The sequence below is a fragment of the Methanosarcina sp. UBA411 genome (assembly GCF_002495725.1).
Taxonomy (GTDB): domain Archaea; phylum Halobacteriota; class Methanosarcinia; order Methanosarcinales; family Methanosarcinaceae; genus Methanosarcina.
Genome location: NZ_DAGK01000033.1, coordinates 95711 through 148981, shown reverse-complemented (window position 1 = coordinate 148981; position 53271 = coordinate 95711). Strand labels below are relative to the sequence as shown.

44 protein-coding genes and 1 pseudogene are annotated in these 53271 nt (G+C 40.4%); 31 read left to right on the top strand and 14 right to left on the bottom strand.

Features of this window, described 5'->3' with window-relative positions; genetic code table 11:
* Positions 1 to 1131, top strand: a pseudogene (locus tag BP861_RS13265) (hypothetical protein); the annotation flags it as partial.
* A gap of 385 nt (positions 1132 to 1516) precedes the next feature.
* Here the strand turns inward: BP861_RS13265 and BP861_RS13260 are convergent.
* Positions 1517 to 2752, bottom strand: coding sequence for a DUF4062 domain-containing protein (locus BP861_RS13260; protein WP_292376291.1), 1236 nt, complete (start codon positions 2750 to 2752; stop codon positions 1517 to 1519).
* Positions 2753 to 3048: 296 nt separating this feature from the next.
* On the opposite strand from BP861_RS13260, the gene BP861_RS13255 reads away from it, so the two are divergent.
* The 11 genes from BP861_RS13255 to BP861_RS13205 all read left to right on the top strand — a co-directional run bounded on the left by BP861_RS13255 (position 3049) and on the right by BP861_RS13205 (position 14997).
* Entirely contained in the window at positions 3049 to 4269 is a 1221-nt protein-coding gene (locus BP861_RS13255; protein ID WP_292376289.1) for an ATP-grasp domain-containing protein, read from the top strand.
* Positions 4270 to 4371: 102 nt separating this feature from the next.
* Positions 4372 to 5400, top strand: a complete 1029-nt coding sequence (locus tag BP861_RS13250) for an ATP-binding cassette domain-containing protein (protein WP_394339181.1) — start codon at positions 4372 to 4374, stop codon at positions 5398 to 5400.
* 3 nt (positions 5401 to 5403) lie between these two features.
* Positions 5404 to 6240 carry an ABC transporter permease gene (locus tag BP861_RS13245; RefSeq protein WP_292376287.1) on the top strand — a complete coding sequence of 279 codons (837 nt, stop codon included), beginning with the start codon at positions 5404 to 5406 and terminating at the stop codon, positions 6238 to 6240.
* 58 nt (positions 6241 to 6298) lie between these two features.
* On the top strand, positions 6299 to 6559 hold the full coding sequence (locus BP861_RS13240; RefSeq protein WP_292376286.1) for a UBP-type zinc finger domain-containing protein: 261 nt from the start codon (positions 6299 to 6301) through the stop codon (positions 6557 to 6559).
* A 272-nt stretch (positions 6560 to 6831) separates the two neighbouring features.
* Positions 6832 to 7542 (top strand): SDR family NAD(P)-dependent oxidoreductase, encoded by a 711-nt coding sequence (locus BP861_RS13235; RefSeq protein ID WP_292376284.1) that lies wholly within the window; start codon positions 6832 to 6834, stop codon positions 7540 to 7542.
* A 210-nt stretch (positions 7543 to 7752) separates the two neighbouring features.
* A complete protein-coding gene (locus BP861_RS13230; protein WP_292376305.1) occupies positions 7753 to 8463 on the top strand; it encodes an SDR family NAD(P)-dependent oxidoreductase in 711 nt (236 codons plus the stop codon).
* Positions 8464 to 8511: 48 nt separating this feature from the next.
* Positions 8512 to 9180, top strand: coding sequence for a phosphoribosyltransferase (locus BP861_RS13225; RefSeq protein ID WP_292376282.1), 669 nt, complete (start codon positions 8512 to 8514; stop codon positions 9178 to 9180).
* Between the two features lie 753 nt (positions 9181 to 9933).
* On the top strand, positions 9934 to 10962 hold the full coding sequence (locus BP861_RS13220) for an inorganic phosphate transporter (protein ID WP_292376280.1): 1029 nt from the start codon (positions 9934 to 9936) through the stop codon (positions 10960 to 10962).
* Entirely contained in the window at positions 10959 to 11648 is a 690-nt protein-coding gene (locus tag BP861_RS13215; protein ID WP_292376278.1) for a TIGR00153 family protein, read from the top strand. The genes BP861_RS13220 and BP861_RS13215 overlap by 4 nt, the downstream gene beginning before the upstream one ends.
* Before the next feature lie 409 nt (positions 11649 to 12057).
* On the top strand, positions 12058 to 13557 hold the full coding sequence (locus tag BP861_RS13210) for an alpha/beta hydrolase family protein (protein ID WP_292376276.1): 1500 nt from the start codon (positions 12058 to 12060) through the stop codon (positions 13555 to 13557).
* 804 nt (positions 13558 to 14361) lie between these two features.
* Complete coding sequence (locus BP861_RS13205; RefSeq protein WP_292376275.1) at positions 14362 to 14997, top strand: hypothetical protein; 636 nt, start codon at positions 14362 to 14364, stop codon at positions 14995 to 14997.
* 143 nt (positions 14998 to 15140) lie between these two features.
* Here BP861_RS13205 and BP861_RS13200 read toward each other — a convergent pair whose 3' ends face one another.
* Complete coding sequence (locus BP861_RS13200) at positions 15141 to 16442, bottom strand: hemolysin family protein (protein ID WP_292376272.1); 1302 nt, start codon at positions 16440 to 16442, stop codon at positions 15141 to 15143.
* A 193-nt stretch (positions 16443 to 16635) separates the two neighbouring features.
* On the bottom strand, positions 16636 to 17439 hold the full coding sequence (locus BP861_RS13195; RefSeq protein WP_292376269.1) for a M48 family metallopeptidase: 804 nt from the start codon (positions 17437 to 17439) through the stop codon (positions 16636 to 16638).
* Positions 17440 to 18156: 717 nt separating this feature from the next.
* Here BP861_RS13195 and BP861_RS13190 point away from each other — a divergent pair.
* Positions 18157 to 19242: a hypothetical protein gene (locus BP861_RS13190; RefSeq protein ID WP_292376267.1), complete on the top strand. Its 1086-nt coding sequence runs from the start codon at positions 18157 to 18159 to the stop codon at positions 19240 to 19242.
* A gap of 312 nt (positions 19243 to 19554) precedes the next feature.
* On the opposite strand, the gene BP861_RS13185 is transcribed toward BP861_RS13190, so the two are convergent.
* Positions 19555 to 20556 (bottom strand): NOG1 family protein, encoded by a 1002-nt coding sequence (locus BP861_RS13185; protein ID WP_292376266.1) that lies wholly within the window; start codon positions 20554 to 20556, stop codon positions 19555 to 19557.
* 360 nt (positions 20557 to 20916) lie between these two features.
* Here BP861_RS13185 and BP861_RS13180 point away from each other — a divergent pair, with 360 nt between their 5' ends.
* Positions 20917 to 21792, top strand: coding sequence for a CBS domain-containing protein (locus BP861_RS13180; RefSeq protein WP_292376264.1), 876 nt, complete (start codon positions 20917 to 20919; stop codon positions 21790 to 21792).
* Positions 21793 to 21933: 141 nt separating this feature from the next.
* On the opposite strand, the gene hisE is transcribed toward BP861_RS13180, so the two are convergent.
* The 3 genes from hisE to BP861_RS13165 all read right to left on the bottom strand — a co-directional run bounded on the left by hisE (position 21934) and on the right by BP861_RS13165 (position 24663).
* Positions 21934 to 22248 carry a phosphoribosyl-ATP diphosphatase gene (hisE, locus tag BP861_RS13175; RefSeq protein WP_292376262.1) on the bottom strand — a complete coding sequence of 105 codons (315 nt, stop codon included), beginning with the start codon at positions 22246 to 22248 and terminating at the stop codon, positions 21934 to 21936.
* 85 nt (positions 22249 to 22333) lie between these two features.
* Positions 22334 to 23620 (bottom strand): 3-isopropylmalate dehydratase large subunit, encoded by a 1287-nt coding sequence (locus BP861_RS13170; RefSeq protein ID WP_292376303.1) that lies wholly within the window; start codon positions 23618 to 23620, stop codon positions 22334 to 22336.
* 179 nt (positions 23621 to 23799) lie between these two features.
* Positions 23800 to 24663 (bottom strand): YkgJ family cysteine cluster protein, encoded by an 864-nt coding sequence (locus BP861_RS13165; RefSeq protein ID WP_292376260.1) that lies wholly within the window; start codon positions 24661 to 24663, stop codon positions 23800 to 23802.
* A gap of 100 nt (positions 24664 to 24763) precedes the next feature.
* Between BP861_RS13165 and BP861_RS13160 the strand changes: the two genes are divergently transcribed.
* On the top strand, positions 24764 to 25267 hold the full coding sequence (locus tag BP861_RS13160) for an amino acid-binding protein (protein ID WP_292376258.1): 504 nt from the start codon (positions 24764 to 24766) through the stop codon (positions 25265 to 25267).
* A gap of 175 nt (positions 25268 to 25442) precedes the next feature.
* Here BP861_RS13160 and BP861_RS13155 read toward each other — a convergent pair whose 3' ends face one another.
* Positions 25443 to 26960, bottom strand: a complete 1518-nt coding sequence (locus BP861_RS13155; RefSeq protein ID WP_292376256.1) for a NosD domain-containing protein — start codon at positions 26958 to 26960, stop codon at positions 25443 to 25445.
* 609 nt (positions 26961 to 27569) lie between these two features.
* Between BP861_RS13155 and BP861_RS13150 the strand changes: the two genes are divergently transcribed.
* The 5 genes from BP861_RS13150 (at position 27570) to BP861_RS13130 (ending at position 33431) form a co-directional block, all read left to right on the top strand.
* On the top strand, positions 27570 to 28124 hold the full coding sequence (locus BP861_RS13150) for a helix-turn-helix domain-containing protein (RefSeq protein ID WP_292376254.1): 555 nt from the start codon (positions 27570 to 27572) through the stop codon (positions 28122 to 28124).
* A 427-nt stretch (positions 28125 to 28551) separates the two neighbouring features.
* Entirely contained in the window at positions 28552 to 30222 is a 1671-nt protein-coding gene (locus tag BP861_RS13145) for an AMP-binding protein (protein WP_292376253.1), read from the top strand.
* Between the two features lie 437 nt (positions 30223 to 30659).
* Complete coding sequence (locus BP861_RS13140; protein ID WP_292376251.1) at positions 30660 to 30908, top strand: 4Fe-4S dicluster domain-containing protein; 249 nt, start codon at positions 30660 to 30662, stop codon at positions 30906 to 30908.
* 19 nt (positions 30909 to 30927) lie between these two features.
* Positions 30928 to 31983, top strand: a complete 1056-nt coding sequence (locus BP861_RS13135; protein ID WP_292376249.1) for a 3-methyl-2-oxobutanoate dehydrogenase subunit VorB — start codon at positions 30928 to 30930, stop codon at positions 31981 to 31983.
* A 2-nt stretch (positions 31984 to 31985) separates the two neighbouring features.
* Positions 31986 to 33431: a 2-oxoacid:acceptor oxidoreductase family protein gene (locus BP861_RS13130; protein WP_292376247.1), complete on the top strand. Its 1446-nt coding sequence runs from the start codon at positions 31986 to 31988 to the stop codon at positions 33429 to 33431.
* Between the two features lie 1803 nt (positions 33432 to 35234).
* Here the strand turns inward: BP861_RS13130 and BP861_RS13125 are convergent.
* From BP861_RS13125 to BP861_RS13115, 3 genes are all read right to left on the bottom strand, one after another.
* A complete protein-coding gene (locus tag BP861_RS13125) occupies positions 35235 to 36407 on the bottom strand; it encodes a type III PLP-dependent enzyme (protein WP_292376246.1) in 1173 nt (390 codons plus the stop codon).
* 530 nt (positions 36408 to 36937) lie between these two features.
* Positions 36938 to 38206, bottom strand: a complete 1269-nt coding sequence (locus tag BP861_RS13120; protein ID WP_292376244.1) for an APC family permease — start codon at positions 38204 to 38206, stop codon at positions 36938 to 36940.
* Between the two features lie 297 nt (positions 38207 to 38503).
* A complete protein-coding gene (locus BP861_RS13115) occupies positions 38504 to 39685 on the bottom strand; it encodes an FprA family A-type flavoprotein (RefSeq protein WP_292376242.1) in 1182 nt (393 codons plus the stop codon).
* A gap of 442 nt (positions 39686 to 40127) precedes the next feature.
* On the opposite strand from BP861_RS13115, the gene BP861_RS13110 reads away from it, so the two are divergent.
* From BP861_RS13110 to BP861_RS13095, 4 genes are all read left to right on the top strand, one after another.
* Complete coding sequence (locus tag BP861_RS13110; protein WP_292376240.1) at positions 40128 to 41648, top strand: glutamine synthetase family protein; 1521 nt, start codon at positions 40128 to 40130, stop codon at positions 41646 to 41648.
* A 327-nt stretch (positions 41649 to 41975) separates the two neighbouring features.
* Entirely contained in the window at positions 41976 to 42896 is a 921-nt protein-coding gene (locus BP861_RS13105; protein WP_292376238.1) for a D-aminoacyl-tRNA deacylase, read from the top strand.
* Between the two features lie 89 nt (positions 42897 to 42985).
* On the top strand, positions 42986 to 43348 hold the full coding sequence (locus tag BP861_RS13100) for a DUF3147 family protein (RefSeq protein WP_292376236.1): 363 nt from the start codon (positions 42986 to 42988) through the stop codon (positions 43346 to 43348).
* A 32-nt stretch (positions 43349 to 43380) separates the two neighbouring features.
* Positions 43381 to 43776 carry a DUF3147 family protein gene (locus BP861_RS13095; RefSeq protein WP_292376234.1) on the top strand — a complete coding sequence of 132 codons (396 nt, stop codon included), beginning with the start codon at positions 43381 to 43383 and terminating at the stop codon, positions 43774 to 43776.
* 206 nt (positions 43777 to 43982) lie between these two features.
* On the opposite strand, the gene BP861_RS13090 is transcribed toward BP861_RS13095, so the two are convergent.
* On the bottom strand, positions 43983 to 44144 hold the full coding sequence (locus tag BP861_RS13090; protein WP_292376232.1) for a hypothetical protein: 162 nt from the start codon (positions 44142 to 44144) through the stop codon (positions 43983 to 43985).
* A gap of 199 nt (positions 44145 to 44343) precedes the next feature.
* Between BP861_RS13090 and BP861_RS13085 the strand changes: the two genes are divergently transcribed.
* The 4 genes from BP861_RS13085 to lon all read left to right on the top strand — a co-directional run bounded on the left by BP861_RS13085 (position 44344) and on the right by lon (position 49216).
* Positions 44344 to 45495: a DUF2157 domain-containing protein gene (locus BP861_RS13085; RefSeq protein WP_292376230.1), complete on the top strand. Its 1152-nt coding sequence runs from the start codon at positions 44344 to 44346 to the stop codon at positions 45493 to 45495.
* Between the two features lie 67 nt (positions 45496 to 45562).
* The gene (locus BP861_RS13080; protein ID WP_292376228.1) at positions 45563 to 46126 is read left to right on the top strand and encodes a GDYXXLXY domain-containing protein; all 564 of its coding nucleotides are present in this window, start codon (positions 45563 to 45565) and stop codon (positions 46124 to 46126) included.
* Between the two features lie 194 nt (positions 46127 to 46320).
* Positions 46321 to 46740, top strand: coding sequence for a MarR family winged helix-turn-helix transcriptional regulator (locus tag BP861_RS13075; RefSeq protein WP_292376226.1), 420 nt, complete (start codon positions 46321 to 46323; stop codon positions 46738 to 46740).
* A 70-nt stretch (positions 46741 to 46810) separates the two neighbouring features.
* Positions 46811 to 49216 (top strand): endopeptidase La, encoded by a 2406-nt coding sequence (gene lon, locus BP861_RS13070; protein ID WP_292376301.1) that lies wholly within the window; start codon positions 46811 to 46813, stop codon positions 49214 to 49216.
* Between the two features lie 215 nt (positions 49217 to 49431).
* Here the strand turns inward: lon and BP861_RS13065 are convergent, their stop codons facing one another.
* Both BP861_RS13065 and BP861_RS13060 read right to left on the bottom strand, forming a co-directional pair.
* On the bottom strand, positions 49432 to 49572 hold the full coding sequence (locus BP861_RS13065) for a hypothetical protein (protein ID WP_292376224.1): 141 nt from the start codon (positions 49570 to 49572) through the stop codon (positions 49432 to 49434).
* A gap of 41 nt (positions 49573 to 49613) precedes the next feature.
* Positions 49614 to 50390 (bottom strand): hypothetical protein, encoded by a 777-nt coding sequence (locus tag BP861_RS13060; protein ID WP_292376222.1) that lies wholly within the window; start codon positions 50388 to 50390, stop codon positions 49614 to 49616.
* Between the two features lie 444 nt (positions 50391 to 50834).
* On the opposite strand from BP861_RS13060, the gene BP861_RS13055 reads away from it, so the two are divergent.
* The 3 genes from BP861_RS13055 to BP861_RS13045 all read left to right on the top strand — a co-directional run bounded on the left by BP861_RS13055 (position 50835) and on the right by BP861_RS13045 (position 53114).
* Entirely contained in the window at positions 50835 to 51503 is a 669-nt protein-coding gene (locus BP861_RS13055; protein ID WP_292376220.1) for a flavodoxin family protein, read from the top strand.
* 111 nt (positions 51504 to 51614) lie between these two features.
* Positions 51615 to 52409, top strand: a complete 795-nt coding sequence (locus BP861_RS13050; protein WP_292376218.1) for an alpha/beta fold hydrolase — start codon at positions 51615 to 51617, stop codon at positions 52407 to 52409.
* A gap of 282 nt (positions 52410 to 52691) precedes the next feature.
* Positions 52692 to 53114, top strand: a complete 423-nt coding sequence (locus BP861_RS13045) for a LysE family translocator (RefSeq protein ID WP_292376299.1) — start codon at positions 52692 to 52694, stop codon at positions 53112 to 53114.
* Positions 53115 to 53271: the final 157 nt, after the last annotated feature.

The window sequence follows — 53271 nt, the reverse complement described above, 5'->3', positions numbered from 1 at the left end:
CACTCAAATTACGGAATTCTCCTCCAAAAAATAGGGCGTCTTGAGCAAGCAGAGGAACAGTACAGAATCGCAATAAATTTAGACCCCAAAATGCCAAATAGCCACGGTGCTTATGGTTTACTTCTATTTTCCCAGAATTTAGAAGAGGAAGCTATTAAGGAAATAGGAATAGCATCTCGCTTGTTCAGAGAAAATGGAGATGCCGTTAAGGAACATCTTTCTTTCGCTTGGCTTTATGAAAATTTTACAAATAAATATTATAATTTAAAAGATTATAAAAAGAGTGGAGAATATGCTGAAATCTCGGGGGATGAATACATTGAAGCAGGCAAACAGGCAGGAGAGAGCTTCAAGAACACTTCTTTAACTAAAGGCTATACGCTTAAAGGAAGAGCTAAAATTCGGAAGCTTGAATTTAAAACTCCTTTTTACAAAGATATAATTAAGAGAATCTGGAATAAGGAATCTTACAATATTGAAAGATTTATGAAAATTGTTGATTGTATAATGGATGCATCCAGATGCTATGAAAAAGCAGCCAAAGCATCTCCAAAAGATAATCAGTTGTGTAATGCCTGCTCGATTTCAATGTCATGTCTTTCGGAAATGCTTGACTATATGCTTGCAGTTATAAAGCAGAAAGAAACACCTCAGTTTGAAGATAAATTGAAAAATTGGAATGAAAAACTAGCAATTGCCAAAAGTGCTTATAAAGAGCACAGTAAAGGAGAACTCTTTATTGAGTCTCTTTATAAATTAATGGGATGCATACAAAATCTGGACAAATACAAAAAGCATGGAACAAGAGAATATGGAAGAGCTTTTGAGGAGTGTCGCAAAGAATTAATTGAAATAGTAAATAATATCGAAGGCCCGCTTCAGAAAATTATTGAAGATTCAGCGAGACAAATGGATCTCTGTCGGCTCAAAATAATACCTTATGCAGGTACTGAGACTGGATATATACCTCAATCCAGCAAATTATCTGAATTTTTGAATTGGATTTTAGATCCAAAAAGGATTACAGTAGGAGTAGCTGGACTAATTCTTTCAGTTATTGTTGACCATTACAATGAATATCTTTTTTCCTTGATCAAAAGATTTGTAACCATGCTTGTAGATAAAATATGATCCATTATAACTTATTTTAAGAAATGAATTAGTTTGACTGGCTCAGATTTCTTTTTTACCTGTAATAAAATATTCCACAACAAATATTACTAACCTCTTATCATCTGGCTTCAGGTTCCAAGTTGAAAGAATAAGAAAGGTTAGAAAAAATGTTAATCCTCGACCACCCCTACATCTCTGAATTTTTAAAAAGTACTGCTGCGGAATTACAGATTCCTGTTTTAAAAAATGAAATAGCAGCCGGATTGAAAACAGAAATTAGATAAAACAGAATAGAAACCTGGGTTTCGGAAAAAATATAAATAAATTGCAATAGTTGGGCAGTTTTTAGATTAATAAAAGAAGGATTTCATTCCCGCAGCAGGCTGCGGGTATTTAATTGATCTCAATTAAAATAGAAGGGATGTTTGGGAATTTTTTCTCCAACACATACTATGTCATAAAAATCATCTTCTTCGATATTGAGTCCCTTTCCAACTTCATTTCTGTAGTTGAATGGCAAGAAATCGCGGAGGACCTTTCTATTTTTTTTGTCCAGAATTGTTTCATTGTCATCGATATTTTCTTTACTTATACAGAATAAAGGACATAACACAATATCAGTATGTGACCCAAGTTCGCCAGTTACGAATTTAATTGCCTGACTCGCCGTTCTTCCAGTTTCAATTTTGTAGTCAATTAAAAGTAGCGTGATTTTTTTTCTTCCGGCTTCAGATTTTAATGCCTGCAGCATTTGTCTGTTAACCTCATTATTAAACATGTTTTCTTGACCGTCTCTGACTCCCCACAAAGACAGTACTTTAGTTCTAGGAAAAAGCCCATGGGCCACGAGAGAGCCTGTAAAAAGCCCATTCAGGCTTCCATGTGAGATGCACAGGACTGCATTCGGGTTGAAATGCAGGTCAGTAACAGGACCCTTTAAAACATTTCTTATTTTTATTGCATTTTCCTGCCAGGTTCTCCAGACGCCATATGAATTACTGTCATTACAATCATTTAGTTCCATGCAGGGCGGTTTATTCAAATGGGATCTATACGCCATCATTTTTTGTTCATGCTGCTCTTGAAGATGTTCCGCAAATAAGCCTGCCCATTGCTCTTTTAGCCATTTAGAGATATCTTCAAACTTATTGAATTCCTTTATTGGATTATTTCGTGTTTGAGAATTAATTTCATCAAGCAATTTAAAAACATTTATACTATCAACATATACATAATTAATTTTTGCCGGGTTATCCAGGTTCTTCTTGTAATAAGTCCTGTATTCGGAATATACATTTTTCTCAACGAAAATAAAGATAGGAATGTCTTTGTCCCTGGCTGTTTGATATTCCTTCATCGTAACTGACTTATACATCTGGCAAATTTCGTCAGCATTTTCCTTTCGAGATTCAGAAGAAGGACTTCCATAACGCCCACCTATTATTAAAATAAGCATATGACAGCTGGTAATTTCTGAATAACAGGATTCGTCAAGTGGTCTATTATGATTGTAAGGAATCTTCCCTTTATCAGAAAGAACTGCTTCATATCCTATATTTTCAATAAAACTGTCAAGGTTATCCCTGATCTGTTTTAAATCGTAATAGGTGGAACTTACAAAAATCCTTAGTTTTACCATTTATATCCCTTTCGATATTTTGATGGGAGTTTATATTTTTTGAAGGAGAGCACATGCTTTAAATATATACTTTCCTAAAAATATACGATTTTTAAGAATAATTGAACAATAAGGTGCAAAGTTTTTATTATATACATAAAAAGCTGACAATCGATAGGAAATGCATATTGGCTTATGATACTAGAAACGCTTTGAGACCACATGATGATTTTTTAAAATTCCATAAAAATTATTACTAACCTATTTTATTATCTGGCTTCAGGTTCCAAGTTGAAAGAATAAGAAAGGTTAGAAAAATGATGATCCTTGACCATCCCTACGTCTCCGAATTTTTAAAAAACACTGCTGCGGAATTGCAGATTCCTGTTTTAAAAAACGAAATAGCAGTCGGACTGAAGACTGAAAAAAGGCTAAACCTTCTTGAAGAAGCTGAATTTATCGAATTCATAAAAGAAAAGGGCGAATGTACTCTTTATTTAAACTCCGAGAATTCTATTGGCTGGATTTCTGAAAATCTCAGCTTTACAGAGCTACCTGAGAAAATCGAGCTTTTCAAGAACAAAGTGAAGTTTAGGGAGCTACTGGAAAGGCTTTATCCTGAATTATATTTCAAAGGTGTTGAATTTGAAAAACTGGATGAAATCCGAGTTGAGGAAATCGAAAAACCGTTTATTATAAAGCCTGCCGTGGGATTTTTCAGTCTAGGAGTGCATAAAGTTTCCACTGACGCGGAATGGGATTCAGCTCTGAATTCCATAAAGGCTGAGGTTAAGGAGATCCGGGAGCTTTATCCGGCGCAGGTTCTGGATGTGGAGAATTTCATTATCGAAGGAAATATTGAAGGGAATGAGTTTGCGGTTGATGCTTATTTCAATCGCGAAGGAAAACCGGTAGTCCTCAATATCTTCAAACATATCTTTTCCTCGGAAAACGATGTCAGTGACAGAGTATATTTTACTTCAAAAACTGTTATAGAAACCTACAGGGAAGCTGTCGAGGACCTTTTAAAGGAGATTGGAAAACTTGCCGAGCTCAGGAATTTTCCACTTCATCTGGAACTGAGGATAGGAGAGGACAGGCGAATCCAGCCGATCGAACTGAACCCCATGCGATTTGCCGGTTGGTGCACGACCGATATTGCATATTTTGCATATGGGATTAACACTTACAGGTATTTTCTCGAACAGCTTGAGCCGGATTGGGATAAAATTCTTGCAGACAAAGAGGGAAAGAGCTTCTGTCTTGTTATGCTTAACAAACCGGCAGATCTCGATTTGAAGGAAGTAAAGGCTTTTGATTATGAGAAACTGCTTTCAGACTTCGAAAAGCCCTTGGAACTCAGGAAAGTCAATCATGAAAAATACGGCTTTTTCGGGTACATGTTTACCGAAACTACAGAGAGCAACTGGCAAGAAATTGAAAGAATTCTAAAATCGGATCTGAGGGAATATATCAATTTCAAAGAAATAGTTTCTATATCCGATAATCAAAGACTCTGTCCCGGTACTCAAAAATAATCCATATTGGTTCAGAAGGATTGAGATTTCAGACTGACTTTACTTTTTTAATTTATTTTTTGAGGAATATGAAATTGCCATCAGCAAAAAATCTATTTATGACTGAAGGTTCAATCTTCCCTATGGGAAAAGTCAAATGGGGTACTGGCTCTGGAAGACAATATCATAGAGGTAAATGGCCTTGAATATTTTTTCGGTGAGATAAAAGCAGTTGATAACATCAGTTTTACGGTAAGAAGAGGGGAGATCTTCTCTTTTTTGGGACCGAACGGAGCTGGGAAGAGTACTGTAATTAATATTCTTACTACCCTCCTGCCTATGCAGAAGGGAAGAGTAATTATTGCAGGTCATGATTTGAGAACAGAACCTGAAAAAGTGAGGGAATCGATAGGGATTGTTTTTCAGGAATTGACTCTTGATAGAGACATGACTGTAAGGGAAATTCTGGAATACCACGGAAGACTCTATTCAATGCCAAAAGCTCAAAGACAGGCGCGTATTGACGAATTACTCAACCTGGTCGAGCTTGAAGCAAAAAGGGATGTCCTGACAAGATATCTGAGCGGCGGAATGAAGCGCAGGCTTGAGATTGCAAGGGGGCTCATGACCCGCCCTAAAGTACTTTTCATGGACGAGCCTACAATCGGACTTGATCCGCAAACAAGAATAAGAATCTGGGATTACTTGCGGGACATCAACCGGCAAGGAACAACCATTTTCCTGACAACCCATTATATGGATGAAGCCGACCAGCTAAGCGACTATATAAGTATTGTAGATCACGGACAGATAATTGCCACAGGCAAGCCCTGGGAGCTAAAAAATGCGCTTGGCCAGGACCTTATATATCTGGAAACAAGCGATAATCAGGGAGCTTCCAATTTGTTAACTAAATTGGATACTGTAAAAGGAGTTCGGGAAAAACCAAAAGGAATAGTTGTCATGGTCAATGTAGACGGTACCTACCTGCTGCCTGAGATAATGGAGAAACTTCGGAACGGAGGAATTAAGATCAGGGCCGTAAACCTCAAAAAACCATCAATGGATGACGTTTTTGTCCACTATACAGGAAGAGAGCTCAGGGATACAGGAACCGAAAAAACTGTAGTGGTGAAACCAGGAGGGCGTTAAGAGATGCATAAAGGCTTTCTTACTATATACTGGCGAGATATGTTGAGGTTCTTACGGTTCCGAACTCTCCTGTTTACCTCCCTTGTCCAACCTGCACTCTGGCTGGCTTTCTTTGGAGTAGCAATGTCAAATAATTTTGATAGGCTGACTGCAACAATGCCGACTATTCCCGGGGTAAGAGCTGTGGGCTACTTGACTTTTATAGGTGCAGGAGTTATTGCCATGACCACGCTTTTCACAAGTCTCTTTGGAGGTACAGTACTGCTCTTTGATAAAAACTGGGGACTTATGCGGGAGACCCTTTCAAGCCCTCTGCCAAGAATTCATATAATTGTAGGGATAGGGCTTTCAGCTATGACAAAGTCCTTTATCCAGGCCACTGTTATAATGGTTTTTGGGCTTTTACTTGGAGTCCAGTTTTTTGAAGGCTACACAGTTACACAGGTTCTGGTCTCACTCTTTTGTATCATGCTTTTTATAGGAGCATTTTCTCTAGGTTTTCTTTTTCTTTCAGCTGCAATAGCAATAACAATGGAAAGCCCAGAAGGAATGCAAGCCGTAATAACCCTGCTTACCATGCCTTTCTTTTTCACAAGCAATGCACTTTATCCTGCGAACTCTTTTCCCCCTGTGCTTCGGGCTCTGTCCACAGTCAATCCGCTAACGCATCTTGTCAGCGGAATCAGGTACTTTGCAATAGGGAGCGATTTTTCGTCAATCGGGCTTCGTTATACTTACACGCAGGGAGAGGTTATTGTTTCCTTTCTGGCTCTTCTAGCTTTTGCGACAATAATGTTTCTTATTGCAAGGTGGAGGTTTACCAAGGTTACAGTTACATGATTTCAATCGGGATCATGTTTAAGGGGTATAAAGATTAAGGTAGAAGTGGGGAAATATTATGGTCTGTACACACAAGGATATGATAAAAGTAAAAGACGTGGAGCCGGGTTCAAAAGGATGCGAGGAATGCCTGAAAAGCGGAGACAGATGGGTACACCTGAGAATCTGTCTAACCTGTGGGCATGTGGGCTGCTGCGATCAGTCAAAAAACAGGCACGCAACAAAGCACTATGGAGAGACCGGACACCCGATAATTCAATCTTTCCAGCCAGGGGAAGACTGGAAATACTGTTATATTGACCGTCAGTATCTTGAATAAACGGTTGGCAGCCAGCAGCGTTGAGAACGCTAAAGGCTCGCCTCATTTAAAGAACCTCTTTTCAGAAACTTAATTTCAAAAAATATATCCCTTTTTTTATCCTTTTATTTTTTATTAAATAAAAGTCCTTAGATAAAAATAGACCAATAAAAAGAACGAAGCAAATAAATGAAAGATAAATCAGTCAAAGGGAAAACACAAATAAAGGGAAAATAGGCGGATAAAAGAAAACTAAGTGAGAATACGGAAATAAAAAGATAAAAGGGGTAGCAATGAGTTTAGCAGGTCAAACAGCTCTTGTAACTGGGGGAAGCAAAGGGATAGGAAGAGCTATCTGCCTTTCTCTAGCAAAAGAGGGAGCAAACGTCATCATTGCAGCAAGGAATGATAGTGAAATCAAAGATACAATAGATAAATTAAAAGCAATGGGGAGTAAAGTCCTAGCTATCAAGACTGACGTGCAGAGTGAAGAGGACGTCAGACGCCTGATCTCAACTATAATTGATAAATGCGGCAAGCTTGACATTCTTATCAACAATGCGGGGGTTGCCTACAAAAAGAAGCTGGAAGAGACCACCCTTGAAGAATACGATAAAATCATGGATACCAACTTAAGAGGAGTCTTTCTCTGTATGAAGTATGCAATTCCATACCTCAGAGAAAGTAAAAATGGAAAAATAATCAACATATCCTCAGTAGGAGGATTACACGGACTTTCGGATTTTTCCGTCTACTGCGCCTCAAAGTTCGGGGTAAACGGCATAACGGAATCCGTTGCCGCCGAGCTGGAAGGAGAAATAAAAGTCTACGCAGTCTGTCCGGGAGCTGTGGATACAGATATGTACAGGTCGATCTATTCAAGCAGACCACCACTCAAACCCGAGCATATCGCGGAAAAGGTTCTGGAACTTGCCTCACCGGATTCAAGAGTTACATCTGGTAAGATAATCGAGATACAGGCTCCTCCAATACCTCAGCTTTAATGGTTGAAAACAAGGGGAGACATCCGGTAATTCTGACAGACTCACAGTATCTTATATATTTTGCAAGATTTTATTAGCATCCTTTTGTCGGAATTACCCTCTTCCTTTTTAAGAGAAAAACTGCTCCTGATAGCAGTTAAGAACTATTGCTTCCAAAGATATATCCTTGTCCTGCCCGATAATTAATAAAGTGACTGTAAAGTGACAGCTATGAAACTGAAGGGTCAGACAGCCATTGTAACCGGTGGGGGAAGAGGAATTGGCAGGGCTATCTGCCTGTCACTGGCAGAAGAGGGAGCCAATGTTGTAATTGTCGCAAGGACTGAAAGAGAAATGCGAGAAGCTGCCAGACTAGTAGAAAAGCAAGGTGGAAGGGCTCTTGCAGTAAAGACTGACATCAGAAAAGAAGAGGAGGTCATTGATATGGTTTCAAAGACAATGAACGCCTTTGGAAGAATTGACATCCTTGTAAACAATGCAGGAGCAGCATACAGAAAATATCTTGTGGAAACTTCAACCAAAGAATATAACGAAATTATGGACACAAACGTAAAAGGAATGTTCTTCTGCACAAAGTATGCCCTTCCCCATTTACTTAAAAGGGGGGAAGGCAGGATAGTGAATATATCCTCGGGAGCAGGAAAGCACGGGATACCAAAATTATCAATATACTGCGCCTCAAAATTTGCGGTAATCGGTTTTACAGAGTCTCTTGCTTACGAAGTAGGAGGTGGGATTCAGGTTTATGCAGTCTGCCCTGCAGGCGTGGATACCGGTATGTACCACTCGCTTTTTTCAGATGAGCCTGTTCTCAAGCCCGAAGACGTTGCAAGAAAAGTTTTGGAGCTTTGTCTGCCTGAAACGCCTCTTCCTTCAGGCTCTTCAGTTGAGATTTACAGGCGGCCTATGAGGATAGTTTGACTTTGACACTTGTACAGAAAGGAGTATACTTAAGTTGAAGGTGAATCTATGTTCAGAAACCGTAAAGATGCAGGGGAAAAACTTGCAAAAGCTCTTGAGAAATACAGAGCAGAAAATCCTGTTATTCTTGCAATTCCACGCGGTGGAGTGGAAGTTGGCCTACAGGTTGCAGGGAAACTTAATACTGATTTTTCTCTTATTATCGCAAGGAAGTTGCCTTTCCCTAACAACCCAGAGGCCGGATTTGGAGCAATAGCCGAGGACGGGAGCGCGTTTATTTTAGAAAATGCACATTACTGGCTTCCAGAGGAAACCATTGAGAGGATCAAACAACAGCAGATCGCCGAAATAGAAAGACGCATAAAAGCTCTAAGAGGAGGAAATCCCCTTCCAGAGCTTGCAGAAAGAACCGTAATTCTTATCGATGACGGCATTGCGATGGGTTCTACAATGCGGGCAGCCATTGAACTTTGCAAAAACAGGAAAGCCGGAAAAATTGTGGTTGCAGTGCCTGTAGCAGGAAGAGAGGTTGCAGAAGAGCTTCAGAAAAAGGTAGATGAGCTCGTGGTGCTTGAGACTCCTGCCTATTTCAGGGCTGTCGCTCAGGCTTACGAAAGATGGTACGATGTTTCGGATGAAGAAGTGCTCGACCTGCTCAAAGAGAATATAAGAAATAAAGAACCGAAAGATCATGAATTTCATGAGCTCGGAGTCTGAAAAAATTCTCTGTTATTCCTATTAAATACCTTTTAATAATTATTAAATAACCAGCTAAATAAACCGAAAAACAAATGAAGAGAACTAATCCTAAAACTGAACCCTTCGGCAGTTAGCATTTTTTAGAATATCTTGCCACTTTCCCAAAAAGAAAATCTACAGCAGATTTTAAACCCTTTGTTAAAATCTATTTGAAAGATCTATTTTTAAATTTTTTTCCAAAAATTCCATTTTCGGAATTTCTATTAAAGGACTTCCTTGAAAGGCCTCTTTATGAAAACCAGATCGCAGGAATAAACCTAGAAGAGTAAAAACAGATGATAGAGAAGTTTTTCAAAGATGTTCTCCAGGTTTCACATCCTTCTTGCCTTTAAAACTCCCTTTTAAAATTTAAATAGATTTTCGAAAAGGCATATCTGAATAAAAACTTTACGTTATTTAGAATAAGGGAAAAGCTTTGTTCTCTTAGAATTTGTCTTTTTTGTCTTCATATTGAAGATTTGAATTCCTAACCTTGAAGTAAAGAACACAAATATACCAAAAATAGACGTATATAGATCTATAGATTATATAGAGTGCTCTAAAATATATGGAAAATATAAAATATAATGAAATGGTCTGAAATACCATACAGGCTCGAGATTCTGAAAAATATTCAGTAACTGCATAAAGATTAATTATTAAAATTTAAAAAAAGTAAATGTTATAACAATTATATCAAGTTTGAAGTTTAAGATTTTTGGAGCGGAAAAAATGGATTTACTTGTCATAGCACTTATTTTAGCGGGCCTTTACATGGCCTGGAATATAGGAGCAAACGATCTCGCAAATGCTATGGGCACTTCGGTTGGAACAGGTGCCTTAACACTTAAGCAGGTAATTATTATTGCGGCAGTTTTTGAGTTTTTGGGTGCAGTGCTTTTTGGAGAAAGGGTCACTACGACAATAGCAAAAGGAATTGTTCCCATTGATATGATCAGTATTGTCCAACCAGACATTGTGGTTTTGGGTATGCTGGCTGCAATTCTTGCAGCTGGCTTCTGGGTAACCCTTGCGACCTTTTATAACCTCCCCGTTTCAACCAGCCATTCTATCGTTGGTTCAGTACTTGGCTTTGGGCTGATTGCAGCCCATAACGGAATTATCTCTTTTTCAGATATTCACTGGGGGGAACTTACGAGAATTATTGCCAGTTGGTTTATATCTCCGGCTCTTGGGGCTGTTCTTGCTTATCTTACTTTTTCTGTGATAAGGAAACTGTTTCTTCATAGAGCTAAGGATCTTCCACTTGTTGAGAAAAAATTCATATCCTTACAGCTCATAACTGCCTGTTACATGGCATTTGCACATGGGTCAAACGATGTGGCAAATGCTGTAGGTCCTCTCACTGCTGCTCTCAAGGTCATGGGTGTACTAGGAGTTGAAGTCCCTGTATGGATACTTGTAATGGGAGGCCTTGGTATGGTAATAGGAATGGCCACCTGGGGTTATAAAGTGGTTGAAACCATCGGCTCGAAGATCACGGAACTTACACCGACACGTGGCTTTTCCGCAGAGTTTGCAACAGCATCAGTGGTTTTGTTTCACAGCTTTAGCTCCCTTCCGATTTCGACTACACATACGCTTGTCGGTTCGGTCATAGGGGTTGGGCTTGCAGGCGGAATTGCAGCCGTTGACCTGCGCGTGATCTGGAAGATTATTTCTTCCTGGGTAGCAACAGTTCCTATAGCTGCTCTTACATCGGCATTAATCTTTGTAGGATTTGAGGTGATTTTCTTATGAAAGACTACATCCGTTCTGTCCTTGACGTGGTCGCTGAATCTCCCTTTGTGCCTCTGGAAGCACACGCAAAAAAGGGAGTGCTGGCAGTTGAAAAGCTGGCTGAAGCAATGGAAGCCTACTGCGCAGGAAACCAGGCCATCCTCGAGGAGAGGACAGGTGAGATTGACAAACTGGAACATGAGGCTGATAAACTTAAACAGAAGATAAGGGCAGGCATTCCCTCAACAGTAAGACTGCCCGTGAACAAAAAAGACCTCCTTTCCTTCCTTAAGCAGCAGGACTCTATTGCCGATTATGCCCAGGCTGCTGCCTACTGGATGACCCTGAGGCCATGTAGGACTATTCCTGAGGAAATCAAAGAAGGCTTTCTGGAACTGATGAACACCTCCCTGAAGACAGCAAGACTGTACAATGAACTCGCAGGCGAGCTTTACAAGCTTCTTGCGACTTCTTTCAGCAAGGAGCAAATCAAGGAAACAATGACCATTATCCCTGAAGTCGAAAAACTGGAACATGATGTGGATGTGCTTGAAACCGCCCTTCTAAAAAAGATCTTCGAAAACGAGGATGCTATAGGAGGCTCAGGCGTCTGTCACTTGATAGGGCTTGTGGAAAGAGTAGGAGGTATCGCTGATAAGTCCGCAAGCGCTGCTGACCGGCTCAGAACTATGATTCTCAGAAGGTAAATTTTCACATTCCTTCTTTTTAATATAAGTTCTTTTTTGACTATTTAACTAACTTTTCTCGAAGAAATTTTCCTTTTTGACCTTTACCGGCTGAGAATTATAATTCTCATATTATAGGTTTTCAGAAGATAAGTTTTCATTTCTCTTTTAAATATACCTTCTCCTTCCGACTTTAGACGAGGAAGGAATAATCCATCATCTCATTGAGAGCACAACCGGCGAAGATATCAGATTAGCTACTCTTTTCAGTGATTGAATTGGCTGGGGTTCTAATAGCTGAGATTTTGTCTGATCTGAGACTATGCCTGTGTAAAAAAGTTGATAAATTATAGGACCAAATATTTAAAAATAAATTTTGGGAGAATGAATATAAAAATTCAAATAAAAGATATAAAAGAAAGGAATTATTATGAAACGTAAATTTATAATTTGTGTTGTCTTATCGAGCATTATCATCGTAAGCCTTGGATGTGTTTCACAGTCAGATGGGTCACAGAAAGAGAGTTCACAACTAAACGATACAAATAACACGAATACTGAAGATCTCAAAGATATTGAAGGCATCTGGATGGGAAATTTAACAGTTCCAGGTGGGTTGGAGTTAAGGATTGTGTTCAACATTTCTACTAACTCTGATGGGTCTATCAATGCCAGTATGGATAGCCCTGATCAGGGAGTAAGCGGTATACCTGTTGAGAGTGTTAGTTATAAAAACGGTAACTTGAACCTTGGAGTAAAGTCCATACCGGGAAGTTTTGAAGGGATATACAAGGAGAATAACAAAACCATAGAGGGAGAATGGAAGCAGTCAGGATCAGCGTTTCCACTTGTGCTTGAAAAGGTCGAGAAAGCTCCTGAAATGCACCGAGAGCAGGACCCTGTAAAGCCTTATCCGTATACCGAAGAAGAAGTTGTTTATGAAAATAAAGAAGCAGGAGTAAAGCTGGCAGGAACGTTAACTCTTCCGAGGTCAGAGGGGCCTTTCCCGGCAGTCATACTCATAACGGGTTCAGGCCAGCAAAATCGTAATGAGGAAATTGCGGGTCATCGCCCGTTCCTTGTACTTTCGGACTATCTGACACGCCAGGGAATTGCGGTGCTTCGGGTCGATGATCGAGGTATTGGAGGTTCGACAGGGAATGTTTCACAGGCTACAACTGAGGACTTTGCTGGAGATGTACTCACAGGAGTTGAATACCTCAAAAATCGCAAAGAGATCGATCCAAGTCGAATCGGACTGATCGGACACAGCGAAGGAGGGCTGATTGCCCCTATGGTAGCAGTAAAATCTCAGGATATCGCATTCATTGTACTCATGGCTGGTCAGGGAATTACCGGGGAAGAAATTTCATACCTCCAGAGTGACCTTATTTACAGGGCAGAAGGTGTAGATAATGAAACTATAGCCAGGAATGATGTGCTTCTGAAAAGTATGTACTCTGTGATAAAAGAGAAACAAAATGAAACCATAGCCGCAGAAAAACTTCACAAATTTATGGTGAATGAGGTAGAAAACATGAGCGAAGAGGAGAAAAAGAATTCAGGTTACTCTGAAGATGACCTTGACGTTCAGATTAATGCTCAGGTCCAGAATCTGCTCTCGCCCTGGATGCGCTTTTTCCTGACATACGACCCCGCCCCTACCTTGATGAAGGTAAAGTGCCCGGTCCTTGCAATAAACGGCGAAAAAGACCTTCAGGTTCCGCCTAAAGAAAACCTCAGAACCATAGATGAAGCTCTCAAAGCAGGTGGCAATAAAGACTACACAGTTAAAGAACTGCCAGGCCTCAACCATTTATTCCAGACCGCTAAAACCGGGTCTCCCTCAGAGTACGCAAAAATAGAAGAAACGATTTCTCCGGCTGCTCTGGAGATTATAGGAAACTGGATTTCGGAACATATACAGTAAAAACCGAAGTACAGGATTTAGAAAGTACGAGAGTGAGGGGAAAATAAGATTACTGTAAAATGTACAGATATGCATTTCATTGTAACTTCTTCTCCTTTTACTATGTCTTTTAATATTTATAATCCAAGATTAATAGATTATTTATGAAGTGTGTATATACCCACTTCTAGAGCATATTTACCTACTAGATAGGGATATCTTCTTACACCTTGGTAATATTTATCTAGCTAAGTAGGATATCTAATACTCGAATATATCTGCTTATATTTGCTCATTTCATGATTACATGGAAAATATATAAACAATCCATATCGAAAGTTCTACAATTACAAATATAAAATATAAACTTCTTTTAATAATGCGCAAGTCAGATATGACATTCCAATTTCTCTAGAGACAACAGGTGAATAACGTAATTGAGATACATATTTGACACTTATTATTTTACCTTTTCTTTAGAATAGGAAAACCGGAGCTTTTTAAGGAAATTAGGTAATTAAGAAGCAAAATATGAGGAAAAAAACATTACACAGCAGGCTTTTTCGAGTATAGAGGACTATATCAACATTATAAGAGATAAGACTTTCTGAGAAGACTTTCATTTAATTTTTAAATCACGAGAGACATAGTTAAGCACAATTTGTAATTTTATAAGCTTTCAGACCCTGAGATAAAGCATTATAAAGCTTTAAGTTCCTTTTTTGAATTTTATAAAAATATATAGAAGTAAGTAAGTTTATATATTAATATGCCCAGTGCATTCTGATATTCTTGTATTAATATAATTAGATAAGGAGGAAAAAAATGAGTCTTAATAGAAAATCAATCTGGGAAACTATAGCATCTATTTCTGTTGTATTAATGATATTAACATTAGGAGTTTCTGCAGCCTCAGCGGCATGTTCCACTGATGACTCTTCTGAATACACTTATGTATACATCACAGCCGACGACTGTGACAATACCGACTGTACTGGAAACTGCTGTGAAGACTGCGAAGAAATCTGTGAGCAGGATTGCACCGGAGAATGCTGTGACAACTGTGTTGAGTGTACAGAAGACTGCTGTGACAACTGTGACGAAGTAACCTGCGAAGGCGACTGCTGCAACAACTGTGAAGATGTTTGTGTCCAGGATTGCGCTGGAGAATGCTGTGACAACTGTGATGAAGTAACCTGCAAAGGCGACTGCTGCAACAATTGTGAAGATGTTTGTGTCCAGGATTGCGCTGGAGAATGCTGTGACAACTGTGAAGAAACCTGTGGTCAGGACTGTACCGGAGAATGCTGTGACAACATTGATTGTACAGAAGACTGCTGTGACAACTGTGACGAAGTAACCTGCGAAGGCGACTGCTGCAACAACTGTGAAGATGTTTGTGTCCAGGATTGCATAAAAAAATGTGCCCGCAGCTGTGAAAAGACCACCTGCAACAAATAAACCATTTAAAGGTCTTGATCATTGATTCAAGCCTGATAAAAATCAGGATTGAGAATTTCGAGTACCAATATTTGATTTCCATAAATAATAAGTTTTATCGAAATTCTCTTTACTCTTTTTGAGTTTAAGGAACGTCTATTCTTTTATTTTTTAGTAACTGGCGTTACCAGTACCTTATCGATACGATTGCCATCCATATCCACAACTTCGTACCTTAGTTCTCCAAGAACAATACGGTCTCCAGTTGCTGGAATTCGCTGCAGGATGTAAATAATCAGCCCGGCAATGGTCCGATAATAACCCAGTCCTTCCCCTGGAAAAAAATCCACAGACAGTACATCTTTGACTTTTTCAATAGGCGTATCCCCGTCGATCAACCATGAGCCGTCTTCCCGAATCTGAACCTGTGACTCCACAGGCTCGCCAAGGGAACGGACTTCACCCACTATTGCTTCAAGAATATCGTGCAGAGTGATTACGCCCTGAATACTCCCGTATTCGTCAGTGATAAGAGCAATATGCACTCCGGTCTCTTTAAACGATTCAAGAAGCTTCAGGACAGAAACGCTTTCAGGTATAAAGAGTGGTTTTGTGACCGATGCTCTAATATCAACAGTACCGGTTTCCAGAAACGTTGCCAGGATACTTTTTACTGATACCATACCTACAATATTGTCGAGTTTCCCTTCGTATGCAGGAAAATTTGATCGGCCACTTTCACTCATTTTCCGTAGATTTTCATCAGCTGGTTTCTCTAGGTCGATTGCAATAAGATCTGTACGATGCGTCATCAGGGAATCAACACGGCGGTCACCAATTTCAAGCACGCCTTCTATCATGCTCAGTTCGGCTGTCTCAAACACTCCAGCTTTGGTTCCTTCCTCAAACATAATCTTAATTTCCTCTTCTGTTACAGGAGGTTCAGTAGTCTTCCTGATTCTCAGAATTTTGAGCACAGCTTCGGTAGAACTACTGAGTATTATCACAAACGGCTTTGCGATAACAGATAGATAGAACATAGGTTTTGCAACGTTAGAAGCTATTGATTCCGCACTGTTGAGTGCAAGCCTTTTTGGGACAAGTTCTCCAAAAATTAAGGTCAAATAGGTGATCACAAAGACTACAAAAGTAATGCTGAGCGCACTACTATATGGGGCCAAAGTAGGGAATTTCGCAAGGTAAGCTGCAAGTCCTTCTGCGATTGTAGCTCCGCCGAAGGCACCTGCAAAGATTCCCACAAGAGTAATTCCTATCTGGATTGTTGAGAGAAAAGGAGTTGGTTCATTTGCGAGCATAAGCGCAGTTTCTGCCCGTTTGTCTCCTTCCTCCGCCCGTTGTTTGAGACGGGTTTTCTTGGAAGAAACAATGGCAAATTCTGACATGGCAAATATGCCATTGAATGCGATCAGCACAAAAATAATTACGATTTCAAGCAATAGTGACATTTTTGAAATATTATTAGTTGAACTATAATTTAAAGTTTAGTATAGTTTTATACAGATTTGTGCTTTTATAATATCATTTTCCTGTTATATTTTTATTTTTTCCCTGATTCAGTAATTTTCCTGGAATCTATGCTCTTTGCCTGAATCTATGCCTTTTGCCTACAAGTACTTTCAAATCGATCTACACCTCCGTTCAAAAAATTTTACCTGGTCTATTCTCATTAATTGCCCTCACCCTCCTGACAAGGGCAGGATGTGTTGACAGCAAATTGGTTGACCAGATCCAGAACCCCTCAGGACTCATTGTAGTTTCAAGATATTCTTCATAATTAACAGCCTTGTAAAGATGTTCGCCTGCTGATAGTACTATAAGTCCTTTTTTGCCTGAAGGAACAAGCCGGATTGCAATTCTGTCTGAAGTATATTCCCTGGCCCGGCTCAGGGCAGTCCATAAAAAGTTCTTGAGGATAGGCACAAAGGCAATCGGAAATATTGAGAGATTGTAAAGCAGGGTCACATGCCCTGCCTTTATGTGAGCCAGTTCGTGGGCAACTATAAACTCAAGAGAATCAAAGTCTTCCTCCCGGTATGCTACCTCAACTATGTCCGCATAAAAAACTACATAGTTTCTCCTGAAGTATAAACGGGTAGCAAATGCGTTTATTAGCCCTCCTTCCTGGATTAAGAAAGCATCCGGAACTTCTCTGAGATTCAGCTCAAAAGAAAGACGTTTTATGATTTCGTAGAGTTCAGGAAACTGTTTTTCGGAGAGTTTGATTGCATTTGCCATCATTCCTCCGTAAGTCTGTCCAGAAACGAATGAAAGAAAAGCAATCGATACTGGGATTACCAGTATATATTCAATCCCGAGTTCTTCGGGATATAAAATTGGAACTGTCATTAATGTGACATAAATAAAAGCACTGATCAGTAGGCAGATAAAAAAAAGAGGTATTTCGGCAGGATGCCTGAGATTCTTTATTTCATTATCCAGCAAGTTTTTTGTCCCCCTATTCTAGAAAACTTGAAGATATGTTTCAATGACCCCAATAAAAGTCACAATACATTATAAATATTTACCTGGAGCTATAATACCTTCTTAGACTTTTCTCAATATACCTTTTACTCATATTCATCCGGAAATTTTCCCGGGGAAAAAGTAAGGCCATTTATTTAGTTTCAGGATAATTGCTTACATGAAGAAAATGCTAACAGATAAGACTCCAAAAGGTGAGCTTTCATAAGAATACATCATCATAAATATATTTGTATACAGATATAAGAAGAATCTAAAACAGTACAATAAAGACTCCCATAAAAACTCTCTACATAAATGAAGCTAGTTGGCCATCCAAAATGTTCTTTCTTAAACCATAGAAAGTTACATGTTTTCGAGTTTTGGGATTTCTGCAAATTTACTCTGTGAGATAGGGTAGAAAATGGAAGAAAATTTTATTTTTAATTAGTTATTGTTGACAAGACAAAATAGAAAATAATATAAATGTTAGAATAGGTGAATTGGAGTAGAAATTTTAGATAGATAATTAAAGTTCTGGTCAATTTTCTATAAATAAATCAAAAATGTAACGTACTTAAGCAAATCATGTTACAGAGATTTATATAAAAAATTATTCCATAGAAATTTAAGCATAAATTTGTCTAAAATGTAGAGGGGAAGTCATATTTTATGGAGTATATATTCAAATTCTGCAATTTGCCTGACGACAAGTCAACAGTAAAAATAGTTAATGAAGCTGCAAACCGTTTGTACTATAAACTTGAAGGAATTGATATAGAAACTTTAGATATTTCAGATTATAACAAAAGATACTTTGGCTCCTTATTAAAGAACTTACGTTCTAATTTACAAAGATATGCATATATATTGGTATGGTCAATCACAAAGATAGACATACCCTTAAAAAAACTTGTTTTTTTGGATTATGGAGGAGGTTCTGGCATGTTATCCCTCCTCGCAAAAGAGTGCAATATTGGAACAGTTATTTACAACGATATTTACGATGTCTCCGCTAGAGATGCAGAATTAATAGGAAAAGCTATTGGAGATCAAGCTGACTATTATATTCCAGGAGATATTGACAAAGTAATCGATTTTTTAAAGACGAAATCGATTAACTGCAACGCAATAGCCAATTATGATGTCATAGAACACATCTATGATATAGAAGAATTCCTGAAGAAAATATCTTTGATTTCAGACGATAATAATTTAAGGGTGTTTTTTTCCTCTGGTGCAAATCCTTATAATCCTTTGATCAAGAGGAAGCTCGTGAAAAATCATCATAGGTGCGAACTCTTAGACCGAGAATCGATTTTTGGTAGAAAAGAAAGAGATCCTCTGGAATCATATTTAAAAATTAGAAAAAAAATGATAAAAAATTTGAATCCAGGCCTGTCCGAGAATCAAGTGGTCTATTTAGCTGCCGCTACCAGAGGGCTGATTGAATATGATATTAAAAAAGCAGTAAATGAATTTTTAACTAGTGGATCTGTTACTTTTAAGCAAAAATATCCCCAGTATCCCACAAATACCTGTGACCCTTACACCGGTAACTGGGCAGAACATTTGATGGATATATACCAGTTAAGAAATGTTTTGCAGAGCGAGAACTTCCAAGCCGATATCTGGTGTGGATATTATGGCGATTCAAATACTTTACTAAAGTGTCTAGCAGCCCGCTCTTTAAATTTGTTAATTAAAAGCTCAGGAAGATATGGACTGATATTTTCTCCATTTTTTACACTTTGTGGAAATATAGCACCGCAATCATCCTATTGATTCTTAAAAATCTTAATTTAATAGCTCAAAAGATTTACTTTATAAATAAAAAATTCAACTCACAAGTTAAAAGATTAATGTCATAATATAGACTTACTTCTTATAGACTTACTTCTGGGCGAGTGTTAACATCGAAAGAATTCACTCTATTCTCGCCCATAATTCAGCTTCCTTGAGCCACAACCATTGCACCAGTTGATAACACAGTTTTCGCTCAAGCCTTTTTTGAAAAGGCTTGCGGTCAAACCTTTTAAAAAGCTCTCAAAATTTCCTCCGAAAAGGTTGCAGAACTCGGGTGGTAACTCTGCTGGATCAGATTGCAGACTCGGTATCTGGTTCCTCGGAAGAAGAGGAAAGGCGTTTTTGTTCAATCATCTGTATAAGCCTGTCCGTTACGTCATCAATTCCTTCCCCGGTAAGTGTAGAAATATTAAACTCTACTTCATCCTGCTTCTGGAATTCGGACCTGTCAGCTTTGTTTGCAACCACAAGCAGGGGAAGTTTGAAGTTCTCACGAATTTCCGCAAGCAGGCGTTTTTGGGCTTCGATTTCGTATCCGCAGCTTTCGCTGGGATCAATGATGAACATTACAACTGCATCAAGGTAATGAATCGCAGTAACTGCCTGCTTTTCAATATCATTCCTCTCGGACATAGGGCGGTCAAGAAGCCCAGGTGTATCCATAACCTGGTAACGCACTCCATTCCGCGTGAAATGCCCGATCGTTACTCCTTTTGTTGTAAATGGATAAGGAGCGATTTCCGGGCTTGCTCCTGTAATTTTTGAGACAAAACTTGACTTTCCTACATTAGGATAGCCAGCAATCACAATTGTGGGCTCATCCTGCACATCAGGAAGTTTCCGCAAGGTATTTCGGGCTTCGTTAAGGAAGAGAAGATCTTTGTTAATAGACTTGATAATCGAGGCAAGCCTTCCGAAGGCTTCTTTCCGGATAGGCTCCGGGAGATCCGAATTCCGGATTTTCCCAACATAACTTCTTGAAACCTCATGGATCTTCCTGCTAGCCCAGTCCACGGATGCGAGAGACATCTTGAGTTTTTCTACTCCTACAAGGACATCAGTGAGTTCATAATAAAATCTGGGCAATCGCTCAAAACTAGGGAACCGCCTGACTATATTTGCAAGATTATCCGTCAGAATATTTGCCGCTGTCAGGAGCATGGACTCATTGGCCCTGAATCGGCTTTCTCTGCTATCTATCGTTTTCCCGGACATAGCTCGCGCTGACCGCTTAAAGGCTTTATTGATTAATTCCTCGGAAGTGGGAACTGTGTGAATTTTCTCGAAGATCATTATGTTCTAACCCTCTGGGGACTCTGCCAAGTTATATATACGTTATTATAGATTAAGAACCTCAAGAGAATAAATTCGCAAGCAAGAGTCTCACAGAGATTCTTGAAGGCGATTCCCTGAGAGGAATTTATTGCTCAATTTTGAATTTATAATTACAGATCCTGGTAATAAACTCTGAATATAAAGTGAAAACCAGGTAGAAATTTAAAGCAGAACCGGACTGTATTTATATTTGTAATATCAATTTGTAACAAGATTTATAATCATTAATTATGGTAAATAAGTGCGTTAACTTACATTATCTATGTATAAGTTTCGTAGATCATTCTTATAAAAGTATATGAAATTAATGGTGGTAGTATGGAACTCACTCCGATTCAAAAAGATATTATTATTGCATTAATCAACCTTCAGCGGCAAAAGGACCGGGCGATCAAAGGAGAAGAAATAGCCGAGGTAATCAAACGTAATCCTGGAACTATCCGCAATCAGATGCAGTTACTAAAAGCTCTTGGGCTTGTAGAGGGAGTACCTGGACCAAAAGGAGGCTACAAACCCACAGGAGCAGCATACGATGCATTAAAAATTCAGCAACTGAAAAATGAATCCGTGGTTCCCCTTTATAGGAACAATGCGTTAGTTAATGGAGCTACAGCTGCTGATATCAGTTTTACCACGGTCAGAAATCCTGATGCCTGCAGTGGAGTCGTCCGCGTATTAGGAAACACAAAAGACTTTGTGATGGACGATAAGCTTCAGGTAGGCCCCACACCTGTAAACCGACTGATAATCCGTGGAGAAGTCACAGGAAGGGATGACACTAACAATTCGATTCTTTTCAATATTACGGAAATGATTTCTCTACCTAAAAAACATGTCAAACATTACATGAAGTATCCTCCTTTACTTGTGAACCTGAATGCAAGTATCCAGGAAGCAACGAGACTTTTTATCAGGAATAACGTCCACGGAGCTCCTGTAGAGGATAAAGGAAAAATCGTGGGAATCATTACTTACACTGATATTGCTCATGCAATTGCCCAGGGAAAACCGAACGTAAAAGTCAAAGACATTATGACAAAAGAACTTATCACAGTCGATGGAGATATGCAGCTCTACGATGTAGTAAAACTTTTCCATAAGTACAACGTAGGAAGGCTTATCGTAACCATTAATGGCGTGCCCAAAGGCACACTATCAAAGACTGATGTCCTGAACGAACTGGCAGTGTATTGAAAAATTAAGGTTTTTCACGGTTCTTTGAAAGAGCAGAAAGAACTATAAAAGTAATTAGTAAAAGTAGCCAGAAAAACTCGATATTTATAGAACATCGGATTGCCTGCATTTTCAAACCGGGAGGTAAAAACCTCCGGTTCTTTAATCCCTTTTCATGGTTTCATGTCGGGCACTGAGCTCGGCTGCGATTTCATCAAGGGTAACATTATTTGCCGCAAGCATTACCAGAAGATGGAAGATAAGGTCCGAACTTTCCGAAACAATCTCGTCATGGTCTTCATTCCTAACTGCGAGGATTGTTTCAATTGATTCCTCTCCTACTTTTTCAAGGATCTTGTTCATACCTTTGCGGTGGTTTAAAAGCTTGCAGACGTATGAGTGCTCGTCATAGTTTTGTTTTCGGTCCAATATGATCTCATATACCCTGTTCAAGATTGATAGGTCAGCATCCGACATTTTAACACCTGTTTAATTAACACGGATAAATATTTTAAAATTCAAATTGAGAAAAATATCCAAAAAAGTAAAAACAGGAGATTTTTCAAACTTTCCTTGGATCAGTGATTTCTCCGGTAAGGGCTGATGCTCCTGCAGTCGCAGGGGAAGACAGATATACAAAAGATTCGGAACTTCCTTCTCTGCCCTTAAAGTTACGATTCGAAGTTGCAAGGCCCACTTCTCCTGCCCCAAGCAGGCCAAAAGAGCCACCCATACAGGGCCCGCAGCAAGGGGATTCTACGATTGCACCTGCATTCATAAGTTTTTCTATATACCCGGCTCTCAAGAGTTTCAGGTACTCGGTTCTTGAAGCGGGAACTACAAGCAGGCGAACGCCCTTAGCTACTGGTTCGTCACCCATAATATCGGCCATGATTTTAATATCTTCGAACCTTCCATTCGTGCAGGAACCCACAAAGATCTGGTCAAGTTTAGTGCCCTCGACCTCGGTTACGGGTTTTACGTTATCCACATTATGAGGACAGGCTACCTGGGGTTCTAGGTCGGATATGTCGTAGTGCCGAACTCCCACATATGTTGCGCCTTCATCGGATTTCCAATATGGATCGAATTCGTAATACAGAATCCGCTCTTTGAGGTATTCTGCAGTCACTTCATCGGCTTCGATAATTCCTGCCTTTCCACCCATCTCGATTGCCATATTGGACATAGTCATACGTTCTGGGATCGAAAGAGAGCGAATTGTTGAGCCTCCAAACTCGGCTGCCATATACCTGGCTCCTTCTACTCCTACGTCACCTATCAGGTGGAGGATAAGATCTTTAGAGTAAACTCTTTCTGGCAGCTTACCTTCCACTTCAAAACGGAAAGTCTCGGGCACTCTGAACCAGAGTTTACCAGTGGCAAAAACCGCTGCCATATCAGTAGACCCTATACCTGTAGAAAACGCCCCCAGTGCACCATATGCACATGTATGCGAATCCGAGCCAACTATAAGGTCTCCTGGTAGCACATGCCCTTTTTCGGGAAGAACCTGATGGCAAACTCCTTCGTATACATCATAATTTAAAATGCCCTGTTCCTCAGCAAATTCTCGGAGCATAATATGATTTGCTGTGGCGTTAATGGAGTCTGCAGGAACCTGGTGGTCAAATACGATCACTATTTTCGTCGGGTCCCAGACTTTCTTCTCTTCTTTGTCCTTCATAATCTCATAAAAGCCTTTAACTGCCAGCGGACCTGTAATGTCGTGAGTCATTGCCAGGTCTATATTTGCCAGTACGAAATCTCCGGCTTTTACGGGACTTCCGGAGGCCTTCGAAAAGATCTTTTCCGAAACGGTCATCGGACGATTTTCATTACCAGACATCCCGGTCATGGGGAATAACTGGCTCTTTCTAATAAATAAATTTAATTGATGATGCTGGTCGACAAAGATTAAAAATCTTTCAGGCTTATAAACAGACTACCTGCCTTAAATAGAAGAAATTTAGCTTTAGGAAAGAAAAGATTGACCAGAAAAGTTTAAAGCTTTGTTACTTTTTGCTATTACTCACTAATCTCGGTACTTCCCATACTATCGTGGATTATATAGATACATGTGCCATTCTCAAGATTTTTTTTTGCAAGCTCGAGACCCTTTCCTCCTCTGCTGAAGTCCACGAAGTTTTCATACATGTCAAGCATGTCCTCAAGTTCCGAAATATACCTTAAGAGGAGATCTTCTGCCATCTTTCGGCTGTCTTCTGCAGAGATCGAAAACCCTAGGCCTTCACATTCGCAGGTCTGTAGTCTCAGCCCTTCAATATAAAAAGGATAAGTGCTGCAGAGCATAGGACGCACAGGATAAACCCGGCACTTGTGTGAATCTCTTTCAAGGAAAATGCAATCTCCATTCTTCTTCCGCCTGAGAATCCATCCAAAGGCGTGAATCTTGCCCTCACAATCGATATAATCCCGAAGAAATTCAAGAGTTTCAAGAGAAAATGACTCTTCGTTATCCTCCGATGAACTGAATGAAGTTTCTGGATGTTTTTCTTCATCCTCCCAGACCTCATCCTGTAGAGTAACCTCATTTACAAACGGTCCTGCAACCTCCAGTTTTGAGAGGCCTGTATATTCCCGAATTTTTTCGATTTCGGAGGGAATCACAGCTACTCTATTGTCTCCGAAAGCCCGCCTGCAGCATTTCCCACAGTGCTGGCAGAAGAAACCGATTTTTCGGATTTCAACTGCAAGCTTTTCGGGGTCAAGTTTGCGAGCCATTTCTATTTCTTTCTTAAGACCGGCAATAAGAAGGCGCTGATAGCTTGTTTTCTCGGACTCCGGCTTATTACCTGCGCTGGAAACTTCCATGTAAAGACTCGTGCTCTGCTGGTACATCAAATTAACGCAAGCAGTGGTTAACGTCAAGAACATTTGGAAATCTTATCCCGAAAAATCATTACCTAGCTGACAATGGATCATAATAAGAAACTATATATCAGGGAACTAGGTTTAAACATAAATTTATATGTGGCATACATTACTCAAAAAGTTTGAAAAATATCCTGCGCAGGCAAAAGTACTTAAATTGCTCTTTGAACGCGGGTTTCAGGTTAATGAGGAAGGGAAGGTCACCTCCGGAAGTATTGAGATAGCACATACCCAACTTGCAAAAGAAGCAGGCGTTGACCGGCGAGTTGTTGACGCAACTACAAAGACCATTGTTTCAGACGACCTTCTAAGCACTATTTTTAAAAATGTTCATTCCATCCCTTTCCTCAAAGACGTAGCCCCTTCCCTTGGTCTGGGAGTGATCATTATTATCCCGGAAGACGCAGCTGACGTGGGCATCCTTGCGGAGGTTGCAGGCTTGATCTCAGGAAGCAAAGTAAGCATCCGCCAAGCTGTATCAGATGACCCCTATCTAACTGATAACCCAAGACTTACGATTATTACCGATAAGAAAGTGCCTGGAGAACTTGTTGACAAAATCCTCGAACTGCCCTCGGTTAAGGGAGTAAGCATTTACTGAATCGTCTCTACGCGATATATGAAATTCCATAAATAAAGTAGAGGTGGGATAGGAACTCTGCTCAAAAGACTGCTTATTTCAGTTGAAAAAAGGTTTTTTTTCATGAGTATTAGCTTATTTTCTGCCTCTTTTAAATACGGAAAGCCCCATAGGTATCCTAAAAATCCAAAAAATATCACACGCACAGAAATATTTTTACGTCTCTTCTGGATAATGAGTCATCTGCAAAGTTTTTAACTGAGTCCATAAGCCTGAGGATTTCGTGCTCTACCGATGGTCCTACCTCTGCAAGCTGCCGGGTTCCAGTAAAGGATAGAACGAAGTTTTCAACCGACTCAAGACTTTCCTTATTCAAAAATTCCTTTGTACCGTTACTCTCGCTTTTCCGGCTTAAGCCCGGATCTTTGGATTTTTCCAGATTAACTGTGTCTTCGGTATCTTCTAGATTAACAGAATCTAATGTAGAGGACTGGTTTGTCGGCTTCAGAACCTGAATAACAACACAGGCTGAAGAACTGCTATTATCATTCTTTGCCTTAAGGGAGACTGTATAGTTACCAGGACAGCAGAAAGTATGTATTGGATACGGGCAGCAGGACTTCTTCCCATCTCCAAAACTCCAGGACAGAGAATCTGCATTCTTGGAAAAATCAAAAAACTGAACTGTAAGAGGAACGTACCCGACTGTCACATTGGCACCGAACTTTGCCTCCGGAAGTACTGGAACCGAAGGATCCGGAGCTTTTAAAACATTTATAGTCACATCGGTCGAGTCGCTACCGTTCTCGTTCGTTACATTCAGGATAACAGTATAATTACCCTCATTGGCAAAAGTATGCAAAAAGTCCGAAGAGTTTGAAGTCTCCAGGTTTCCAAGACTCCAAGACAGCGAGCTGGCATTTTCTGAGACATCCGTAAACTCAACTGTAAGGGGGGCATACCCGACTGTTACATTGGAAGTAAAAATTGCTTCTGGCATAACAGGAAATTCCGGAGTGAAATTCATTAACGGCCTGTGATCCATACTCTTTGCCCGACGGTTAACGGCATATATATTGTCTCCGACACCGTCCCCATTCTCATCCTTGCCTGTGTAATCACTCCAGCAATTGCCTGAGGTCAGGTTCCAGGTATTGATATTATCATCCTTTGCATTGTTAGTATTATTAAAGTAATTACTATATATCTCATTGCCTGAAGAAGTAAAGAACTTGATACCACAATCGGCATTTGAAGACACTATATTGTTACTCAGGGTATTATTTTCAGACTTAGATAGACAGATTCCGATGCTATTCCCCGAGACAATGTTATTGTTTATTATGCAGTTTTTAGCACCATTCAGGTAAATACCACATTTGCTATCAGTTACTGAGAAACCGCTAATTGTTACGTTACTGGCAATTACTTTGAATACATTGCTCTCTCTATTCGCTCCTGTAATAACCGTATTGTGAGGATTTTTTGAATATGAGATTATTGTCAGGTTATCCTGGTTGATTTGAACGCTTTCGTTATATTCTCCGGGCTTTACAAATATAGTATCGCCCGGTAAGGCGTTATCTACTGCTTCCTGAATAGATTCTCCCGGAGATACAAAGATATTATCTGCTGCTCCGGTTTCTGAAATTGCAATGAGAGCCAGAAAAATTGCAAATAAACAGATCCATCTGAAAGTTCGACTTTTTATCATTTTAATCAGCGCATCAATCCGGGAATTTACAGCTTTATTTTTAAAAGGATAACATATAAGATTATTGATTAAAATAAATATTACATAATAGATATTAAAATTAAATATCTTTAAAAAGGCTTTATTTAGAAAAAATAGGCTTTCCAAGAGATTTATCTCCAAACAGCCATGTGCATAAAAACTCAGAGTAAAAAAGTAAAATAATGATTTTGTGTAAATTTCTCTAAATTTGAATCATAGAGTTAGGTTTAAATTTAAAAGTAAAAGCTGAAGCTTAACATCTGATTTAGTTACGTTCAAAAATGTACGTTCAAAACCAATTTCAAAAACACAAGTTAAAAAAGAATTAGACTTTGTCCCCTGTTTTTCGGATTCAATAAATAAACTTATTTCGAAACTTCAGATTCAATTCTGTTATGGCTCAGTTTTCCTATTATTCTCATATAGTGATAGGACTGTGGGAACTGAAACATAATGTATATCAATGATAATTCTTAATGGTTCTGGAAGAAAAAATCTTCTTTCAAACAGGCATAAAGTCTGCAAAGCCAAAGGTTTTTAAGCAGATATTAGTTAATTCTTGAAAAATCCAGTTGGAGAAGACGTATCATGCAGGAAAAAATAAAAGAAATCGCAGATCGAGTACGTGAACTGCGTGAACTATCGGATTTCACGGTAAAAGACATGGCAGAATATCTGCAGGTATCCGCTGAAATTTATGGGAAATATGAAGATGGAACTGAGGATATTCCGGCAAGTATACTTTTTGAAATTGCACACAAGCTGCATGTAGACATGGCTACTCTCCTTACAGGGGAAGAGCCTCGAATGAATATTTTTACCGTCACACGAGATGAAAAAGGGGTTAATGTTGAAAGGAGGAAGCAGTACAAGTACCAGAACCTGGCTGAAAAATTCATTCACAAAAAAGCTGAATTTTTTATAGTTACAGTCGAACCCAAACCATCTGGGACAAAACCTGAGACTAATTCTCACCCAGGACAGGAATTTAACTATGTACTGGAAGGAAGCCTGAAAGTCTATATCCACAATAACGAGATTGTCCTGAAGAAAGGAGATTCCATTTATTTTGACTCCACTTACGAACACGCCATGGAAGCTCTGGAAGGAGAGACAGCCAAATTCCTGGCAGTTATAATGTAATAATTTAATTCGTCAATTCATCTTGACTTGATGTAATTCGATTAAACTTGATTCAGTAGGGCTTACGCAGTCAAATTGAAAGATCAATAGCATAACGTTTAACTGTTCAAAATATGAATTTAAATCACATCCTTTACTGTACTTGATTTTGTATCTTATGCTCGTAAGTCCAATTCAGTTAGTTTGATAAAATTTAATGTAACTTGGTTTAAACTAATTTGATTTATATGGTTCGAATTAATTTGATTTGAATTAATGTGATTCGAGTTAATGTGATTTGAGTTAATGTAATTTGAGTTAATGTGATTTAGTCTTAAATTCGATAAGAAATTCGATATCCGGGCTAAAACCTTTAAACTCAAATGAGGACATGAGGCCTTCAAAATATAGAAGCTATAAAAATAAGTAAATAAAACGGGTGTCCAGAATGACTTCTTTGCTTAGCCAATTTGTTTCCAAAACCGATTTTGAATCCTTTGAGGATTTCCAGGAAAATTTTAAAATCCTGGTTCCTGAAAATTTCAACTTTGCCTATGACGTGGTTGATGTCTATGCAAGAGATTTCCCCGAGAAAATTGCAATGATCTGGTGTGATGATTACGGGGAAGAGAAAATCTTTACTTTCAAAGACCTGAAGTACTACAGCGATAAAGCTGCAAATTTTTTTGCAAAGCATGGGATAGGTAAAGGCGACTATGTAATGCTTACTTTGAAGAGCCGATATGAGTTCTGGTACTGCATAGTAGGACTGCATAAACTGGGAGCCATTGCCGTGCCTGCAACCCATATGCTCAAAACGCGAGATGTCGTATATCGAATACAAAAAGCCGGACTAAAGATGATTGTCTGCATTTCGGAAAACGGAGTTCCTGAACAGATAGATGAAGCACATTCCGAATGCGGGAACATCCCACTCAAAAAAGCAGTTGTTGGAGAAAACATCCGGGAAGGCTGGATTGATTTCAGGAAAGAACTCGAAGAAGCCTCCCCTGATTTTGAACGCCCTTCAGGCGAATCTGGTACAAAAAATACCGATATTTCCCTTGCTTATTTCTCATCAGGGACAGCTAGTTTCCCGAAAATGGTGGAACATGACTTTACCTATCCTCTCGGGCATATTCTGACCGCAAAATACTGGCAGAACGTGGAAGATGACGGCCTGCATTACACGGTTGCAGACAGCGGCTGGGGAAAATGCGTATGGGGAAAGATCTATGGGCAGTGGATAGCCGGTTGTGCAGTCTTTGTCTACGACTATGATAGGTTTGAAGCCAAAAACATGCTTGAAAAAGCCTCGAAATTCGGGGTTACAACTTTCTGCGCCCCGCCAACGATCTACCGATTCCTTATTAAAGAAGAGCTCTCAAAGTACGATTTCGGTTCCGTGAAATATGCGGTCGTTGCAGGAGAACCTCTTAACCCTGAGGTATATAATCGATTCCTAGAGTTTACTGGAATAAAGCTGATGGAAGGTTTCGGGCAGACTGAAACTGTTGTAACTATCGGAACATATCCCTGGATGGAACCAAAGCCCGGATCTATCGGAAAGCCTTCTCCTGGCTTTAAAATTGAATTGATGGACAGAGATGGCAGGCTTTGTGAGGTTGGGGAAGAAGGAGAAATCGTAATCAACACAAAGGAAGGAAAACCTGTAGGGCTCTTTGTCCACTATGGAAAAGATCCTAAGAAAACCGAGGAGTCCTGGCATGATGGCTACTACCATACAGGGGATATGGCCTGGAAGGACGAAGACGGTTATTTTTGGTTTGTGGGAAGAGCTGACGATATCATAAAGACTTCAGGATATAAAGTAGGACCTTTTGAAGTAGAAAGCGCTCTTATCCAGCACCCTGCAGTGCTCGAATGTGCGATTACAGGTGCTCCTGACCCTATCAGAGGCCAGGTTATCAAGGCAACCGTTGTGCTTACAAAAGGATACACTCCCGGAGAAGAGCTTAAAAAAGAGCTTCAGAAACACGTAAAAAGTGTCACCGCCCCCTACAAGTACCCCCGCATCATAGAGTTTGTGGATGAGCTTCCAAAGACCATTAGTGGAAAAATCCGCAGGGTTGAGATCCGAGATAAAGACCAAAAATAAACCCGAAGAAATAACCTGGAAAACTTGGGCCTAATCAGAAAGTAAACAAGGCATGGTTTGGTCCGAAAGTCGAGAATTTTGGGTCAAATCAAAAAAGGAAAAAAAGAAAGAAATAAGTACCTTAAACTTTCTGGAAAGTTTGCTCTGAGAAATACGACTCAGGATTCACATTATAACTCTATCTAAATGTACCTGCTAACTGCGGCATATAACAGATTATACGATTTGCAGTGTAAATTTTGCAGTGTAAAAGATAACTGAATACATGGATAAATGAAGGCTCTTCTTTCTGTCACAGAAAACCGGCTGAAAAAAGAAGGGCTGGAGAAATCTGGGAAGAAAAACCGAAAAATCTGGATACTCTAAGCCCGGGAATGAACCTGAAACCTGAGAAGAGCCCAGAGAACAACTAAAAATAGACAAAACGAGGATTTCATATGTCAAAGAATGATAAAAAAGAACCATACCCTGTAATTAATAATCTGGAGTGTAAGGCCTGCGGGCGCTGCCTTCTAGCCTGCCCCAAAGATGTGCTTTTCATGAGTGAAAACCTGAATGCTCGGGGCTACCATTATGTGGAATATAAAGGAGAAGGCTGCTCAGGCTGTGCAAGCTGCTATTATACCTGCCCTGAGCCGCTTGCAATCGAGATTCATATTCCCCTGAAAGAAGAGGAAGCCAGGTAAGGCAAAAAGGAGGAAAACTATGGCAACACAACTCATAAAAGGCAACTCCGCAGTGATCGTCGGTGCACTCTATGCTGGATGTGACTGTTTCTTCGGATACCCGATAACTCCGGCAAGTGAGATTCTACATGATGCATCCAAATATTTCCCGAAAATTGGCAGGAAATTCGTCCAGGCCGAATCCGAAGAGGCGGCAATTAACATGGTCTATGGAGGAGCATCTGCGGGACACAGAATTATGACATCCTCTTCAGGCCCCGGAATTAGCCTGATGCAGGAAGGAATTTCCTATCTTGCCGGTGCCGAGCTTCCATGCGTTATTGTAGATGTTATGCGGGCAGGCCCGGGCCTTGGAAATATAGGGCCGGAGCAGGCGGATTACAACCAGGTAGTAAAAGGTGGAGGGCATGGGAACTACAAAAACATCGTGCTTGCACCGAACTCAGTGCAGGAAATGTGCGATTTTACCATGAAAGCTTTTGAACTTGCCTTCAAGTACAGGAACCCTGTTGTGGTGCTTGCAGACGGGGTGCTTGGACAGATGATAGAGTCGCTTGAATTCCCAAAGAAAGCTATTGTCCCTGAGATCGATACTACTTGGGCGGTCAACGGTACAGCCGAAACCAGGCCTAACCTTGTAACCTCTATCTTTCTAGACTTTGATCAACTTGGAAAGTTCAACGAAAAACTGCAGGCAAAATATGAGCTCATAAAGCAGAATGAAGTCGATTATGAGGAGTATCTGACCGATGATGCTTCAATTGTCCTTGTTTCTTATGGAATAAGCAGCCGGATCTGTAGGTCAGCCGTAGATCTTGCCAGACAGGAAGGTATTAAAGTCGGGCTTTTCAGGCCAAAAACTCTCTTCCCGTTCCCTGAGGCACAGTTGAAAGCCCTGGCAGACAAAGGCTGTTCCTTTATTTCCGTGGAGATGAGCAATGGACAGATGATAGATGATGTAAGGCTTGCAATTAACTGCTCACAGCCTGTAGAGCTTGTAAATCGTATGGGAGGGAACCTGATGACCCTTGACCAGATTATGGATAAAATCAGGAAAATTGCAGGGGAGGCATGAAAATGGCAGCGGAAATCATTAATGGAGAAAAAGTAATAGGAAGACCAAAAGCCCTGTACGCGGACTACCCTCGCAAAGGAGCGGTAGCCTCAACAGCCACTCACTACTGTCCCGGCTGCGGGCATGGGGTTTTGCACAAGCTTATTGCAGAAGCAATTGACGATCTTGGAATTCAGGACAGGACCGTTATGATCAGTCCTGTGGGCTGTGCAGTCTTTGCTTACTATTATTTTGATACAGGCAACATCCAGGTCGCTCACGGCCGTGCACCTGCGGTTGGGACAGGAGTTTCAAGGGCCGAAGAAAACGCTGTGGTAATTTCCTATCAGGGAGACGGAGACCTTGCTTCCATAGGCCTGAATGAGACTCTCCAGGCCGCAAACCGGGGTGAAAAGCTTGCAGTCTTTTTCGTAAACAATACTGTTTATGGAATGACAGGCGGACAGATGGCGCCTACAACCCTTGTGGGTGAAAAGACGACAACATGCCCAGAGGGCCGAGATCCCCGCTTTGCAGGTTATCCTCTTCACATATGCGAGCTGCTGGACAATCTTAAGGCTCCTGTATTCATTGAAAGAGTTTCAGTCTCGGACATTTCCCACATAAGGAAAGCCAGAAAAGCTGTGCATAAGGCACTTGAAATCCAGCGCGATGGCAAAGGATACGCTTTTGTTGAAGTCCTTGCAGCCTGCCCTACGAACCTCAAGATGGATGCGAAAAAGGCTATCAGCTTCATAAATGAGGAAATGGAAAAGGAATTTTCCGTCAAGAACTTCAGGGATAGATCAGAAGAAGTTGAACCCCTGCATCGTGGAGTCAGTGACTTTACAACTGAGACCCTTAATCAGCTTTACGGCATTGAGGTAGATGTAGAGGAAAAATCTTCCAGAAAAGATTTTGCCCCGATCCAGACAAAAATTGCTGGCTTCGGAGGGCAGGGTGTTCTCAGTATGGGTATAATTCTTGCGCAGGCCGGAGTTAAAGCAAACCTCAACGCCTCATGGTTCCCTTCCTATGGCCCTGAACAGAGAGGAGGCACATCAAACTGTTCGGTCGTGATTTCAGGCCAGCCTATAGGTTCTCCTACGGTCTACACTCCAGATATCCTGATAGCTATGAATCGGCCCTCCCTTGAAAAGTTTCAAGGTGTAGTCCGAGAGGGGGGCTTTATTCTCTACGATTCGTCTATCGGAGAAGTCGAAAAGCCTACTCATGTAAAAGCCGTTGCCGTCCCTGCAACCGAAAAAGCCAAGGAAGCCGGGTCTGAGAAAGCTGCCAATTCTTTCATGCTTGGAGTCCTTATGGGCCTTAATGCAACTGGCCTACAAGAGGAAGTCTTCAAGGAAGCCCTTGCTGAAAACTTCGCAGGGAAACCTAAAGTTATCGAGTTTAACCAGATGGTTCTCAAAGCTGGGGCACAGTGGGCAAGAGAAAACGTTAAGGTATAAGGATTTTAGCAACAGGTGGGAAAGATTTTTCTCTACCTGCTGACATTTTTTCAGTAATTTCAATTTACTTTTAATTTCAAGCTACTTTTCAGCAATTTTCAAGTAATTTGTCCATTTTAAAGTGATTTTGTCTTCTTAAATTACTCAAGTATCCTGATTTAGTCTCATATCATTTTTCAGATTTTCCTGCATAGAAATTTACTCTTGGGGAGAATACATTTCTGAAAAACTTAATCGTGAAGCAAAATTGATAGTAAAAAACAGATAATCAGAAATATGCATACATTTGAAACCAATCATAAGCTTTATTAAAGCTGAGCACATTTTAAGAAAAAGACTAGCTTATATAAGTTATTTTTAAAAGTGCTTGCTTAAAGGCAGTGATGGAGCTTAAAAAGCATTTTATTGGAAAAATACCTTGTTGAAAAAACGCTTTATTGATCAAGAAGTAGATGGTAGGGTTACCGAGTCCCTATTCTCGGGTCCCTACCTGCGATCCAACCCAAAGATTGAGAGGAAACCCTATTACTCTCAATCTACACGTATTTTATAACAACGTGGGGATATATATCATAACCGACCCAAAAACTAATTCGTAATCTTAATTTTGTTTAGGTCATTTATTTTTGTTATTAATACAATTTTTAATATCATTGAAAATTATCATGATCAAAAAATAAATTGATTGTTCGAAATCTTGGATTCAGAAAAGTGATTTTGAGTTTTGAGTTTTGAGACGAGCTAAGTTATAAAAATCCGGCACTTTTGATTGTATAAGGTCTTATATACCTTGCCTTACGCACAACATGTCAAAAATATAATGAAATTTATGAATCTTGGTTTTGAGGTAAAACCACAGAAAAATGAAATATTATTTAACCTGCACGCCAATTTATGACGCGGCAGCCGACACTATAAATAAAAATATGAATTTAGGAACGGTCATAAGGTTTATTAGAAATGAGAACATTATGAAAAATAGTAAATTAGCTTTGAAATTAATTTAGAAGTAGATGGTAGGGTTACCGAGTCCCTATTCTCGGATCCCTACCTGCGATCCAACCCAAAGATTAAGAGGAAACCCTATTACTCTTAATCTATACCCTTATAGTTGCGTGGGAATATATATCATAACCGGCACAAAAAAAAGTTCGTAATCTAAATTTTTAAACATATCTTGGATTTGTTCGGCTTCGAAACTTTTAATGACGTTAAAACATCTAATTAAAATATAAATACAAGTAAATAATAATTTTCAAAAGCTAAATTATCAATAAGTTTCATTAAAAATCTCTTTTTTGGAGCTTATCAAGTCCCTACCTGCGATCCAGTCCAGAATTAAGAGGAAACCCTATTACTCTTAATCTGCATCTAATTTTATAACCACAAGGACAAATAGCACAACGGATATACTCAAAATTCACTGACTTATTTAATTCTTTCTATTTACAGCACTGAAAAAATTCAATCCAGATAAGATAAAAACATCTAAGTCTAGAAAAAGTAACCATAGAAAAAAGTAACCATAGAAAAAAGTAACCATAGAAAAAAGTAACCATAGAAAAAAGTAACCATAGAAAAAAGTAACCATGCTCCTTTATTCCACGTTTTCCACCATAGACAACTTACAGTACTATTTTATAAATTAGTCCGCTTGAGCACAAGTTGGATCAGCAACGTTGAGCCTCAATTGTTGCATTGCTTGACCATGCCGTCACGCCGTTTTCGGTCAAGCCTTTTTTGAAAAGGCTTGAAGTCAAACAGTTTTTTAAAATTTTTGCGAATAAGTCTTCGAATAGATTTTCAAATAAGGTAAGCCTTGAGCGGGGGGAAGCCGTTAAAGCTCACGGAACTATAACTCTGGGTATAGGCGCCCGTCGTAAAGATGTATACGCGGTTTCCCTCTCGCATTGTGTGAGGGAAAGTATATTTGTGATGTTCATATAGAATATCCATACTGTCACATGTCGGACCTGCAAGAATTACTTCTTCGGCACAACCCTTTTTATCGCAGAAGATAGGGTATTTTATGCATTCATCAAGGGTTTCTATAAGGCCCCCGAATTTGCCAATATCAAGATAAACCCACTTGTACTGGTTGAATCTGGCCTTTTTGGAGATCATTACGACTTCGCTTACTATTATACCGGCATCGGCAACCAATGAACGCCCGGGTTCTATAATAATTTCAGGCAGCTCTTCTCCAAAGTCCTCGTGTAAAAAGCGGCGGATTTCCCCGGCATATGTTTCAAGGTCATGAGCCTGAGCCTGGTATTTTGCAGGAAAACCTCCACCAAGGTTGATCATCTTAAGATTTATGCCTTTTTCAGCTACTGCCTCAAAAAGATACTTGCATTTGGAAATGGCATTGTCCCACTGGCCAATATCTCTCTGTTGAGAACCAACATGAAAAGAAAGCCCATAAGGCTCAAGGCCCAATTTTTCAGCCTTCATAATGAGCTTATATATCAAGTCAGGGTGCGAACCGAACTTCTTTGAGAGAGGCCAGTCAGCCCCGTCGCTTTCAGTAAGGATACGGAAAAACACTCTTGAACCCGGAGCTCTTCTAGCTAACTTTTTCAGATCGCTATCAGAGTCGGTAACGTAAAGCCTCACTCCTTTTTCATATGCATACGCTATATCTTTCTCTTTTTTGATAGTATTGCCGTAACTGACCCTTTCAGGTTCTACTCCAAGCCTGAGAAGCTGATCAAGTTCGTAAATCGTTGCTACATCAAAATTTGAGCCTTTATTCTTCAGAGCAAGCACAACCTCATCCATAGGGTTAGCCTTTACAGCATAGTGAATTTTTGCAAAAGGCATATGCTCTACCAGTTCGTCGTAGCTTTGCTCTATCTTCTGCAGGTCAACAGTTAAAAATGGGGTTTCTTTATCCCGGGAGAACTTTTTGATTCGGTTAAATTCATCTCTTGAAATGAAATCCTCCAGCGGGAATGCATAATGCTCTTTTCTCATATCTACTCCCTTTCAAAATTGAAACGTATTCACAATCAAATTTATGTAAGTACAGGTTAATAATTTTTAGTATCTTAATAGTTTGTAACGATTATTAAGTTTAAAATCAATTATTTTGATAATGAACGGGATAAAGCGATTCAAATAGAATTTAATGTATATAAAACTAATTCTCAGTAAATATAAAGATACAAAACTAACTGAAATCAATAAATATTTAATAAAAATAGTCATAACATGAAAAAAAGCATAATAATACTCTTTTTTTGTATTAAAGGCATCAAAAACCCATTTATTCCTACAGAAGAAACGAGAAATCTTAGATACTCCAAGAATATGAACGAACGATTTTAACTCTAAAAATAAGATATTAGGGATTTAAGCTTTAATAAGAGATAAATTAAAAGATAAGATAGCTGTAAAACCCATTTCATATCATATTTTAACTAAATAAGATGTTTTAAGCCTTTTCGAGGAAAGTTAACTTTGTAGTCATTAGAAATAATTTATAGGTGCTGCAGGCAGACATTTTATCTGGTTCTGAGAAGCACTATCAGTATTCCGATTCCTGCAAGCACAAGACCGTAAGTTATCACTTCCAGACTTAGCTGAGAAAAAAGAAATACAGTAGAGAGGGAGCCAAGAAAAGGAAGAAGTGGAAAACGACCAATATTCAGGGGAACTTTAAAAAGACGAGTTCTTCCAGGGTCAGTGTAACGTAGTTTTATCAGGGAAAGATTAACCATAAAAAAGACAATAAAAATCATAAAGTTAGCAATATTTGCTACGATTGCAATATCCTTTAACAGCACAAAGAGGATTGAGAGACATGTAGCTCCAAAAATTGCAACCCACGGAGTATGGTAACTGGGGTGTATCCTTGAGAGAACTTTTGGAAGTGCCCCGGAATCTGCCATGCCGTAAACAATCCTTGACCCTCCAAGCATAACCACAAGTACGGTGTTCATAGTGGAAAAAAAGGCGATCCAAGTTATAAGAACAAAAGCATTACTCCCCAGAGAAACAGCCGCAACATCGGCAAGGGGAACTTCTGAAAATCCGAGAACCCTAAAATCAAGCACACTGACGGCAGTTACTGCCACGCACATGTACAGGAAAACTGTAAAAAAGATGGCAATAAGCAGAGCCTTTGGAGTTGTCTTTTCGGCTTCTTTCGTTTCCTGAGATAATCGCACAATATCTTCAAAACCGAGAAATGCGAAAAAGATCAGGGTTGAAGCCTTAAATATTCCTGCCAGATCAGGAGTTTCAAGATAGTTTACCTTTCCAAGGTAAGGGAGACCCGTATAAATCACAATAAGAAGCCCGAAGACTTCGATAAGACTTATGAAAATAGCCAGCCTGGCAGACTCCTTGATCCCGTGAACCATGATAAGGCTGAGAAAAATAAACAGGCCTAAAGTCCCTGTTAAATATCCATACCCGAAAAGGTTGCTGAAGTACCTGCCAAACCCAAGTGCAACCGCAGAGCTAGTTATTGCCACAAAATATATAACAAGTAGCCCTACAAACAGGCCAATACGTTCTCCAAAAGCTCTTTTTACAAACCCATATTCTGCTCCAGCTCTTGGAAACATGGAAGCGAGTTCCATATAGCTAAAGGCCGAAAGTGTAGCCGTTGCTCCGGCAAACAGAAAAGAAAACCAGACCATATTGCCTGCAAGCCCTGCAGCCTTTCCCATAAGCACATAGATTCCGGCTCCGAGAATATTGCCAATGCCTACCAGAGTGACCTCCAGTAAGTTCAGTTCCTTTTTTAGTTCAGATTCCCCTTGCATTATAAGAAACCCCCACTCAAAAACTTGAAAAATCAGGACAATAAAAGGAATTTTAAAAATGGAACTTTAGACCTATTAGAAACTATCTTCTGAAAGTTATGATTAACTTCCCAGTACCAGGTCTCGAAAATAACCTTTTAGAGTATATAGAAATTTTTCCATTAAATAGCTCCGCTAACAGCACTGAAAAAGACTAAGTAAAGTCTCCCAGATACATTAGCCGGATTTTACCGGCTGAGAAACTTTACACGCCAGTTTAAAATAAAGATTTCAGATTTGAACGTATACCTTTTCAGATTATACTTTCATTTTTTGGGCGAGCTCTCGGCCGATTTCTTCAACCTTTTTCAAATCCTCTTCCTTGGGTTTGCCCTTCACCTGAAGCGTTCCCACGATTTCCATTTTCGAAGGAACCAGAATTTCTCCTGCCTGCTTCAGAGCGCCTCCACCCCAGCCAAAGGATCCGAGCACAACCCCATATTTTGCAGGCGGATTGAGGGCCTTTACCAGGTAAGTACCGTAAACGGCAAGAGGATGCATGCCTGCAAGGACGGTCGGAGCTCCAAGGATAACAGCGCGGGAGTCAACCAGTTCTCTTGCAACATCTCCTGTATCTGCGACTTCAAGGTCATAGATCCTGACATCTATACCTTCTTTTAGCAAGGTTTCTGCAATTGTCCTGACCATCAGTTCCGTGGAACCCCACATACTCACATAAACAATAAGGGCTTTGTTTTCTGTTTCCCCTGCAGTCCATTTTGCATAGGGCTCAAGTATACGCTTCGGGTTTTTGTAGATAGGCCCATGACTCGGCGCAATAATTGAGATATCAAGGTTCTTAATTTTTTCAAGAGCCTTTGCCCCCATTTTCCCAAAAGGCATCATAATTTCCCCGTAATAGCGTTTTGCAAGAGGAATAAGGTCTTCCAGATCCTCATCATAAACGCCTTGGGCTGTGTGAGCCCCAAAGAAATCACACGGGAAAAGGATCCTGTCTTCAGGCAAGTATGTAAACATGGTTTCAGGCCAATGGAGCCAGGGAGCCTCTATAAAGCGGAGTTTCTTCCCTCCCAAATCAATAGTATCACCATCGTCAACGACTTTAATCCTCGACTCGGGAAGTTCATGGTAAAGGCTTGCCATTTTCACGCCTCTGTCCGTTGTAACAAGCACCGAGCCAGGAGCTTTATCCATAATATAACGAATTGCATTGGCATGATCGGGCTCAGCATGATTCATAATAAGGTAGTCCAGTTTCTCCAGGCTAGAAACCAAGTTTATTTTCTCTTCGAGTTCCTCTTCGAAACCCGGATTTACGGTATCTATAAGGGCCGTTTTTTCTTCTCCTTTCACAAGATAAGCGTTATAACTTGTCCCCTGAGGCAGAGGAATCAAAGCGTCAAACATTCTGCGGTTCCAGTCTTTGGCCCCAACCCAAAACACATCTTTAGCAATTTCAGGAATACTATAAATTTCCATATCTTTTCCTCCATTATCCCCGATGCAATAAAATATTTCGAAATAGGAAGCAGATGAATCTCTGCTTGCTTCTATCAATTTGGTAACCAGATATATATAACTATATTTTATTCCTCCGATATATTTATTAGGCAAAACCCTTAACTGACAAGGTCTTAAATTGGAACTGATGAAACCTTAAAATCTTAACTGATATCTAATTGATAGGAAAAACAACTTGACAAATAAGTGTAGAGTTTTACACTGCCTCTTTTTTTCATATTATATTCTCTGAAAAGTGTATAAGGGAAAATTTTATATAGACAGCAGTAAGTTATCTTCTTCCTAGCAGGCAAGTGTTCAAAAAATTATATTCAATGTAATAACCCGTGAGCCTGAAAAATATTCGGGATTAAAATGAGGCTTCATACTCGGATATTTCAATTAAAAAGAAGGGATAATTATGAAACCATCATCTGTAGAAATGAATCCTAATAAACTGGTACAGTTCCTCAATAAACCAGCAAGCGAATTCACTAAAGAGGATATTATAAAGTTCATTAAAGAGAATGGTATTAAGATGCTCAACTTCCGCTATGTTGGTGGGGACGGGAGACTTAAAGCCCTCAACTTTATCATCAGGAATGAAGAACACCTTGATACGATACTTTCCACCGGAGAAAGAGTAGACGGCTCCAGCATTTTCAAATACATCGAAGCTGACTCAAGCGACCTTTATGTCGTGCCGAAATATCGCACTGCTTTTGTAAACCCGTTTGAAGAAATCCCGACCCTCGACTTACTCTGTTCATACTTTGACAAGGACGGAAATCCCCTTGCAAGCTCCCCAGAGAACATAATGAAGAAGGCTCATGCGGTTCTGAAGGAGAGGACAGGCTACGAGTTAAATGTAATGGCTGAACTTGAGTATTACATTATTTGCGACAAAGATCAGATTGATACTGACTTCCCGGCTGTTGACCAGAGAGGATATCATGAATCAGGTCCCTTCACAAAATTTGAGCAGCTCAGGAAAGATGCAATGCTCGCTATCTCCGAAGCTGGCGGATTTATTAAATACGGACACTCTGAAGTCGGAAATTTCACTGACGATAAATACTACTACGAACAGAACGAAATCGAGTTCGAAACCACAAATGTTGAGGACGCTGCTGACCGTCTGATTGTTGGAAAGTGGATGCTGAGAATGATTGCAGCCCAGTATGGAGTCACTGTTAGCTACGCCCCGAAGATTACAGTCGGAAAGGCAGGCAGTGGGCTGCATATCCACATGAAGCTTATGAAGGACGGCAAGACCGCAACCGTTGAAAATGGCGGAAAGTTGAGCGATGCCGCAAAGAAAGCAATCGTCGGCTGTCTGGACGTTGCTTCAGCAATTACTGCTTTTGGGAACACAATCCCAACATCCTACCTGCGCCTTGTACCTCACCAGGAAGCTCCAACAAATGTTTGCTGGGGAGACAGGAACCGCTCTGCCCTTATCCGTGTGCCTCTCGGTTGGTCCGGGGACGCAAGCAAGATGATTACTATTGCAAACCCGAACTATTCTGAAGAACTCAAGGAATACTACGGCAAGCAGACCTATGAATTCCGTGCTGCAGACGGCTCTGCTGACGTTTATCTCCTTATCGCCGGACTCTGCGTTGGTACCCGCTACGGACTTGAAATGGACAATGCCCTTGAGCTTTCCAAGAAACTTTACATCAGTGTAAACATCTTCAAGGACGAACACAAAGACAGACTTGCCGAGCTCGATCACCTGCCTGCTTCCTGCTACGAGTCTGCCCAAGCTCTGAAAGCCAAAAAGGATATCTTCATGACGGACGAGGTGTTCACTGAAGGTATGCTTGACGGAATTGTCAATGGCCTCGAAGCTTACAACGACTACCAGCTTAGTGAGAGACTGTACGGCAAGAACGAAGAAATCAAGAAACTTGTGGACGCTTACATTCACATTGGATGATCCTGTTCCAGCACTTTAAAAACATATTTCCATAGGAAAGATGTAGACTCCTGCTTATTAAGAGGCAGGAGTCTGCCAAAACCCTTTTTGAAAACATTTTTTTCTTCATCTGGCTTACCCTTTCTAACATTCAAGGTAACCTTTCTAATATTTCAGGTAACGTTTCTAATATTTCGGGTAATTTTCTAATTTTTCAATGTAACTTTTCACAGCCTCTTCAGGTTTAGACCCAGGCTGCTATACGGGGTTGGATTTATGGGTTGGATTTATCTATCTTAACGAAATCTATAGGGGGCGTAAACTGAAAAAGCCCCGAATTGATCAGAAATGAAAGAAAACAGCAATTCAGAAAACTCCGGGAGCCAGAAAAAAAACCTCCCTGGAAACCAGATTCCAAAAATAACAATCATCTGTTCTGCCCCCGACCTTGCCAGCCAGAACATTAAAACACATCTTTTGAGCCTTAAGGAATGGAAAGTCCTTGAGCTTCCTGAAAATTCCGGATTCTCTGCGGCCAGGGAATCGCAGGATGGAAAGTTCAGGCTTATTGATATTGAAGAAATGCATATCTTCCAGGACGGACTTGATCGAAAACTAGAAAACGCAGGGCTGCCAGCTTCCCTTATCATTTTTGCGTCTAAACACCGGAGCAAAGAGGAAATATCTTCCCTTACAGTTCACTGCACAGGAAACCCCTCGGGCGAGGCAAGGCTTGGAGGCTGCCCGAAATCCCTTGCAGTTTCCTCTCCTGCTGCTATGAAATCCATTCTTATGGAAATGAAGCGACAGGTTGAGCAAAAAGGCCTGAAATATGATGTTACCCTCGAAGTAACCCATCATGGGCCCACAGAACTTTCAGTTCCGTCGATTTATGCCGAAATAGGAAGCACTGAAGTGCAGTGGAAAGATTCTGAAGCAGGTGAAGCTGCTGCAAAAGCTGTCCTTGCAGTCTCCCTTGAAAAAGTTCCTGTTGCCCTTGGTTTTGGAGGAGGGCATTATGCCATGCGCCAGACAGGGCTTTTACTCGAAACTGAAATCTCTTTCGGGCACAACTTTCCCAAGTACCAGCTGGAATTCGTGGATGAAGCCCTGATCAGGCAGGCAATTGAGAAATCAAAGGCTGATTTTGCTTATTTTGACCGGAAATCCATGAAAAGCGGAGATAGGAAAAGAATTTCCGAAGTCCTTGAGAAACTGGGGCTCAGTGTCTTCAAAGAATCCGAGATAAGGGAAAAATATGAGTACTAACGTTAAAGCAAACTTTAGAACAATCCCGATTCTCCAGAAGGTGCATGTTACTGTTCATCTGAGCGTTCCAGTACACAGGACATGATATAATGCTGAATATTGAGGTATCCCCAATTCTTCTTCGCTTTCTTTTTGGAGGAAGTGCAGTTGCTATTTCCGCCCTCATTGCAAAGAATTTCGGAGGCAGGCTGGGTGGAATTTTCGCAGCTTTCCCTGCCGTGTACCTGGCAGCGATTCTGGGCTTGAGAATGGATTATGAAGGCAGTGAATTGCTCCTGATTTCAGAGCAGCTTTCAAAAGGTGCACTTGTGGGAATGATAGCTGATATTTGCTGTGCCCTTGCTGCAAGTTATTTTATTCTCAGATACGGGTGGAAAAGAGGACTGGCTTACGCACTTATCCTCTGGGCCGTACTTGCTCCCACAATTTACTTCACATGGTTCAGGCTGTGAAAAAAGAAAAAGTAAAAATAAGGAGTCATATCATGAAATTAAATCTCAGGGACCTTGCTCTTAGGTTCGTTTTTGGAGGAGGTACTGTTGCTGCCTGTTATATCATGCTGCAGATAATCCCTTCAAAATCTTTTGCGGGAGTTTTTGCAGCTTTTCCAGCTGTTATGGCGGCTGCCGTGATAATGGCAGGACATTTCGGAACCTCAGAGCAGGCTTCTGACATTGCCCTTGGAGCAAGCTCAGGAATGATTGGCTGTACTATATGCGTGCTCACTGTTGTTTTCTGTATGGAGCACCTTAACAGATGGGGTCTTTCAATTATTATTGCTCTTTTGATCTGGTTTTTCAGCTCATATTCAATAACCAGGCTGATCAACGGGTTACTGGGAAGGATAAAAGAAAAAAGACAGCAAAAAACAGATTATTGAGATTTTTAGACCTCAAGAAAAAGCTCCAAATAAAGAATCTTTTCCATGCTTTTTACCTAATACTCTTCCAGACTATTCCTAGATTTGTATTCCTCCGAATAATTACGGGATCTTCTTTAATTATTAAATATTTTTTCCTCTTCTATTTTTTTTCTATTTTATTTTTTTCTATTTTATATATTTTACCGGAATAATTTTTTTCAGGCTTATTGTTTTATTTTCATTGGTTCTCCGCAACAGGTTATGTCGCCGGTACAGCAAGCATCAGTAGTACAGGAGGAATCTCCACATGCACTTATTACTTTTAGTTCGAACCCGCACCCTTCACAAACAAGAATCTGACCTTCTTTTAATTCACTGCAGTTCATTCTGTGTCACCCCAATTTGTATGATAGGAAAAGTATGTAATTCAGGTTCAAACTTCTTTTGAAACAATGATTCTAAACATTAGTCTGTTAAGCTGGAACTGAATATAAAAATAATCTGGTAAGTCTCCGAATAATATCAGGAATTTGGAGTTAATCATAAAGAAATTATTTATATAGTGAAATTCGATAAAATCAATGTATGTTTGACCAGGACCTGATCCGAAAATGGCTGGACGAAGGCACAATTAATCACGCCCAGGCCGAGAAAATGAGGGCAGACCTTGAGGAGTATAAAGCAGAGCACCGGTCAAAAAAACAAATTATTGCCTTTTCTACCATCGGGGCAATTCTAATCGGGATTGGCGCCATTCTCTTTGTAGCCTCCAACTGGGAGAAAATCGGGAATACTGTCAAAATCATGCTGCTTGCAGGAAGTACAGTAGGCATACATTATACCGGTTACAGCCTGAAATATGAGAATCAGAAATATTCGAGGCTGGGTTCTGCCCTGCTTTTCCTTTCAGCTCTGCTTTTCGGAGCAAGCCTCTTTTTAATCGCCCAGATTTACAATATCAATGCCAACAACAGCACCCTTGTCCTCATCTGGCTTCTTGGAGTTTTTCCCCTGATTTACGGCTACAGGTCTACTGCGGTCGCCGGGCTTTGCTCTTTGCTTTTTTACCTTTGGATAGGCCTTCTGTACAGCGAAAGAAATAGCCTCAGTGAATCTATAAACATCCTGGATCTCTACCTCATGTCAGGAATTGCAATCTATTTTTCAGGAATTTTGCATGAGCTGTCAGCAAAATTAAAACATACTGTGTCAACGTTTAAGTTCATGGGACTGCAAGCTGTACTCATTGCACTGTTCATATACACTTTCGGGCCCCTTGAGTCAAAAGGCGAGGAGATTGTTTCTGTAATTTATGCTTTTCTGGGACTTCTTTTTCTGGCAGTCCTGCTTTCAAAATCTCTTCGATCAAGGCTTACAGGTTTTCAGACAGACACGAGCATGGCCGCAATCTCGTTTTTAATGGCTGGAATAACTCTGATAACCACAAACAGTCAGGTGTCGGAAGAAGCCTATATGGGCTTTTTTAATCTTGTTTTCCTCGGGCTTCTGGTTCTGCTTCTGTATGCAGGATACAGCACCGAAGACATCGGGATAATCAATACTGCCATGTTCTGGTTTATACCGCTGATTTTTGCAAGATATTTCGATTTTTTCTGGGACCTTCTTCCGAGGTCATTCTTTTTCATAATAGGAGGGCTTGCCCTGCTGACTTTAAGTGTGGTACTGGAAAGAAAAAGAAGAGAATTGAAAGCTAAGTTTGCCGGAGTGGGAGAATGAAAAACTGCAGTTTGAGATTCAGAGACTGTGGAATCATAAAATTTTCAGAAGCAGGGAGGGGCTGCAAATGAACCAGAAGAAAGTCCTTTACCTTACCTTAGTTTTTTGGCTTCTCATTTTTTCAGGCTTTATTGCCTATAAGGAGTATACCCTCAGGACCGGCACTGAAGTTATGCTCAAAACCCTGCCAGTAGACCCAAGAGACCTATTCAGAGGAGACTATGTGACCCTTAATTACGAAATCAGTACCCTTGATATGGAAAAGTTTCATGCTGAGAATTCTGACTTTTATTACGATGAGCCAGTATATCTTACACTGAAGCTTGAAAATGGATACGGCATACCTAAAGAAATATATACCACTCCGCCCGAGGATGAACTTTACATCAAAGGTAAGGTAAAAGGTGTTATATACGACTGGGAAACAGACGAATCGAGTAATATGACAGAGGAAGCGACCATTAAAGAATTGAGGGTTGATTACGGTATTGAAAGTTATTTTGTTCCCGAAGGCAGGGGAATGGAAATAGAAAAGGCACAACAGACCGGGAAAACAAAAGTTGATGCAAAAGTTATCATTGACAAATACGGAAATGCTGTAATTAAGAGTTTATTGATTGACGGAAAATAAATTGAGTTCCAAGCCTTTTCAAAAAAGGCTTGAGCGAAAACCTCAGCAAAGTTTGAATTTGATAATTTTATCCTCAAACCCTATCGGCGTGATCAACCGGCGCAACGGTTGCGGCTCAATAGTTGCAGGTTAAACTTAGCATGGCCGAAAACTATTTAATTAGGTAATGCCTAACTAACAGGACAGATCAAGATATGATGGAGAAAAAAGAGCATTTGTTCATAGTTTTTGAAAACCTTATCAAAATCAAAAGCGAATGCTCCTGTCAGATCTTCTCCGAATGTGGACTATCGGACATTACTCTCAAGCAGATCGGATACCTGAAGGTCATTGACGAATGCGGGGAAGTAACATTTAGTAAGCTTGCTAAAATCACTAGCAATTCAAAGCCCACCATCACCGAGATGATTAACAAATTTATCAAAATGGAGTGTGTGTACAGGGAGAAGTGCCAGGATGACGGCAGAATTTTCTATATTCGTCTGACAGAAAAAGGGCAAATGTTAGCCCGTGCCGAAGAGAACGCTTTATTGAAGGTTATTGAAAGAATGGCGAATTCACTGAATGAAAAAGAGCTGGATACGCTTATAGAAATCCTAAGAAAAGTAAGATAATTTTTTTGCTTGCGAAAATAGTTAGGTTAATTTAAACTAAGTACTTGAGATGATAATTGAGACGATGACAATGTATTCACAACAAGCTGACGATAACAGAGAGAAACTGGTTATACCCCTTTTTGAGATAGTGGTTTACCCTCAAAGCCGGACAAAACTCATGGCTGACAAAGTTACCGGTGAAACACTGTTAAATGAAATGAAAAACTCCGAGTTCATTAACGCTATCGGGCTGACGGTAAAGAGCGGCACAAAGGTTTCAGACCTATCAGAAGAAGACCTATCAGAAGAGAGCCTGTATAGAACCGGAAATTTGCTTAAAATCACATATGTACATCCTGCTGATGACGGATATCTCGTTGTTGCAAAGGCTACCGAAAGGGTAGAAGTGGTATCTCTTTATCGGAAGCATGGGTTATTCTACACAACTTACAAGCCTGTCCATGATATACCAGACTTTGATGAGGACACTGAAGCCGAAGCGATGGCGAATGTAAAAAAGACAATTCACGAAATCAGCAACAGGTTCCAGGGCTCCGAGCAGTTTACCCGGTCAATTGATAAGATGGACTCTATTGACCAGATAATAGGCTTTGTCATGCCGTACATACCCGTAAAACTTGCCGAAAAGCAAAAACTCCTGGAGCTCCCCTCGGTTCGTGAGCGGTATCTTCTGTTCCTTCACATCCTGACAAAGCATAAAGAAAGCATCAATCTCCAGATAGAAATGGCAAAAAAAGTCACCGACAAAATAAGCAAGTCGAATAGAGAGGCAATGCTCCGTGAGCAACTTAAAGTAATTCAGGAAGAACTCAACGAAGGAGACGACTCGGCTTCAGGCGACGCTGCGTATAGAGAAAGGATTGAAAACTCGACTATGCCTGATGAGGTAAAAAAGAAGGCACTTTCCGAATTAAAGAAACTCGAAACCGGAGGCAGTCACAACCCTGAAGCCCATGTTATAAGGAATTATCTTGACCTCCTGCTCGACCTTCCCTGGATAACTGAAGAGAAGAAGAGTATCGACATTGCCGAAGCCCGTCGGGTGCTTGAGAGCAACCACAATGGGCTGGAGAAGGTCAAGGAGAGAATAATCCAGCACCTGGCAGTCATGAAATTGAAACATGAGAAGCAGGGCTCAATTCTACTCCTAGTAGGGCCGCCCGGAACCGGTAAAACAAGCCTCGGGAAAAGCATTGCCGATGCTCTGGGCAGAAAATATGTCCGGGTCAGCCTTGGAGGCGTCAAAGACGAGGCTGAAATCCGGGGACACAGGCGGACATATATCGGCGCTCTTCCCGGAAGGATTATTCAGGGTATGAGAAAAGCAGGCACGAAAAATCCGGTATTTATTCTTGATGAGGTAGATAAGCTCTCAGCTTCCTACTCGGGAGATCCGGCAAGTGCCCTTCTGGAAGTTCTTGACCCTGAACAGAACAGCACCTTCTCAGACCACTATCTTGAAATCCCATATGACCTGTCTGATGTGTTGTTCATAGCCACTGCCAACTCCCTAGCAAGTATCCCCTGGCCGCTTCTTGACAGAATGGAAACGATCGAGATCTCAGGTTACACAAAGAATGAAAAACTTGCAATCGCAAAAGACCACCTGCTGCCCTGCATACTGGAAGACCACGGACTTGATGCGGATAAACTTAGAATTGAAGATGAAGCCCTGAAAGTAATCATCGATAAATATACCCGCGAAGCCGGAGTCAGGGGACTTAAAAAACAGCTTGCCAAGACTGCAAGGTTTGTATCCGAGAAAATAGTTTCAGGCAAGGTCGACCTTCCTTATGTGGTCAGGGTGGACATGCTCAAAGAGATTCTCGGAAAAGAGATAATCCGGCAGGAAGAGGCTAGAAAAGAGAATATACCTGGCGTGGTTACAGGACTTGCATGGACGCCTGTAGGAGGAGATATTCTCTTCATAGAAGGCACGTTTATGCCCGGCAGTGGAAAACTCACGCTTACAGGCCAGCTTGGGGACGTGATGAAGGAATCTGCAAAGATATCTTTGAGCCTTGTCAGGTCACGGCTTGCAAACACTGCAAACAGCTTTGACTTCACCTCAAGCGACATTCACATCCACGTGCCCTCAGGTGCAACCCCTAAAGACGGCCCGTCAGCAGGCATAACCCTTTTTACCGCCCTTACATCCCTGATAACCGGCAGAGCGGTTGACCCCAAACTTGCCATGACAGGGGAGATAACACTGAGCGGTGCAGTACTGCCCGTTGGAGGCATAAAAGAGAAAATCCTGGCAGCTCACAGGGCAGGCATAAAGAAAATAATCCTGCCAAAAGAAAACGAAAGGGACCTTGAAGATGTGCCTGAAGATGCCAGAAACGAGCTTAAGTTCGTACCTGTAGAGACCATTGAAGAGGTCTTGAGAGAAGCCCTGGATATTGACCTGCCCAGACAGGTAGTGTCGCCATATCCTGGAAACAGCTATGCACCTGTACACAGTGCATAAACATAAGAGGTACATGATTGGGTCTGTTACGGTGTGAAGCAGCCGTAGCAACCCTAACCCTTTCTCCCATTTTTCCTTCACCATAACCTGATTTTTAAAAGCCAGACTAAGGTCCTATTTTCCAGCACATTTTTCAGCAAGTTTACTAGCATATTTCAGGTATTTTCCATTTTCCAAAATATAAAGCAAATAAATTGCTTGAGCTTCAGGCAGTTTCACCACACCCTTGAAGAGCTGTGAAAAAATTCCAAGCTATCCACCACTTCAGGAGAAAGTCCCATTTCTTCAAACATCTCCCTGAAAACTACCCTATATTTTTCTTCAGGTATCGATTCTCCGCTACTTCCGACATGCATTATGATTTCGAGCTTAACCCTTCCTGAGGAATCGAGTTCAACTATGTATCGGTTCCCTTATCATAAGTTACTACCCTTGCCTCCGGAACAAAATACCTTACTGAACCCACCTGGTTTCCGTTCTTTAAAAAGACTTCTTTCGTATCCGAACTTATACTGGGGTATCCATAAAAACCCAAGCCGGAATTGTAACTGGAATCGGAACCATCACTACTTTCCGTAAGATAGGCATATACAGCCGGGAAATCTGGAGACTCGTTCACCTGTATTTCAGCATCCAATGTCTGGTTTTGTGCGGCTTTTTTCAGAGCCTCAAGATACTTTTCCGGAGCTTTTTCATCCGGGCCGAAGAGAAGCCCGAGTTTTTCAAGCATCCAGGGATCATCCGGAAATTCCGATAGCTGTAAGGGAGATTCGGGGTCGGAGTGGCTGAAGTTCGAGATGGCAATACAGGTTCTGGTCCCTGCTTCAGTTCCGTCTTCACATACAAAGACCGTAAGTTCGGAGTTCTCGTTATAGTTAAACCTTATGTTCTGCACAAGAGCAGCACTTCCAAAATTTTCCCGGACCTCAGGGACATCCCCCGGCTCAAAGCCCGAAAAATTTCCAGGCCAAGGCCAGGAACCTTCTATCTCGTAATCAGCTTTCTCAGCTTTCGTAAGTACGGAACTGTAATCAAGAGGCCCAATATCAACTTCTTCGGAATAGTACCAAGAACTGTCAAAAAGTGCATAAATAAGAAAAGGACCGAAGAAATACAGCACAAAAAGGAGGGGAATGAGCAATATTAATATCAGTATGGCTTTTTGCTTATTCATGAAACTCTCAACTCTGGAAAAGCGTCAGTAGGCTGAAAGGCTGTTAGTATTCCTTAGATGTCGAATTTAAAAAAATCGGAGTTGACAATCGAAGTTTTTACAATATTAGATAAGACTCCCAACTTAATAAATAATTTGTGTATATTTATACAGGCTTAAAAAATCACTTGTAACCAGAAAAAACATATCAGTAGATAAAAACATCCAGCTTGGAATCTTCCTAACACTGGCAGAACCCCTAATTTTAAAACAATCTATTCCGCCCGATTATATACCAAGGCTATACTGGCTATCTTAGTAACCTATAACCATAGTGATTGCATAGAGAAATTTGACTATTAGTTCACAAAAACTCGCGATACTGTTTTTTCTTTAAGCAACTGGCATGTTTTACCCTTATCGCGAATATAATGTAAAAGAACAAGAAATTACGAGGTAAAAGTCATGAAAGTGATAGCGATAAACGGAAGTCCTAGAAAGAACTGGAACACAGCTACCCTGCTGGAAAAGGCTCTTGAAGGTGCAGCTTCAGAAGGCGCAGAAACAGAACTAATACATCTCTATGATCTCGACTTTAAAGGTTGTATAAGTTGTTTTGCCTGCAAATTAAAAGGTGGAAAAAGCTTTGGAAAGTGCGCAGTAAAGGATGAGCTGACACCTGTGCTGGAAAGGCTGGAGAATGCCGATGCAGTAATACTCGGATCGCCAATTTACCTTGGAAATTTTACAGGAGAAATGCGGTCCTTTATGGAGCGCTATATATTTCCTTACATAACCTACTCCGTTGACATACAGACATTCTATCCTAAAAATATTCCTGTTGGTTTTATCTACACTATGAATATCACTGAGGATCTTTTTGAGCTGGTTGGGATTAATAAGCTTATTGAGTTAAATGAATGGGTTGCAACAAGGATATTCGGGTATTCCGAACCATTATGCAGCACCGACACATACCAGTTTGATGATTATTCAAAATATGTTTCGTCCATCTTCAATCCTCAGGAAAAGGCAAAAAGGCGAGAAGAAGTGTTTCCGCAGGACTGCCAGAAAGCCTTTGAAATGGGAGCTAGGTTCGTGAAACGGCAAAGAGCTCTGAAAGCACTGAAATAAAAACAATAAAATTTGAGTTACTTTACTCCTGAAATTTGTTTTTAACTCCTATAATATCGAAAAAGCTAAACTCTAGAAATCAAAAAAGCTATCTATTAAAATCAAAACCGCTTGAATCGAAAAAACATGGAAACCTTGCGAAGATACGGAAACCCACCTTTTAGTCTTGTTGTAATCCACGGCGGCCCTGGCGCCCCTGGAGAAATGGCACCTGTTGCTAGGGAGCTTTCCGCTTTTAGAGGCGTGCTTGAACCGCTTCAAACCGCAGTGACTCTTGAAGGACAGGTCAGAGAACTCCGGGAGGTTCTCGAAGAGCACGGCGACCTGCCTGTTACCTTAATTGGTTTTTCTTGGGGTGCGATGCTCAGCTTTGTATTTACTGCCCGGTATCCGGAGCTCGTAAAAAAGCTCATACTTGTCGGAAGCGGCCCTTACGAAGAAAAATACGCTGCGAATATAATGAAAACTAGGATAAGCCGACTCGGAAAAGAAGATTTCGAAAATTTCCTCAGACTGGCCAAAACCCTGAACGAGCCTTCAGCTAAAAACCGGGATGAAGCTCTGTGCACCTTTGGGAAGTTAATGTCGAAAGCTGATGCTTATCATCCTCTTCCCTATAAGGACGAGCTGATCCAATGTAGCTATGAAAGCTTCAAAGGCGTGTGGGAAGAAGCCAGTGAACTGAGAAGCTGCGGAAAACTGCTTGAACTAGGAAAAGAAATCCGCTGCCAGGTAATTGCGGTTCATGGTGATTACGATCCCCATCCTTTTGAAGGAGTTAAAGAACCTCTCTCCCGGATTTTAAAGGATTTCAGGTTCATTTTACTGGAAAAATGCGGACATCGGCCCTGGATTGAGAGAGAAGCTAAGGAAAGATTTTACAGTTTACTGAGGAGCGAGATTTAAGTAAAAAAGAAGTAAAAAAGGAAAGGTAAGAAAAAGGAAAGTAAAAATGGAAAAGTGAGAAACTTGATATAACAGTCCCAGTTAATCTATTTTATTGCAGCCTCTGCTGCGCTTACGCTCCTCCCAGGCCCTGATATTTTATTCGTACTAGCCAAGAGTATTCTCAGGGAAAGAAAGCAGGAATTGCAACCGCGCCCGGCCTCTCTACAGGCGTACTTGTTCACACCACCGCAGCAGCGTTTGGAATTTCGCCCTGGTATATAATCCACTCTTGCGTTTGAAATCGTAAAATATGCGGGTATAGCCTATCTGCTTTATCTTGTCTGGCACGCCTTAAAAGAAAGTGAAGAGCTAATATCTTCGACTCCTATCCTAGAAACAAATACCTTTACCCTTTACAGGTGCGGGATCTTTATGAATGTTTTAAATCCTAAGGTTGCCCTCTTCTTCCTTGCCTTTTTGCCCCAGTTTGTTAATATAAATTCAGGAAATGTCCCAATGCAGATGATATTTCTGGGAATAATTTTCATGGTTCAGGCCTGGTTAATCTTTACAACAATCTTGGTTTTTGCTGGAGTCATTGGCGAGAAAATAGTACAAAAGCCAGTAATTGGAAAGTATATTAACTGGGGTAATGTAACATTTCGCCCACTTTGTTACGTTTTAATTGCCTTGATGGTGATCCCAGAAAAATACAAAAGTTAAGCCATCTAAAAAGAAGGCATATGAAACCTTCTTTTTCATAAACAATTTAAAATTTCATTACCTGTTTATAGAATGTATGCTAAAAAGTTTTGAGTGTTCGAGTTGTCTTCACTATTGCCAGGATCATAAGTTTTAACTTTATTATTATTATTATTAT

Coding starts and splice junctions, on each gene's coding strand:
- BP861_RS13205 (WP_292376275.1), top strand. CDS start 14,362: ATGAGTCTTAATAGAAAATCAATCTGGGAAACTATAGCATCTATTTCT.
- BP861_RS13170 (WP_292376303.1), bottom strand. CDS start 23,620: ATGTCTGGTAATGAAAATCGTCCGATGACCGTTTCGGAAAAGATCTTT.
- BP861_RS13135 (WP_292376249.1), top strand. CDS start 30,928: ATGGCAACACAACTCATAAAAGGCAACTCCGCAGTGATCGTCGGTGCA.
- hisE (WP_292376262.1), bottom strand. CDS start 22,248: ATGTCGGATGCTGACCTATCAATCTTGAACAGGGTATATGAGATCATA.
- BP861_RS13235 (WP_292376284.1), top strand. CDS start 6,832: ATGAGTTTAGCAGGTCAAACAGCTCTTGTAACTGGGGGAAGCAAAGGG.
- BP861_RS13100 (WP_292376236.1), top strand. CDS start 42,986: ATGCTGAATATTGAGGTATCCCCAATTCTTCTTCGCTTTCTTTTTGGA.
- BP861_RS13240 (WP_292376286.1), top strand. CDS start 6,299: ATGGTCTGTACACACAAGGATATGATAAAAGTAAAAGACGTGGAGCCG.
- BP861_RS13115 (WP_292376242.1), bottom strand. CDS start 39,685: ATGGAAATTTATAGTATTCCTGAAATTGCTAAAGATGTGTTTTGGGTT.
- lon (WP_292376301.1), top strand. CDS start 46,811: ATGTATTCACAACAAGCTGACGATAACAGAGAGAAACTGGTTATACCC.
- BP861_RS13230 (WP_292376305.1), top strand. CDS start 7,753: ATGAAACTGAAGGGTCAGACAGCCATTGTAACCGGTGGGGGAAGAGGA.
- BP861_RS13140 (WP_292376251.1), top strand. CDS start 30,660: ATGTCAAAGAATGATAAAAAAGAACCATACCCTGTAATTAATAATCTG.
- BP861_RS13105 (WP_292376238.1), top strand. CDS start 41,976: ATGAAAGAAAACAGCAATTCAGAAAACTCCGGGAGCCAGAAAAAAAAC.
- BP861_RS13090 (WP_292376232.1), bottom strand. CDS start 44,144: ATGAACTGCAGTGAATTAAAAGAAGGTCAGATTCTTGTTTGTGAAGGG.
- BP861_RS13120 (WP_292376244.1), bottom strand. CDS start 38,206: ATGCAAGGGGAATCTGAACTAAAAAAGGAACTGAACTTACTGGAGGTC.
- BP861_RS13080 (WP_292376228.1), top strand. CDS start 45,563: ATGAACCAGAAGAAAGTCCTTTACCTTACCTTAGTTTTTTGGCTTCTC.
- BP861_RS13125 (WP_292376246.1), bottom strand. CDS start 36,407: ATGAGAAAAGAGCATTATGCATTCCCGCTGGAGGATTTCATTTCAAGA.
- BP861_RS13085 (WP_292376230.1), top strand. CDS start 44,344: ATGTTTGACCAGGACCTGATCCGAAAATGGCTGGACGAAGGCACAATT.
- BP861_RS13155 (WP_292376256.1), bottom strand. CDS start 26,960: ATGATAAAAAGTCGAACTTTCAGATGGATCTGTTTATTTGCAATTTTT.
- BP861_RS13055 (WP_292376220.1), top strand. CDS start 50,835: ATGAAAGTGATAGCGATAAACGGAAGTCCTAGAAAGAACTGGAACACA.
- BP861_RS13215 (WP_292376278.1), top strand. CDS start 10,959: ATGAAAGACTACATCCGTTCTGTCCTTGACGTGGTCGCTGAATCTCCC.
- BP861_RS13060 (WP_292376222.1), bottom strand. CDS start 50,390: ATGAATAAGCAAAAAGCCATACTGATATTAATATTGCTCATTCCCCTC.
- BP861_RS13220 (WP_292376280.1), top strand. CDS start 9,934: ATGGATTTACTTGTCATAGCACTTATTTTAGCGGGCCTTTACATGGCC.
- BP861_RS13210 (WP_292376276.1), top strand. CDS start 12,058: ATGAAACGTAAATTTATAATTTGTGTTGTCTTATCGAGCATTATCATC.
- BP861_RS13145 (WP_292376253.1), top strand. CDS start 28,552: ATGACTTCTTTGCTTAGCCAATTTGTTTCCAAAACCGATTTTGAATCC.
- BP861_RS13110 (WP_292376240.1), top strand. CDS start 40,128: ATGAAACCATCATCTGTAGAAATGAATCCTAATAAACTGGTACAGTTC.
- BP861_RS13255 (WP_292376289.1), top strand. CDS start 3,049: ATGATGATCCTTGACCATCCCTACGTCTCCGAATTTTTAAAAAACACT.
- BP861_RS13245 (WP_292376287.1), top strand. CDS start 5,404: ATGCATAAAGGCTTTCTTACTATATACTGGCGAGATATGTTGAGGTTC.
- BP861_RS13065 (WP_292376224.1), bottom strand. CDS start 49,572: ATGCATGTCGGAAGTAGCGGAGAATCGATACCTGAAGAAAAATATAGG.
- BP861_RS13200 (WP_292376272.1), bottom strand. CDS start 16,442: ATGTCACTATTGCTTGAAATCGTAATTATTTTTGTGCTGATCGCATTC.
- BP861_RS13095 (WP_292376234.1), top strand. CDS start 43,381: ATGAAATTAAATCTCAGGGACCTTGCTCTTAGGTTCGTTTTTGGAGGA.
- BP861_RS13185 (WP_292376266.1), bottom strand. CDS start 20,556: ATGATCTTCGAGAAAATTCACACAGTTCCCACTTCCGAGGAATTAATC.
- BP861_RS13130 (WP_292376247.1), top strand. CDS start 31,986: ATGGCAGCGGAAATCATTAATGGAGAAAAAGTAATAGGAAGACCAAAA.
- BP861_RS13260 (WP_292376291.1), bottom strand. CDS start 2,752: ATGGTAAAACTAAGGATTTTTGTAAGTTCCACCTATTACGATTTAAAA.
- BP861_RS13225 (WP_292376282.1), top strand. CDS start 8,512: ATGTTCAGAAACCGTAAAGATGCAGGGGAAAAACTTGCAAAAGCTCTT.
- BP861_RS13150 (WP_292376254.1), top strand. CDS start 27,570: ATGCAGGAAAAAATAAAAGAAATCGCAGATCGAGTACGTGAACTGCGT.
- BP861_RS13075 (WP_292376226.1), top strand. CDS start 46,321: ATGATGGAGAAAAAAGAGCATTTGTTCATAGTTTTTGAAAACCTTATC.
- BP861_RS13180 (WP_292376264.1), top strand. CDS start 20,917: ATGGAACTCACTCCGATTCAAAAAGATATTATTATTGCATTAATCAAC.
- BP861_RS13160 (WP_292376258.1), top strand. CDS start 24,764: ATGTGGCATACATTACTCAAAAAGTTTGAAAAATATCCTGCGCAGGCA.